This is a genomic window from Luteitalea sp., from assembly GCF_022842525.1.
In the GTDB taxonomy this organism is placed as follows: Bacteria; Acidobacteriota; Vicinamibacteria; order Vicinamibacterales; family Vicinamibacteraceae; genus Luteitalea.
Window position 1 is genome coordinate 1 of sequence record NZ_JALHPM010000026.1, and the last position, 51,204, is coordinate 51,204.

Annotated in this window: 39 protein-coding genes, 1 tRNA gene and 1 pseudogene; 17 read left to right on the top strand and 24 right to left on the bottom strand. The window is 69.9% G+C overall.

Annotation, left to right across the window (positions count from 1 at the left end; genetic code table 11):
* A pseudogene (locus tag Q0C41_RS07620) lies at positions 1-770 on the bottom strand (hypothetical protein); the annotation flags it as partial.
* A gap of 188 nt (positions 771-958) precedes the next feature.
* Between Q0C41_RS07620 and hemE the strand changes: the two are divergent.
* From hemE to Q0C41_RS07645, 5 genes are all read left to right on the top strand, one after another.
* Positions 959-1,990 (top strand): uroporphyrinogen decarboxylase, encoded by a 1,032-nt coding sequence (gene hemE / locus Q0C41_RS07625; RefSeq protein WP_291982468.1) that lies wholly within the window; start codon positions 959-961, stop codon positions 1,988-1,990.
* The gene (gene hemG, locus Q0C41_RS07630; RefSeq protein ID WP_291982470.1) at positions 1,987-3,372 is read left to right on the top strand and encodes a protoporphyrinogen oxidase; all 1,386 of its coding nucleotides are present in this window, start codon (positions 1,987-1,989) and stop codon (positions 3,370-3,372) included. Before hemE ends, hemG begins: the two co-directional genes overlap by 4 nt.
* 26 nt (positions 3,373-3,398) lie before the next feature.
* The gene (locus Q0C41_RS07635) at positions 3,399-4,115 is read left to right on the top strand and encodes an O-methyltransferase (RefSeq protein WP_291982472.1); all 717 of its coding nucleotides are present in this window, start codon (positions 3,399-3,401) and stop codon (positions 4,113-4,115) included.
* A 7-nt stretch (positions 4,116-4,122) separates the two neighbouring features.
* Entirely contained in the window at positions 4,123-5,031 is a 909-nt protein-coding gene (gene rocF, locus Q0C41_RS07640) for an arginase (RefSeq protein WP_291982474.1), read from the top strand.
* A gap of 127 nt (positions 5,032-5,158) precedes the next feature.
* Positions 5,159-5,698, top strand: a complete 540-nt coding sequence (locus Q0C41_RS07645) for a DUF2911 domain-containing protein (RefSeq protein ID WP_291982476.1) — start codon at positions 5,159-5,161, stop codon at positions 5,696-5,698.
* Between the two features lie 85 nt (positions 5,699-5,783).
* Here the strand turns inward: Q0C41_RS07645 and Q0C41_RS07650 are convergent, their stop codons facing one another.
* Positions 5,784-6,077: an EscU/YscU/HrcU family type III secretion system export apparatus switch protein gene (locus Q0C41_RS07650; protein WP_291982478.1), complete on the bottom strand. Its 294-nt coding sequence runs from the start codon at positions 6,075-6,077 to the stop codon at positions 5,784-5,786.
* A complete protein-coding gene (locus tag Q0C41_RS07655) occupies positions 6,074-7,255 on the bottom strand; it encodes a flagellar hook-length control protein FliK (protein WP_291982480.1) in 1,182 nt (393 codons plus the stop codon). Before Q0C41_RS07655 ends, Q0C41_RS07650 begins: the two co-directional genes overlap by 4 nt.
* Before the next feature lie 140 nt (positions 7,256-7,395).
* Between Q0C41_RS07655 and ppk1 the strand changes: the two genes are divergently transcribed.
* Together ppk1 and Q0C41_RS07665 are read left to right on the top strand one after the other, a co-directional pair.
* The gene (gene ppk1 / locus Q0C41_RS07660; protein ID WP_291982482.1) at positions 7,396-9,492 is read left to right on the top strand and encodes a polyphosphate kinase 1; all 2,097 of its coding nucleotides are present in this window, start codon (positions 7,396-7,398) and stop codon (positions 9,490-9,492) included.
* A gap of 20 nt (positions 9,493-9,512) precedes the next feature.
* A complete protein-coding gene (locus tag Q0C41_RS07665) occupies positions 9,513-10,199 on the top strand; it encodes a carbohydrate-binding family 9-like protein (protein ID WP_291982484.1) in 687 nt (228 codons plus the stop codon).
* 91 nt (positions 10,200-10,290) lie between these two features.
* Here Q0C41_RS07665 and Q0C41_RS07670 read toward each other — a convergent pair whose 3' ends face one another.
* Positions 10,291-11,025 carry a DUF4397 domain-containing protein gene (locus Q0C41_RS07670; RefSeq protein ID WP_291982486.1) on the bottom strand — a complete coding sequence of 245 codons (735 nt, stop codon included), beginning with the start codon at positions 11,023-11,025 and terminating at the stop codon, positions 10,291-10,293.
* 192 nt (positions 11,026-11,217) lie between these two features.
* On the opposite strand from Q0C41_RS07670, the gene Q0C41_RS07675 reads away from it, so the two are divergent.
* Positions 11,218-11,421: a hypothetical protein gene (locus Q0C41_RS07675; protein ID WP_291982488.1), complete on the top strand. Its 204-nt coding sequence runs from the start codon at positions 11,218-11,220 to the stop codon at positions 11,419-11,421.
* A gap of 68 nt (positions 11,422-11,489) precedes the next feature.
* Positions 11,490-11,807, top strand: a complete 318-nt coding sequence (locus Q0C41_RS07680) for a hypothetical protein (RefSeq protein WP_291982490.1) — start codon at positions 11,490-11,492, stop codon at positions 11,805-11,807.
* Positions 11,808-11,817: 10 nt separating this feature from the next.
* Here Q0C41_RS07680 and Q0C41_RS07685 read toward each other — a convergent pair whose 3' ends face one another.
* The 8 genes from Q0C41_RS07685 to Q0C41_RS07720 all read right to left on the bottom strand — a co-directional run bounded on the left by Q0C41_RS07685 (position 11,818) and on the right by Q0C41_RS07720 (position 24,949).
* Positions 11,818-12,999: a DUF3618 domain-containing protein gene (locus Q0C41_RS07685; RefSeq protein ID WP_291982492.1), complete on the bottom strand. Its 1,182-nt coding sequence runs from the start codon at positions 12,997-12,999 to the stop codon at positions 11,818-11,820.
* A complete protein-coding gene (locus Q0C41_RS07690; protein ID WP_291982494.1) occupies positions 12,972-13,367 on the bottom strand; it encodes a phage holin family protein in 396 nt (131 codons plus the stop codon). The genes Q0C41_RS07685 and Q0C41_RS07690 overlap by 28 nt, the downstream gene beginning before the upstream one ends.
* Positions 13,368-13,391: 24 nt before the next feature.
* The gene (locus tag Q0C41_RS07695) at positions 13,392-14,123 is read right to left on the bottom strand and encodes a hypothetical protein (protein WP_291982496.1); all 732 of its coding nucleotides are present in this window, start codon (positions 14,121-14,123) and stop codon (positions 13,392-13,394) included.
* 142 nt (positions 14,124-14,265) lie between these two features.
* Positions 14,266-16,281 (bottom strand): transglycosylase domain-containing protein, encoded by a 2,016-nt coding sequence (locus Q0C41_RS07700; RefSeq protein ID WP_291982498.1) that lies wholly within the window; start codon positions 16,279-16,281, stop codon positions 14,266-14,268.
* Between the two features lie 28 nt (positions 16,282-16,309).
* The gene (locus tag Q0C41_RS07705) at positions 16,310-20,125 is read right to left on the bottom strand and encodes a hypothetical protein (RefSeq protein ID WP_291982501.1); all 3,816 of its coding nucleotides are present in this window, start codon (positions 20,123-20,125) and stop codon (positions 16,310-16,312) included.
* A gap of 104 nt (positions 20,126-20,229) precedes the next feature.
* Positions 20,230-22,209 carry a fibronectin type III domain-containing protein gene (locus tag Q0C41_RS07710; protein ID WP_291982503.1) on the bottom strand — a complete coding sequence of 660 codons (1,980 nt, stop codon included), beginning with the start codon at positions 22,207-22,209 and terminating at the stop codon, positions 20,230-20,232.
* Between the two features lie 276 nt (positions 22,210-22,485).
* A complete protein-coding gene (locus tag Q0C41_RS07715) occupies positions 22,486-24,018 on the bottom strand; it encodes a fibronectin type III domain-containing protein (RefSeq protein ID WP_367079179.1) in 1,533 nt (510 codons plus the stop codon).
* Between the two features lie 175 nt (positions 24,019-24,193).
* Positions 24,194-24,949: an SDR family oxidoreductase gene (locus Q0C41_RS07720; RefSeq protein ID WP_291982505.1), complete on the bottom strand. Its 756-nt coding sequence runs from the start codon at positions 24,947-24,949 to the stop codon at positions 24,194-24,196.
* A gap of 55 nt (positions 24,950-25,004) precedes the next feature.
* Here Q0C41_RS07720 and denD point away from each other — a divergent pair, with 55 nt between their 5' ends.
* Entirely contained in the window at positions 25,005-25,952 is a 948-nt protein-coding gene (gene denD, locus Q0C41_RS07725; protein WP_291982507.1) for a D-erythronate dehydrogenase, read from the top strand.
* Here the strand turns inward: denD and Q0C41_RS07730 are convergent.
* The 3 genes from Q0C41_RS07730 to Q0C41_RS07740 all read right to left on the bottom strand — a co-directional run bounded on the left by Q0C41_RS07730 (position 25,949) and on the right by Q0C41_RS07740 (position 29,187).
* Positions 25,949-27,868, bottom strand: a complete 1,920-nt coding sequence (locus Q0C41_RS07730; protein WP_291982509.1) for a DNA/RNA non-specific endonuclease — start codon at positions 27,866-27,868, stop codon at positions 25,949-25,951. The two genes, denD and Q0C41_RS07730, sit on opposite strands and share 4 nt — an antisense overlap.
* A 93-nt stretch (positions 27,869-27,961) precedes the next feature.
* Positions 27,962-28,744 (bottom strand): carbon-nitrogen hydrolase family protein, encoded by a 783-nt coding sequence (locus Q0C41_RS07735; RefSeq protein WP_291982511.1) that lies wholly within the window; start codon positions 28,742-28,744, stop codon positions 27,962-27,964.
* Entirely contained in the window at positions 28,741-29,187 is a 447-nt protein-coding gene (locus Q0C41_RS07740; protein ID WP_291982513.1) for a nucleoside deaminase, read from the bottom strand. Before Q0C41_RS07740 ends, Q0C41_RS07735 begins: the two co-directional genes overlap by 4 nt.
* Positions 29,188-29,296: 109 nt before the next feature.
* On the opposite strand from Q0C41_RS07740, the gene Q0C41_RS07745 reads away from it, so the two are divergent.
* A tRNA-Glu gene (locus Q0C41_RS07745) sits at positions 29,297-29,372 on the top strand.
* A 719-nt stretch (positions 29,373-30,091) separates the two neighbouring features.
* Here Q0C41_RS07745 and Q0C41_RS07750 read toward each other — a convergent pair.
* Positions 30,092-30,766 (bottom strand): PEP-CTERM sorting domain-containing protein, encoded by a 675-nt coding sequence (locus tag Q0C41_RS07750; RefSeq protein ID WP_291982515.1) that lies wholly within the window; start codon positions 30,764-30,766, stop codon positions 30,092-30,094.
* Between the two features lie 193 nt (positions 30,767-30,959).
* Positions 30,960-31,499 (bottom strand): hypothetical protein, encoded by a 540-nt coding sequence (locus Q0C41_RS07755; protein WP_291982517.1) that lies wholly within the window; start codon positions 31,497-31,499, stop codon positions 30,960-30,962.
* 1,479 nt (positions 31,500-32,978) lie between these two features.
* Here Q0C41_RS07755 and Q0C41_RS07760 point away from each other — a divergent pair.
* From Q0C41_RS07760 to Q0C41_RS07770, 3 genes are all read left to right on the top strand, one after another.
* Positions 32,979-33,392 (top strand): hypothetical protein, encoded by a 414-nt coding sequence (locus tag Q0C41_RS07760; RefSeq protein ID WP_291982519.1) that lies wholly within the window; start codon positions 32,979-32,981, stop codon positions 33,390-33,392.
* A 78-nt stretch (positions 33,393-33,470) separates the two neighbouring features.
* Positions 33,471-34,625, top strand: a complete 1,155-nt coding sequence (locus Q0C41_RS07765; RefSeq protein WP_291982521.1) for an oxygenase MpaB family protein — start codon at positions 33,471-33,473, stop codon at positions 34,623-34,625.
* Positions 34,626-34,662: 37 nt separating this feature from the next.
* Entirely contained in the window at positions 34,663-35,370 is a 708-nt protein-coding gene (locus tag Q0C41_RS07770; RefSeq protein ID WP_291982522.1) for a hypothetical protein, read from the top strand.
* Here the strand turns inward: Q0C41_RS07770 and Q0C41_RS07775 are convergent.
* The 4 genes from Q0C41_RS07775 to Q0C41_RS07790 form a co-directional block, all read right to left on the bottom strand.
* Complete coding sequence (locus Q0C41_RS07775) at positions 35,348-39,355, bottom strand: serine/threonine-protein kinase PknK (protein WP_291982524.1); 4,008 nt, start codon at positions 39,353-39,355, stop codon at positions 35,348-35,350. The two genes, Q0C41_RS07770 and Q0C41_RS07775, sit on opposite strands and share 23 nt — an antisense overlap.
* Before the next feature lie 89 nt (positions 39,356-39,444).
* Positions 39,445-40,335: a diacylglycerol kinase family protein gene (locus Q0C41_RS07780; RefSeq protein WP_291982527.1), complete on the bottom strand. Its 891-nt coding sequence runs from the start codon at positions 40,333-40,335 to the stop codon at positions 39,445-39,447.
* A gap of 8 nt (positions 40,336-40,343) precedes the next feature.
* Positions 40,344-41,384 (bottom strand): hypothetical protein, encoded by a 1,041-nt coding sequence (locus Q0C41_RS07785; RefSeq protein ID WP_291982529.1) that lies wholly within the window; start codon positions 41,382-41,384, stop codon positions 40,344-40,346.
* Between the two features lie 50 nt (positions 41,385-41,434).
* A complete protein-coding gene (locus Q0C41_RS07790; protein WP_291982531.1) occupies positions 41,435-41,974 on the bottom strand; it encodes a hypothetical protein in 540 nt (179 codons plus the stop codon).
* Between the two features lie 64 nt (positions 41,975-42,038).
* On the opposite strand from Q0C41_RS07790, the gene Q0C41_RS07795 reads away from it, so the two are divergent.
* Positions 42,039-43,343: a hemolysin family protein gene (locus Q0C41_RS07795; RefSeq protein ID WP_291982533.1), complete on the top strand. Its 1,305-nt coding sequence runs from the start codon at positions 42,039-42,041 to the stop codon at positions 43,341-43,343.
* A 46-nt stretch (positions 43,344-43,389) separates the two neighbouring features.
* On the opposite strand, the gene Q0C41_RS07800 is transcribed toward Q0C41_RS07795, so the two are convergent.
* Positions 43,390-46,641 (bottom strand): carboxypeptidase regulatory-like domain-containing protein, encoded by a 3,252-nt coding sequence (locus Q0C41_RS07800; RefSeq protein ID WP_291982535.1) that lies wholly within the window; start codon positions 46,639-46,641, stop codon positions 43,390-43,392.
* A gap of 194 nt (positions 46,642-46,835) precedes the next feature.
* On the opposite strand from Q0C41_RS07800, the gene Q0C41_RS07805 reads away from it, so the two are divergent.
* On the top strand, positions 46,836-47,867 hold the full coding sequence (locus Q0C41_RS07805) for a glycerophosphodiester phosphodiesterase family protein (RefSeq protein ID WP_291982538.1): 1,032 nt from the start codon (positions 46,836-46,838) through the stop codon (positions 47,865-47,867).
* Positions 47,868-47,921: 54 nt separating this feature from the next.
* Here the strand turns inward: Q0C41_RS07805 and Q0C41_RS07810 are convergent, their stop codons facing one another.
* The gene (locus Q0C41_RS07810) at positions 47,922-49,640 is read right to left on the bottom strand and encodes a chloride channel protein (RefSeq protein ID WP_291982540.1); all 1,719 of its coding nucleotides are present in this window, start codon (positions 49,638-49,640) and stop codon (positions 47,922-47,924) included.
* Positions 49,637-50,755 (bottom strand): tetratricopeptide repeat protein, encoded by a 1,119-nt coding sequence (locus tag Q0C41_RS07815; RefSeq protein WP_291982541.1) that lies wholly within the window; start codon positions 50,753-50,755, stop codon positions 49,637-49,639. The genes Q0C41_RS07810 and Q0C41_RS07815 overlap by 4 nt, the downstream gene beginning before the upstream one ends.
* Positions 50,756-50,817: 62 nt before the next feature.
* Between Q0C41_RS07815 and Q0C41_RS07820 the strand changes: the two genes are divergently transcribed.
* Positions 50,818-51,204, top strand: a 387-nt coding sequence (locus tag Q0C41_RS07820; protein ID WP_291982543.1) for a MarR family winged helix-turn-helix transcriptional regulator, incomplete at its 3' end; no start/stop codon positions are given.

Genomic DNA, 51,204 nt, shown 5'->3' on the forward strand with positions numbered 1-51,204 from the left:
GCAGCTGCCGCCTTGACGGCCGCGACCGCTGCGGCGGTGGCGGTGGCGTTGGGCACGAACGGCACCGGGGTGGTCGGCCGGAGCGGCGCCACCCTGGCGGCGGTCTTGGTCGCCTTGGCCTTGCCCGCCTTCGGCTTCAGCGGCGGCAGGCGCAGCGGTTCGGCAGCGGCGGCCGCGGCGGCCTCGGCAATCGCCCGGCGGCTGTCGACCGGACTGTCGTCGCGACGCGGGTTCTGGATGGCCGACTCGACGGCCGCCTCGATGTCACTGGCCCGCCTCGTCCGAATCGACACGATGTCGACCAGCGGTTCGGCCGAGGGGGTACTGGTGTCGTTGGGGAGGGCGGGGTCCCGAAAGACTCGCTCCAGGCGAATCTGGTCGCCGCCGAGGGAGGCATACGACCAAATTTCGGCCGCGGCGATGGAGTGCTGGGTGCAAAGACGCCGAGCGGCGTCCACGCCCGCCACCGGCACGTAGAGTCGGAACTGCGCGCGGGCCTTGGCAAACAGGACCCACTGGTACATCGCTTCGAGATTGTTGACCGACTCACCGGTCTCGACCTCGACGATGGCCACCGGTTTGCGCGCCGGGTCCAGGGTCGAAAGGATGAGATCGGGATAGGCCTGGCCGGTGCCGGTCTTGATGGGCACCTTCCGTTCATCCCCGACGTTGACCTCGACGGCGAATCGCTCGCCTAGCGCGAGTTCCAACGCCCGGATGACCCGGTCGTGCTCGAATTGTTCGCGTACCGGACGGATGAGAATCGCCACACAGCCTCCGCGGCCCCTCGACGAGCGCCGGCCTGCCCCGCGCCTGCCACGCGACGGCAAACGCGCAATGCTAGCATGGATGCGTAACCACTTGCCAGCGCGTCTCGCGCGGCGGGCCTTATTCTGCCACAGGCCGTCCGGAAACCCTAACGCCCTGTTTTCAAGCCACTTAGGTGCCCTTCTCTACCGTGAACGACCGATTCCTTCGCGCCTGCCGGCGCCAGCCCGTCGACGCCACCCCCGTCTGGTTCATGCGCCAGGCGGGACGATACATGCCCGAATACCGGGCTTTGCGCCAGCAATACGGCATGTTGGAACTCTGCAAGACCCCTGATCTGGCGGCCCAGGTGACCCTCCAGCCGGTCGAGGCGATGGAGATCGATGCCGCCATTCTCTTCTCCGACCTGCTCCTCCCGCTCGAGCCCATGGGGCTCACCTTCGACTTCGTGAAGGGCGAGGGCCCCCAGTTCGACGACCCCATCCGCTCGGCCGCGGACATCGACCGCCTCCACCCCATCGACCCGGCCTTCGCCCTCGGCTATGTCCTGGACACGATTCGGCAGCTGAAGCCGCGGCTCGACGTCCCCCTGATCGGCTTCGTGGGCGCCCCCTTCACCCTCGCCTCCTACTGCATCGAAGGCGGCCCCTCCAAGGACTTCGCCCGCACCAAGGCCATGATGTACACCGAGCCCGAGGCCTGGCACACCCTCTGCGGACGCCTCGCCGACATGGCCGGCGCCTATCTGCGCGCGCAGGTGGCGGCTGGCGTGGACGCCGTGCAGGTCTTCGACTCCTGGGTCGGCCAGCTGGGCCCCGCCGACTACCGGGAATTCGCCCTGCCCCACACGCGGCGCGTCTTCGAGGCGATCGCCGACCTCGACGTGCCCTCGATCCACTTCGGCGTCGGCACCGCGATGCTCCTCGAGGACATGGCCACGGCCGGTAGCGCGGTCGTCGGGGCCGACTGGCGCACGCCCCTCGATCGCGCCTGGCAGCTCATCGGTCCCGAACGCGGGATCCAGGGCAATCTCGACCCCACGTTGCTCCTCGGACCGTGGTCGCGCATCCGCACCGCCGTCGAGGACATCGTGTCGCGCGCCGGCGGCCGGCCGGGGCACATCTTCAATCTGGGCCATGGCGTCCTGCCCATGACGTCACCCGACGTCGTCCAGCGCGTCGCTCGATTGGTACACGCCCTCACCGCCACGCGTCAGCGATGAGCACGACCGCCCCGCGCGTGCTCGTGCTGGGCGGCGGCATCGCCGGCCTGGCCGCCGCGTGGGAGTGCCACCGGCACGGCCTGCCGGTGACCGTCGTCGAGGCCCAGGACCGGGTGGGCGGCGTCATCCGCACCGACATCCTCGACCCGTACGTGCTGGATGCCGGCCCCGACTCCTTCCTGATCAGCAAACCCGGCGCGATCGGGTTGTGCCGTGAACTCGGCATCGACGGCGACCTGATCGGCATGAAGCCTCCACGCGGCGCATGGGTCCTGCGGCAGGACACCTTGCATGCCCTGCCGGAGGGCGGGGCCTTCGGCATCGCCACGAGGCCCGGACCGTTCCTCGCCTCGACCCTCCTGTCACCCGCCGGCAAGGTCCGCGTGGCGCTCGAGCCGCTCATCCCTCGCCGGCGGTCAGGCGGCGACGAGAGCGCCGGCGCCTTCTTCCGGCGGCGCTTCGGCGCCGAGGCCGCAGACCGCATCGCCCAGCCCCTGCTGGGCGGGATCCACGCGGGTGACCTGAACCGGCTGTCGGCGGCCGCGGTCCTGCCGCAGCTGGTGGCCGTCGAACGCCGGGGCGGCAGCGTGCTGCTCGCCCTGCGGCGACAGGCCGCGCGCGCCGTGGCCGGCGGCGCCTTCCGGAGCTTCCCGCGGGGGATGGCCACGCTGGTCGACGCGCTCGCGGCCGCCCTCCCGGCCGGCACCCTGCACCTCGGCGATGGCGCCGACGCGCTGGCCGCCGATGGCGCCGGCTGGCAGGTCCGCACCCGTGCCGGACACACGCTCGTGGCCGACCTGCTCCTGCTCGCCGCGCCGGCGCCGGTCGTGGCCGGGTGGCTGCGCCCCGTGCTGCCGGTGGCCGCCGACCTGGCGGCGGGGATCCGCTATGTCTCCAGCGCTGGCGTACTGGCGGCGTATCGCGACCAGCAGATTGCGCGGCCGATGCGGGGCAGCGGCTACGTCTCGACGCCCGAACCCGGGCGGGAGCCATTGCTCGCCACCAGCTGGCTGAGCAGCAAGTGGAACGGCCGCGCGCCGGGCGGGACCACGCTCCTGCGCGGGTTCTTCGGCGGCGCGTTCGACGAGGCCGTGCTTGCCCGGACCGACGAGGACCTGGTCGCCCTCGCGCACGCCAGCTGGACCCGCCGCTTCGGCATCAGTGGCGACCCGGTACTGACACGGGTGGTGCGCTGGACGGGCATGAGCCCCCAACACGAGGTGGGCCATGCCGACCGCGTGGCGCAGATCGAAACCGCAATGGCGGCGCTGCCGCCCGTGGCCGTCTGCGGCAGCGGCTTCCGGGCCGTCGGCATCCCCGACGTGATCAGCGACGCCCGCGGGGCGATGCAGGGCCTGCTGCGGCGCTGGCACACCGCGTGACGCACGAGGGGTAGAATTCACGGCGCATGAACGCCTTGCGCTTCCGCCTCCTCCCTGCTGCCCTCACCTGCAGTGCGCTCGTCTCTCTCGGCTGTGGCACGCCCTCGGGGCCCGCGGCCCCGGCCGCCGCACCCGCCGCCCCTGCCACGACGGCCATCCGGACCGCGGACGAACTCGCGGCGTTGCCGGCGCTGACGCCGGCGTTGCAGCAGTTGCTGACGAAGATTCGCGAGGCCGACACAGGGCAGCTGGCCATCTCGGAAGAGGACGGCCGCTTCCTGCGCCTGCTCGTCGTGATGAACCGGACGCAGAAGGCCATCGAAATCGGCGGTGCGAGTGGCTATTCCGCCATCTGGCTCGGCCTCGGGCTGCGTGAAACCGGTGGCAGGTTGACGACCATCGAGTACGACCCGGTCCGGGCCGAGGAACTGAAGGCCAACATCGCCGCCGCCGGGCTCGGCGATGTCGTCACGGTCGTGGCCGGCGATGCCTTCAAGGCCGTGCCCGCCGAACCCGGGGACTTCGACTTCGTCTTCATCGACGCCTGGAAGCCCGACTACCAGAAGTACTTCGACATGACCTTCCCCCGCGTCAGGCGCGGCGGGCTGATCCTCGCCCACAACGTCATCAACAAGGGGGCGGACATGCAGGACTTCCTGACCACGGTGAACACCCGCGCCGACCTCCTGACCGCCGTCGTGGCCCCGAGTGGCGAAGGCGTGTCCATCAGCGTCAAGCGATAGCCCGCCCATGGCCGACATCCACCTGATTGGCGTGCCGCTCGACCTCGGCGGGGGTCGACGCGGCGTCGACATGGGCCCGTCGGCCGTGCGGATCGCGGGCATCGGCGAGCGCCTGACGGCGCTGGGACACCGGGTCCACGACCGCGGCGACATCCCGACGCCGACGCCGGAAACGCGGTCCCCCGGGGACCCGACCCGGCGCTACATCCAGGAGATCCAGGAGGTCTGCGCGGCGCTCTATCTCGAGGCGCTCGACAGCCACACCGCCGGCGCCTTCCCCATCGTCATCGGCGGCGACCACAGTCTGGGGGCCGGATCGGTCGCGGCGTCGGCCACCTTCGCGGCCCGCCAGGGGCGGCCGCTCGGGTTGATCTGGGTCGACGCGCACGCCGACATGAACACGCCCGAGACGACCATCTCGGGCAACGTCCACGGCATGCCGTTGGCCGCCCTCCTCGGCCACGCGCCACACGAGCTGGCCGGCATCGGCGGCACCTCCCCGAAGGTGCGGCCCGAACACACCGTCCTGGTCGGGATCCGCAACCTGGACGACCGGGAGCGGGACGCGGTCCGCGCGTCCGGCGTACACGTGTTCACGATGAAGGACATCGATCGCCAGGGCGCGGCGGCAGTGATCGAGCAGGCCATCGCCATCGCCGGTCGCGATACCGCCGGCATCCACGTCTCGTTCGACCTCGACGTCTGCGATCCCTCCATCGCCCCGGGTGTCGGCACCCCTGTGCGCGGCGGTCTGAACTATCGGGAGGCGCACATGGCCATGGAGATCCTCGCGGACGCCCATCGGGTCATCGCGCTGGATCTGGTCGAGGTCAACCCCGTCCTGGATCTCCAGAACACGACCGCCGTCCTCGCCGCCGAGCTCGCCGCGTCTGCCCTCGGGCTCCGGATCCTCTAGACGCCGGGGCGTCACCCGCGCCGGCGGATCTGTGTGTATAGTGCAGTGTTGCCTGTCCATTGACGGGCCCGGCATGCGGCACCAGCGGTGCCGCGCGCTGCGGAGAATTCGTTCTGGAGGAATTCACATGCGTCGTGCGCTTCTGACCCTGACGGCGATGCTCGTCGTCGCCACTGCTTCCCTCGCCCTGCCGGCCGCCGCGCTCGCGCAGAAGGTCGTCTCGACCACGCCTGGCAAGGGCGGCAGCCCTCATGAGACCGTCGAGTACAAGGTGGGGGCCGCCACCGTCACCATCATCTACGGCCGCCCGTACATGAAGGGCCGCAGCATCGACACGCTGGCCCCGGCCGGCAAGGTCTACCGCACGGGGGCCGACGAGGCCACCACGCTCAAGACCGACAAGGCCCTGCAGATCGGCACGGTCGCGGTGCCGGCGGGCACCTACACGCTCTACACGCTGCCCGGCTCGCCGTGGCAGTTGATCGTCAACAAGCAGACCGGTCAGTGGGGCACGCAGTACAGCGAGGCGCAGGACCTCGGCCGCACGCCGATGACCGCCGGCACGCTCGCGTCCCCGGCCGAGCAGTTGACCATCGCCGTGGTCGGCTCGAACCTCGAGATTCACTGGGGCACGATGAAGCAGGCCGTCGCGATCAGCGCCAAGTAACGTCTCGCCCGGACACGGGCGGACGCCGAGACGAGGGCGACGCGGAAGCGATTCCGCGCCGCCCTTTTTCGTTGGAGTCCCGGGGCTACCCCCTCGGGCGCGGCGCGCCGGCCTCAGCCGTCCGCAAGAGAAAGGCGATCACCTCCGCCACCGCGCGATAGAGCTCGACGGGAATCGCCGTGTCAGGCGGCAGTTGCGTCAACAACCGGACGAGGTCCGGACTTTCGTGGATCGGGATGCCATGCTCGCGCGCCAGGGCGATGATGCGCTCCGCGATGGCCCCTTCTCCGGTCGCCGTCACCTCCGGCGCCGCCATCTCGCCGGGGGCGTAGCGCAGGGCGGCGGCCCGGCGACGCGGCTGGAGCGGATCGCTGGTCATGCGCGGATGTCCAGGATGGCGCGCTGCGGGGGGAGCTCGGGCAGGTCGTCTGGCGCGCAGGCCGTCACGGGGTCCACAACCACGCGGGACAGCACCTGGGCGAAGCCCACTCCCTCGAGCGCCCCGCCGAGATCGGCCAGACCGGCTTCGATCAGGTCAGCCGTCCCCGCGTGCTCGACGAAGAACTCCACGCGCACCTGCGACGCCACCACCCCGAGCCGGACCTGCACGTGCCCGAGCCCATCGAGCGCGAGATCCAGCCGGACCTGCCGCCACGGCGCCGGGTCGTCGCCGGACGCATCGGGCGCGTCCCGCGCGATGCGCATGCGCAGGCGCATCTCCGCGTCCTGGCCCTGCACCTGCAGGGGGATGCGCACGTCCACGACCCCGTCCCGTGCCAGATGCGCGGCCGCCCGCGCCTGCTCCGCCAGCAGCGCATCCTGCAGGCCGGTCACCGCCGTCCGGGCCTCGGCCATGCCGGTGGCGTGGTCCAGCAGATGGGCCACCACCGCCAGTTGCGCCCGCACATCGCGCGTGGCCACCGCCGTGGCATCGGGCCGGGCCTGCCGCAGCACGTCGGCGAGTCGTCGTTCGAGCAGCAGGCCGCCGTCGGCCACCCGCTCCGAGAGGGCGCGGGCCACCACCGCCCCCGCCGGCACGCCGTCAGCCGGGGTCGACGATGCGGCGCCGACCTGCACGGGCCCGAGCGCCTTCAGGAGCGTCTCGGCCTGGCGCGGCGTCAGGAGCCCGCCGGCCACGAGGGCGGGCAGCCATCGGGCGAGGGCCAGCGACGCCTGCCGCACGTCGGGGGCGGTCTGTGCGGCCATCACCGCCGCGGCCAGTCCATAGGTGACGGCGGAGACGGGCGGCCCGGACGGGACTGGCGGGGTCGGCGGGGCTGGCGGCGCGACTGCGGCCGCCTCGGCGGCCACCAGACGCAGCAGGGGCTGCGGCCCGCCCTCGACGACTTCCAGACGCAGGGTGGTTCCGGGCGGATACGGCAGCGCGCCGCCCGTCGGCACGTGGCGTCCGGCGAAGGACAGCATCGTGCCGCCTTCCAGCCCGGTGCCGAGGACGGTGGCCAGAATGCGGGTGCCGGGCGTGAAGGCCTGGTGTCCACTCTGGACCGACGTGACGCCCTCGGAGGGCAACAGCGGCGGGAGAAGGGTGATCTGCATGGGCGCGGCCGGAGAGCCGTGTCAGCGCTTTGCTATCATCGCCCTCTATCGGTCGCGACGCGAGGGCCATGAACGCCACATCTCCTACGAAGGGTCGCCCGGCACGTGGACGCGGGGCCAAACGTCGCATCCGCCTGCCCGTGGCTCGCACGGACTGGTCGCAGTGTGACCCGGCCAACCTCGAGCATCCGGCGCTCTACATCAATCGCGAGCTGAGCTGGCTTGAGTTCAACCAGCGCGTGCTCGATCAGGCGCTCGACCCGGCGCACCCGCTGCTCGAGCGCATCAAGTTCCTCGCCATCGTCGCCACCAATCTCGACGAGTTCTTCATGGTGCGTGTCGCCACGCTCCTGAAGAAGTACCGCGCCGGCATCGAGGACGTCAGCCCGGATGGGCTGAACACCGAACAGCAGCTGGCCGCGACGCGGGCCCGCTCCACCGAGATGATGGCCTCGCTGCAGCGCTGCTGGCGCGAGCAGTTGCGCCCGGCCCTGGTCGACCAGGGCGTGCACATCCTCGAGCCCGAGGAGTACACCGAGGAGATCGCGGCACATCTGGCCCGCTACTTCCGCAGCGACGTGCTGCCCGTGCTGACGCCGCTGGCCTTCGACCCGGGCCATCCGTTTCCGTACATCTCCAATCTCAGTCGGAACTTCGCCGTCGTGGTGCGCCACAGCGGGCGCACCAAGTTCGCGCGCGTCAAGATTCCCGCCACGCTGGACCGCTTCGTGCCGATCCCGGCCGAACTGGCGCCGCAGGCCGGTGTGACCTTCGCCTTCCTCGAAGACATCGTCCGCGCCAACCTGGACCAGCTGTTCCCGGGCACGGACCTGCAGTCGGCGCACCTGTTCCGGATCATCCGCGACACCGACATGGTGATCCAGGAGGACGAGGCCGACGACCTGCTCGAGACCGTCGACCGCAGCCTCAAGCAGTTGCGCTACGGCGCGCTGTGCCTGCTCGAGGTCGAGGAGGCGATGCCGCGCCGCGTCCTGAACATCCTCGTCGAGAACTTCGAGATCGACGACGACATCGTCCTGCGCACGCGCGAGCGGATGGACTGGGACGACTGGCACCAGCTGACGCGGCTGCACCTGCCGCACCTGAAGGACGCGCCGTTCTCTCCGCGCACGATCTGGTCGGGCTACACGGAGATCTTCGACGACCTCCGTGAAGAGGACGTGCTGGTCCACCACCCGTTCGATTCGTTCTCCTCCGTCGAGCAGTTCCTGCGCGCCGCCGTCGAGGATCCGCAGGTCATCGCCATCAAGATGACCCTGTACCGGATCGGCGCCAACTCGCCGCTGGTCGACATGCTGGTGACGGCCGCCGAACAGGGCAAGCAGGTCGCCGTGCTGGTGGAACTCAAGGCGCGGTTCGACGAGCGCAACAACATCGCGTGGGCGACGCGCATGGAGGCCGCCGGCATCCACGTCGTCTACGGGGTCGTCAGTCTGAAGACCCACTGCAAGCTGTGCCTGATCGTGCGCAAGGAGCAGGACGGCATTCGCCGCTATGCCCATGTCGGCACCGGCAACTACAACCGGGCGACCGCGCAGGTCTACACCGACCTCGGGCTCTTCACCTCGGACGCGGCGATCGTCGACGACATCTCCGAGGTCTTCAACTACCTCACGGGATACTCGAGCCGACGGTCGTACGACCAGCTGCTGGTGGCGCCGGTGTGTCTGCGCAGCCAGCTCAAGGCGCTCATCGATCGCGAGTGCGAGCATCATGCGGCCGGCCGACCGGCCCGGCTGATCTTCAAGCTGAATGCCGTCGCCGATCCCGGCATGATCCGCAATCTCTATCGCGCCAGCCAGCGCGGCGTGCGCGCCGACCTGATCGTGCGCGGCGTGTGCTGCCTGCGCCCGGGCATTCCCGGCATCTCCGAGACCATCACGGTGCGGTCGATCGTCGGCCGGTTCCTCGAGCATTCCCGGCTCTACTACTTCGAGAACGGCGGCGACCCCGAGGTGTACATCGGCAGCGCGGACCTGATGGAACGCAACCTGGACCGCCGGGTCGAGGTGCTCTGTCCGGTGCACCAGCCCGACCTCCGCGCCCACCTGCGCGATGTGGTGCTGGACACGTTGCTGGCCGATACCGACCGCGCCCGCGTGCTCCGCACCGACGGGTCGTACGTGCCGGTGGCGCACGCGGCCGGTGCCGACCCGGTCAACGCGCACAAGCGCCTGCTCGACGTCTACTCGGTGCTCTCCTCGACGGCGCTCTGAGCGCAAGGACACACGGCCTCATGGTGGACATGTATCGCGGTCCGGAAGCGGCCCTGCAGCCGGCGGTGTACCGCGTGCAGTGGACCGACGCCCCGCCCGACGCCCTGCTCGCGATGGAGGGGTGGGCGCCCGCGATGGCCGTCACCTGGGGGCCGGAGGCCTTTGCCACGACGTTTCGGGCTCTCTGGACCTCCGAGGGACTCTGCGTGCGCTGGGATGCGCGCGATCGCGCGCCGTGGGCGACGCGGACACAGCGCGACGACTGCCTGTGGGAGACCGAGGTCGTCGAGGTGTTCCTCGATCCGACCTGTTCGGGCGAACACTACGCCGAGCTCGAGATCAGTCCGACCAACGTGGTGTGCGACCTGCACATCGAACGGCTGGCCCCCGAGCGCCTGGTGCGTCTCGACTGGGACTTCGCGCACCTGCGCACGACCGTGCACCCGTCGCCCGATGGCGACGACTGGTGCGCCATCGCCTGGCTCCCCTTCGCCGACTTCGCCTCGCTCTCGCCGCGCGTCGCGGCGTGCCTGCCCGTGACGGGCGGCGCCGTGTGGCACTTCAATGCGTTCCGCATCAAGCGGCCGGGTGGACCTGGCCAGCCCGAGGCGGGCGCGATCTACGCGGCATGGTCGGTGCCCGAGGGACCGACGTTCCACGCGCCGCTGGCCTTCCGGCCGCTCGTCTTCGAAGCGCCGGTGCGCTGACGCCGCGCATCCGCCACGGTCTGCGCGACGCAGGGGCGAACGGCCGCGCCACAGGCGCAGGCCCCCCGTCTCGAAGGCCCGTCGGAGCGTGCTACTGCCCCGGTGTGATGTTGGTGTAGGCCTTCACGATGACGTCGAGCGTGTTGCTGCCCGGTGCGCCGACGACGAAGAACAGGTACGCCGCGTTCTGTCCGATGTTGACGTGGGCGGGACCGATGACGGGGGTCGCGCTGCCGGCCACGGTCACCGCGAGACGCCACTCACCCGCCGGCGCGGGGACGACGGCCTTCTCGTTGTTCACGAACTGCCGCAACAGGAACGCCGTCTGCCCGAGGACGTTGAACTCTGCGCCCAGGTAGACATCGACCGCGGGGGCCGCGGCGGTGTGGAACACGTGCACGCGGGACTTGTTGTTCACGGTCGGCGCCAGATCGACCGTGTACTTGCTGGCCGTCGGCATGCCACCCGCGGTCAGGTGCGCGATGATGGCGGCATCTTCGTTGGCGTTCAGCGTGATGGTGGCCGGGCCGATGATCGCCGGCAGACCGCAGGGGGCCGAGGGATTGGCCGGGTGGATGGCGACGCGGATGGTGCCGGCCGGCAGGGCCAGGGGGCCGACGACCTGCTTGTAGCGGAACCCGGGCAGCGCACACGCGCCATTCACGGAGACATCGACAGGCAGGTCCGCGGCCGCGCCGACGGCGCCTCCGGGAATACCATGCACCACGACCACGCGCGCCGGTTGGGTCTGCGCGGTCACCTGTCCGGCCGTCACGGCCAGCAGCACCCCGGTTGCGACGAACAGCCCCTGCATCTTCTGCATCATGAGTCTTCCCTCCTTGGGAGGTCGCCCGTGGCCCTCGCACGGCCATGTCGAAACGAGCGACTCTGGAAAAAAGGACTCAGCGTCCGCCGGTCAGGATCCGGCTCTCCCAAGGGCAGGTGGGTCTCGCAGAATGGATGGGCACCAAATCGCGCGACGGATCGTCCAAGAAGCAACGTGGCAACGCTGCACCCCATGCTGCCGAGACTCTCCCATCGCGACATCGTGTTGCGAGATACGACACACGGGTGGCGTGTCGAAGACGCCACCGGCCGGCCGATGTGCGAGTCTCTCGCGTCGATCGCCGAGGCCCGGCTCATCGGCCGCACCTTCGTGCCGGCCCGCGGCAAGGTCTGGATGTGCCGGCCGACTGGCTGGGTGTTGCTGGACGACGACTGACGGGCACCGCCCCCGAGTGCCGTACACTGACGCAGCGGCGCCTGCCCCCGCAGGACCGCGGCGTACCCGTGCGCAACGACACTCCGCAGGATGATCTGCTCGCCACGATGGACGGCCTGGGCCACATCGAGGCTCCCGGGCGCGCCAGCCCGGTCGAGGTGGGCTACACCCTCACCCTGCTGGCGCCGGGGCCGGGCCAGCCCCTGCCGCCTGGCGGCGGCCCGTTCCTGGCCCGAGTGCAGTTGCGCGCACGGCTCGCCGACCTGTTCCACTGGTACAGCGAACACCGCGAGGACCTCGTCCTCGTCATCGACGATGGTCGCCGGCTCCCCCTGATCATCACGTCACCGGATGGCGACGCGATAGGTCAGGGGATGCTTTCCTGAGCGACCGGCCTCAGACGCCCGGCGCCGGGGCCTCGGCCATCGCCCCCGAGATGTCCTTGGCCACCGCCTGCACCTTGTCGCGCACCTGGGCCTTCAGCTGGGACGCCGAGTCGCTGGCGCGGTCCATCAGCGCGTCGCGCGACGCCCCCAGGACCTGATTCTCCGTGTGGGTCGTCGGTACGCTCAGGCCGACGCACGCGCCGGCCGCCATGGCCGCCACGCCGACCGCGAGCGGATTGTCCTGCATCCAGCGCTCGAACTGGGACGAGGTCTGGGTCCCCGCCGACTGCAGGCGGCGTGACACCTGCCGCGACATCTCACCCGCACGCGCCTGCACCGACCGCACGGTATCGCCGACCTGTTCGCCGAGCTCACCGGCCTTCTCGCCGGCCTGGCGCCGCAGATCGCGGGCGGCGTCGCTGACGCGAGCCGTCGCCGATGGGCCGTCGTCCAGGTCGTCGTCGTAGAAGTCGCGGTCGACGTCTGCGCCGTGCCCCGACAGCGACGCGCGACGGCTCCAGATCAGATAGCCGATGCCCGCAGCCGCCAGCGAGGCCGGCAACGGGCTGTCCATCACCTGACGCAGCCAGCCGCCGTCGGCGCCGCGCTCCGTGCGCCCCTGCTCGTTGCCACGAAGGTCGAGGGACGCGTAGTCACGGGTCCCGGTCATGTCGTCATCCCACTGGTCCATGTCGTTCTCGCTCCAGCTGCGCCGGCTCGTCGAGCGGCGCGCCAACCACCATGCGAGCCCCGCGCCCGCGCCCGCCAGGGCGATGGGCAGTGGATGCTCGCGGACTTGATCGATCACCGGCGCCGCCGCCACCTGGGCGCGGCGCGCCACATCGGTCGCCGTCTCGCCGGCCGCGCCGACGAACTCGTGGACGCGTCCCACGGCCGCCTCTCGCATCGAGTCCCGCGCCTGCTGCGCCAGATGCTGCGGGCTCAGGCGCTGCTGCAACTCGTTGATCGTCTGGCTCATGTCCTCCCGGGTGCGCTCGATCCGTTCCCGAATCGCCTCCGGGTCATCGCTGCCTGGCGCGGTGACGGGCCCCGTGCCGAGCCCCGTCGTCTCCACCGTCGCCGGCACGTCCACATCGTCGATCTCCCGCGCGTGCAGCGGCGTGAGCACCGGCAGGTCCGGGGCGAGGGGCGACGTGCCTGGGATCACGACCTGGTTTCGTTCTTCAGCCACTGTGCGGTCTCCTTGATCGAATCGATGGTCTCCACCGGCGCCATCGGCCGGCGCAGCGTGCGCATGCCATTCCGCAGGAGCACACCGCCCACGCCGGCCAGCAGCACGCCGGTCAGTCCGGCGGCCGCCCATGCGTCGAGGCCCACGCGCACCAGCAGCAGCACGATCGCCGCCGTGAGGGCCAGCAGGGCCGCGTTGGCGATGACGCCACCGGCACCGATGAGGGCGCCAGCCCGGCCGGCTTCGACCGCCTTCTGCGACAGCTCCGTTCTGGCCAGCTGCACTTCATGGCGGATCAGCAGCGATGTCTGTCCGGACAGATCGGCGAACAGGTCGCCGAGCGAGCGCTCCGAGCGAGGTGCTTCCATGACGAGTCTCCTTGTCAGCGCGCGTCAGCTCGTGACGCCGGGTGCGGGCGTCGACGGCACCGTGCTCGGCTGCGACGAGGACTCGGCCCTCGCGCGGGCGCCGGCCACGATGGGCCCGACGCCGTCGGGACGTGCGCCGAAGCCCGAGTGGCGATGCGAACGCTCGCCATCCCGACCGTGCTCCGCCGAACCCGAGCTCTTGAGGAAGCGTGCGAGGCCCATGCCGAGCAGGAACGCGCCGCCCACGAAGGCCGCCGGGTTGCGACGGGCGAACTGCTCGACGTCGCGCATCATCTCGGCGGGATCGGTGTCCCGCATGCGATCGGCGAAGCCTTCGATCTGGTCCACCGCCCTGTCTGCGTACGCTGCAAGCGTCTGATTCTCCGAGCGCAGGTGGTCACTGGCCTGACGGATGGCGGAAGCCATCGAGCCCAGCCCGGCCGCGGCACGCACCTTCTGTTCGTTGACGCGGGTCGACGCCTGTTGCTTCACCTGGTCCAGCACACCGACGGCGCGAGGGTACTGGCGGCCGGCATCACCAGCGGCGAACGGCTCGCGATCGTCGGCCGCCGGGGGCGTGGCCAGGCTGTCGACGGCGCCAAAACCGCTCGTCTCGGCACCCAGACCGCTGCCGATCCCCGTGCTGCCCGGCAACTCGGTGCCGAGATCGCCGGTCGCATCCTTGCGGTCCTGGGGCGTCGCGCCTGCATCCGCGGTGGAGAGGTGCGCTCCCGGAATCGTTCTGTGTGTCGCCATGTGCTACGTCTCCTGTACGGCTGTCTGTATCGGCCACGCGCGGAATCGCACGCGAACCGCGTCTGCCTGTCAGGAGTAAAGGAAGAAGCATGCCAGCCGTGCGGCGAGCACTTCCGTAAGCGAGGGCTTGCTGTTCAGCTGCCTATCTGAACAGACCGCGGATCTTCCTGGCGAGCTCGTCGGTCCAGCCGTCGAGCGTGCGGGCCAGCCGCTGCCGCAGGGTGCCGCGATGCAGCGGGCAGAGCGCGTCTGGCGCGACGTCGCCACGCTTGAGGTACTCGGTGTACGTCGGGCAGCCCGACACGGGACGCTTGTAGGAGATGCGGCACAGGGTCTCGTCGCGCAGCCCGGCCGGGCGCTCGAACGCACCGGGTGGTCGGAGGCGCGCGGCACGGCGCATGAAGTCCGACCAGATCGGCAGCGCGTAGCGGGACCCGTAGGCCTCGCGCCCGATGGTCGCCGGCTGATCGAACCCGACCCAGACGCCGACGACGAGCGTGGGCGAGAACCCGACGAACCAGGCGTCCTTGAAGTCGTCGGTCGTCCCCGTCTTGCCGCCAACCGGGAAGCGCACCCCCATCCGCCGCGCCTGCGAGGCCGTGCCCCGGTCGACGACATCCTGGAGCATGCTGACCATCTGGAACGCGACCTCGGGAGCGATCACGTTCTCGCGGACGATGGGGTTGCTGAACGCCACGGCGCCATCGTCGTCGAGGATACGCAGAATGGCGCGCGGGCGCACCGATCTCCCGCCATTGGGGAACATCGCGAACGCCGTCGTGAGTTCCAGCGGCGTGACCAGACCGGTGCCGAGCGACAGGGACGGCACGTTGGGCAGGTCGTGCAGACCGGCGTCGCTGGCCACGCGCAGCACGCGGCGCGTACCGACGCGTTGCTGCAACAGCGTGGCCGCGCGATTGTTGGATTCCACCAACGCCGCCCGCAACGTCAGCGACGGCGGCCTCTTGCCGCTGGCGTTCTCGGGCGCCCACTCGTCGGCGCCCTGCGGGGCAATCGCGTCCAGGCCGTCGAGGACACTGACCGGCGAGAACCCCTGCTCCAGCGCCGCGGCAAAGAGCAGCGGCTTGAAGGCCGATCCCGGCTGGCGACGGCTGCGCGTGGCGCGGTTGAACGGAAACGCCGCCGGGTCGCGCCCACCCACCAGCGCGAGCACGTCGCCCGTGGCCGGATCCATCGCCACGAGCGCCGCCTGCAGGTCCGGCTTGCCGAATCGTCCGAGCCCCTCGCGGACGACGCGATCGGCGGCCTCCTGCAGGCCCGGCACGATCGTCGTGTCGACGCGCCACTCGGGCGGATGATCGCCCCCCAGCGTGTCGCGGAACGCCTGCCTCACGTAGGCGCGGGCGTACGCATCCGACGCCGTGCTCGTGGGACGGTAGGGCCGCACACGCAGACGCACCCGCCGTGCGGCCCGCTCGTCGTCGGCAGTGATGAAACCGGCCTCGCGCATCCGCGCCAGCACCACATGACTGCGCTGCACTGCGCCGTCGAAGTTGGACCAGGGCGACAGCGTCGCCGGTGCCCGCGCCAGCCCGGCGATGAAGGCACTCTCGGCCAGCGACAGCGAGGCGGCCGGCTTGCCGAAGACGCGATGCGCCATCGGCTCGACGCCATACACCCCGGCACTCAGGTAGATGCGGTTGAGGTACAGCTCGAGAATCTGCGCCTTGGTGAGTTGCAGTTCCATCTGCACCGAGATGACGGCTTCTCGCAGCTTGCGCGTGTAGCTCTTGCGGTTCGACAGAAAGAGCGTGCGGGCCAGCTGTTGCGTGATGGTGCTCGCACCCTCCCGGCGTCCGGTCGCGAGATTGCGATAGACGGCACGACTCAAGCCGATGGGATCGACGCCAGGGTGGATGTAGAACCGGTGGTCCTCGACAGCGACGAAGGCCTGCTGCAGGTGCGGCGTGATCCGCGCCAGGGGCACATCCTGTCGCTGCTCGTCGAGGCGGAACCAGCGCTTGCCGTCAGCCGTGTGGAACCACGTGTCGCCGACCCCACGCGTCAGCTTGTGGACGGCCCAGGTCTGCTTCCACACCCAGCCGGTGACCAGCACGCCCAGCACGGCGCCGGCCAGGACGGCCAGACGAATGCTGCGGTCCTGCCCGAGGAACCATGCCCGTGCGCGCCCGATCACCCTCGTAGTGTGGCACCAGGCGTGCGGCTCACCGCAACCGGGTCGCCAGCACGTTCGTGCCGACGGCCCAGACCTCGGCCCCGGCATCGCCATACATCGCACGCTCGACGACGATCGGCGCGGCCGCGACGCCGAGACTCTCGACCAGCGCGCCGAAGCGTTTGCCCAGGGCCTCCGGGAACTCGTCGCGCACGCTGACGCCAAAGCGGCTGTTGGGCAGGACGACGAACGTCCGCGACACCACCGGTGCCCCATCGTCGAACAGCAGCGTGACCTTGACGGCGGCGGACGTGTCGCCCGGGTTGGCCACGAGCAGGTACGTCGCGCGATTGAAGGGCGGGCCGCTCACCTCGCCGTCAGCCACCGCCCAGGCCGTCCCGGTCTCGGTGGCGCCCGGAGCGTTGTGCGACTCGGTCCACGTCGCACTGTCGCCAGGCCACCACATCGACCGTTCCACCACGACCGGCACGCCATTGCTGGACGTCACCACCATCGACACGGCAGTGCTGACCAACCGCGGATCTGCCTGATCCACCCAGATGGTGAACCGCTGCAGCGGCCCGACGGTATGCGCGTGTCGCACCTGCGAGCCATCCGGCAGCAGATAGCTGACGGTCACGTCGGCGGGCTGGTCGGCCGGGTTGGCGATGAGGAGGAAGAGATCGAAGAACGGTCCGGTCGCCCCCTCGGCGAGATACCAGTGCGTGGACGGGGTCGTGACCCCAGCGCTCTCGTGTCCGGCCTGGAAGGTCACCCCGCGCGGCGTGTAGTACATCGCCCGCTCGACGATGACCCCGCTCCCGTCGGTGGTCTCGATGACGGCCGACACGTCGGTGGACGCCAGCGCACGGTCGGCCGAGGCGCCGAAGACCTCGTGGTCCACCCAGATGTTCGTGCGGCTGAGCGGCGCGAGCGTGTAGGTCTTCTCGAGCGGCGGACCGACGGGGCGCAGGTAGCGCACGCGGACGGGCACGTCGATCGTCGAAGGATTCTGCAAGAGGTAGAACAGATCGAAGCCGCTGTGCGTGGCCCCTTCGGCCAGATACCACCGCGGCGCCGGCCCGGCCACGCTGGTTTCGGCGTGGGCGCCATAGGCGATGCCCCGCGCGTCGTGCCACACCACGGTCCGGTCGACGGCCAGCGGCACATCCGATCGGACGACGGCGCCGAAGGCATGGGTCGGCAGGCCGGCAACGCCGCCCGCCTCGATGGTGCGCGTCGCCAGCGGTGGCACCGTCAGCGCCAGCGGCACCACGACACCGTCCTCGCGCAGGAACTCCACCGTGGTGCTGGCGGCGAGGGCGCCGGGGTTGGCCAGCACGACGCGCGTGTCGAAGAAGTCACTGGCCACGCCCTCGGCCAGATACCGGGTGAAGCTGGTGGGCGCCGCCACATCCGTCGTGAACGTGGCGGTCACCGTCAACGGCGCGGAGACGGTCACCGTGCAGGTCCCGACGCCGCTGCAGCCACCGCCGGCCCAGCCCGTGAAGCGGCTGCCGCTGCCCGGCGTCGCGGCGAGCGTGACGGTGGTGCCGGGAGCGACCGACGTCACGCAGGTGCTGCCGCAGGACACCCCACCGGGCGAGCTGACGACGGTGCCGCTGCCGCGGCCCGTGCGCGCGACCGTCAGCGCCACCGGGGAGGCCGCGCCTCCGCCCTCGACGTGCTGCACCCAGTACGTGAGCAACTGCCGCAGCGCCTGCGGCGCGTTGGCGGGCTCGGGGCGGCCAGCCTGGTCCGTGGTGTTGGCGCCGTGGCAGGCGGCGCAGACACGCACTTCGCCGGGCCGCATCGTGACCCACAGCCGCTCGCGGACGACGGGCACACCGGCCGGATCGGTGAGCTGCCACGACAAGGCGCGCCGCGCCGGCACGAAGGCTGCCACCGATCCATCCGGCGCGATCGCGACACTGCCGGCGGGGGCTCCAGGCAGCAGCGGGTTGCGGGCCCGTGGGTCGTGCAGGACCTGCGGCAGGACTCGACGACCAGGCCTCGGACTCGTGGTGCCGCCGATGCCGCGAATCTGGTCTGCCTGGAAGATCTGCAGGAAGGCCACGTCATACACCTTGCCCGGCGCCCCGACGGTCTGCACGCCGCCGCCCGCGACGCGCAGGTTGAACGGCTGCTGACGGTCGCTGTGGTCGCGCGCGGTGACGTCGTGACTCACGATCAGCGCAAGATCGTTGGCCTCGAGCCACGCCTCCAGCCGGCCCTCGCTGATGCCCTGCTCGGCGAGGATCTGTGCCTCCTGCGGCGGCAGGGCGCTGACGCGCCGCGACGGACGCGCACGCGGCCGCACCTCCACCGGATCGAGTTCCCACAGCGGGCCCGAGTACGCCACCAGCACGTCGGGATTCCAGTAGGTGACGCTCTTGCTGATGCCGGGCGTCAGTGTCAGCCCGGGGACGTGAACGCCATTGGCCGGCTCGAGCAGCCTCAGCCGGAAGTCGTACCGCGACCCCGGACTCGCGGTGGTGCCGGTGTTGGTGTCACGACGCGTTTCGCGGGTGTGCACCGCCGCCAGGCGGCCGTCCGACAACGGCAAGGGATTGCGGTAGAGGCCCGAGTGATTCGGCGACGGCGTCTCGGTGTAGGTGCTCGTGTCGCGATGGGTGACGTACGTGATCGTCATCTGATCCGGGTTGAAGCCCGGAGGGCCGTACGTGCTGATGATCTGCCCGCTGGCGTGCGTCGAGAACTCCGGCGCGTCGACCCCGAAGTAGGTGCCCGGCGAGAACGCCGATTCCCTGACCTGGATGAAGCCGTTGATCGTGTTCGGGTTGACGCGCGGCGACTGCGAGTGGTGATAGGTCAGGTTCGGATCGTCGTCCAGGCTGACGTCGAAGTAGCCGAGGAACTCGTGCCGACCGACATGGTTCAGCGTCTCCTCGCCGCTGCCATCCTCATCCACCATCCACGGGAAGAAGTCGTTGAAGGTGTGGCCGACGAGGTTGGTGCCGGCCAGCAGGTCGGTCCGCGTGCTTCGCGGCTCGGGAAAGACCTCGGCGCGCGACGTCAGGCGGGCGGCCCCAGCCGATTCATCGGCGTAGTTGAAGGTGCCGTAGGTGCCGTGGAACGTGCTGGCCCGCGAGTCGGCGTCTGCCTGCTGGTCGCGCTGCAGGTGATCCCAGCGGATGTAGATGACGCGTCCGAAGCTGTCCACCTGTGGCGAGAACGATCCCGACGGCGAGTGCTGCACGAGGAACAGATCACCGCTCGCCGGCTCGAGGCTCCAGATGCCGCTCACCACCGGCGCCTCTTCGTACTCGTCGAGCTGCGGGTAGAGATGCGATTCGCCCCCACGCGGCCGGTCCGACGTGAACAGGATGCGGTCGTCGGTGCCGTACGTCGGACTGACGTTGTTGTATCCGGTGGGCTGGTTGGGCACCTTGGTGATCACCGGCATCTCGGACGGACCGAGCCCGGTGATCTCGTACAGCTGCCAGCGCCAGGCCTGCGTCTGGTAACGCTGGTCGGTGCCGCCGACGACCATGCTGAAGACGGCGCGGGCGCCGCTCCAGTGGACGCTCGGTTCGCGTACGGCGATGGCGGTCGCCCCCTGGAATCCCGTCGTGCCGTACCCGGCCGCGGCCGTCAGATTGCGCAGGCCCCCGTCGGGATCGCGAATCCACAGATCGCCGCCCCGCGCCACCGAGTCGAGCTGGGCCCGGTGATTGCCGAACACCGCGCCGATGGTCGTGAAGTCGGCCGGCACCGGCACCTGGGTGACGAACAGGATGGGATACGGCGTCGTCGGGGGCGGGCCCTGGGCGACGGCCGACAGCCCGAGCGCCACTGCCACGCCCACCACCATCGGCGCCCATCGTCCTCGGACTGTCCGCATCTCGGCTCCCGACAACTCCCGTGGATGAATGACACAAGTGTCATCCGCTCCGAGCCTCTGCACAGGGTCGCTGGGACTGAAGCACGAACCGTACCGCCGACCCGCTACGGCAGACGGGTGGCGAGCAGGTTCGTGCCGCTCGCCCACGGCTGGCCGGGCGCGTCGGCGTACATGGCACGCTCCACGACGATCGAGGCCGGGTTCTCGCCCACGCTCTCGATCAAGGCGCCGAACTGCTGGCCCACCGCTTCCGGGAAGTCGTCGCCCACGCTGATGCCGAAACGGCTGCCCCCGGTGACCAGAAACTCGCGGACCATCGCCGGCACGCCGGCGCGAAAGAGCAGGGTGACGCGGACGCGCGCGACACGACTCGACACGTTGGCCACGAGCAGATACGTGGACCGACCGAGACGCCCCTGCTGGACGTCACCGTCCGCGACGGCCCATCGGGTGCCGACGGCCGTCGCGCCCGGCGAATTGTGGGCTTCGCGCCAGGTCGTCGAGTCCCCTGGCCACCACATCGAACGCTCGGCCACGACGGGGACACCGTTGGTGGTTTCGACGATGGCAGAAACGGCGGTATCGGCCAGGAGGTCGCCTTCCTGGTCGACCCAGATCGTGTAGCGCTGCGCCGGTCCCACCTGATGCGACCGCACGACGCGCCGTCCGTTGGGCAGCAGGTACGTCACGCGAACGTCGGCCCGGGTCGTGCCCGGATTGGCAATCAACAGGAAGAGATCGAAGTAGGGCCCCGTGGCCCCTTCCGCGAAGTACCAGCGCTCGGCGGGACTCGTGATCCCCGCACTCTCGTGTCCCGCTTCGAACGTCACCCCGCGACGCGTGTCGTACATCGCGCGTTCGACCACGATGCCGGCACCATCGAGGGCATCGACGACCGCCGACACCTCCGTGTTGGCCAACAGCCGCGCGGCGGGCGTGCCGATCAGCTCCTTGTCGACCCACACGCTGGTGCGGCTCCGGGCCGGCAGGGTGTAGACCTTCTCGAGGGGCGCGCCGACGGGGCGCAGGTAGCGGATGCGCGCACGCACCACGAAGTCGTTGGGATTCTGCAGCAGGTAGAACAGGTCGAAGCCCGCGTGCGTCGCGCCCTCGGCCAGGTACCAGCGGGGGGCGGGCCCCGCGACGCTGGTCTCGGCATGCGCACCGTACGCGAATCCGTTGGCCCCGCGCCACGACATGGTGCGATCGACGACGAGGGGCGTGTTGCTGGCGACCACCGTGGCGAAGGCCTGTCCCGAGAGCCCGGGGACGCTGGCGGCGTCGACATGGGTGCTCGAGAGTGGCGGCAGCGTCGCCTCGTGGACCACGACGCCACCGTCTCCGCGCAGGAACTGCAACGAGGCCGTGGCCGGCACGGCCCCCGGGTTGGCCAGTGCGATCCGGGTATCGAAGAAGCCGCTCACCGCGCCTTCGGCCAGGTAGCGCTCCGTCGACGGCGATGGCGACGCGTCACGCTCGAACCTCGCCACGACCATCGTCGGCTCGCCGAGCCGGAACATGCACGTGGCGTCGCTCTCGCAGCCCGCCCCCTGCCATCCCGCGAAGCGACTGCCGGCCGTCGCGGTGGCCACGAGCGTCACGCGCGTCCCGCCCGGGAGCGACACCGCGCAGGAGGGGCCGCACGGCTCGGTCGGCGATGGCGACGTCGCCACGGTCCCCTCGCCGGTGCCCTCGGATCGCACCTCGAGGAGCACGTCGGGCCACGATGTCGCCGCGGGCGCGCCAGCGCCGATCCCGCGGGCATCGGCGGGCGCCGCCACGACCACGACCTCGTTGGAGAAACCACTGTAGTGGCCCTCGGCATCGATGGCGCGCACCGCGAAGTAGTAGCGCAGGCCGGGGCGGAGGCCGCGAGCCTCGAACGACGTGTCGCCGGCCGGGACGATCGCCGACCCGAGGTACTCACCAGGGGCGGGCCCCCACTGCACGACATAGGAGGCGGCGATGCCGCCGGCGGGGGGATCCCACGACAGGCGCGTGGCTGCCTGGCCGAACGCAGGCGCCACGGCGCCGAAGAGACCGACGATGGCGAGGAGGAAGACCGTGACACGTGCGACGCACATGTCGGGGACGCAGGCGGGCGATGTCTCGCGACTCGGGATGTGTCCGTACACGCTGGGGACCGGGAGCGCCCCCCATGGGCGCCGCCCTCTGCAGGAGCAAGACGCGGGCCGAATCTCATCCGTACGTCATATCCGCGCAGCGCGTGGTTTTGCCCGGAAATCCGAGCGATTCGGCGAGCGCCTCACTGCAGCACCGCCGGCGCTGCAGTGTTTTCAATCAGACGCGTGCCCCCGAACTTACACAGGCAGGCACGCGCCGCGGCGGCCGGCGCTCGCCTACCTGACGACCTCGTCGGCGCCGACATCGGGCGCTGCCCCTTGGGGGCGGAGATCGCCCTCGGCATCTGTCGGGACGATGGCGTTGATGAAGAGACCTGTGTCGATGACCGTGCGAGCGAAGTCCGGCCGCAGGCGCAAATCCCCGCGCGACGGCGCTACGAACATCGAGGCGTTGGCGTTGAGGATGTTGCGGTTGATGATCGCTCCCGCCGAATCACGCCCACTGATGGCGGCATCAGCGAGGTTGTTCAGAATCACGACCATCTGCGAATCAGGATGCGCGTACTCGACGGCGACGGCTGAAGTCCCAGCCAGCAGCATCGTGTTGTGCAACACGAGCGTTTCCGGCGAATCGAGTACCGAAATTGCGGGGCCCCGGCTGCCAGTCATCGCTTTGCGCACAATCATGTTGTTGCGGACCACGCCGCGGGAGTGCTGGTCGGGCGAACGGTCGCCAAGCCCCAGTACGATCTCCCGCGTTGAGTTGATGAACACGTTGCGCTCGACCAGCGTGCCACGACTCCCCTCCCAAGCAACGATCGCTGGGCCGAATTGCACGCGCGTAAGGGGCTTCGTGTCCTTGAATCGGTTTCCTCGGAGCACCCACCCGCTCCCGCCGCGAATGTCAATGCCCGGTGGCAAATCGACCGCAGCGCCTACGAAATCGAAACTACAGCCTTCGATCAGACCGCCAGAGGCGCCCCGGCCGTTCTTGTGCAGCAACGACTGGACGAACTGGCCATTGTCGATGAAGCGGACGCCCTGCAGTTTTGGCTGGTGAACGCCGTCGCCCAGAGTCACGGCATAGCCCGCCGCTGTGCGCAATGTCACCTCGGCAAGGGTCAGGCGCGTGATCTCCCGGGCCACGACGGCTGAGGGCTGCGGATCGGCAACTGTCGCTGGCGGTCCGAGCAGTGTCACGTCAGCGGCCCGGCCGGTACGACTGCGGATAGTCACATCCTGTACCCCCCCCGTGAGGACAATCGGTCGGGTCAGCCGATACGTCCCGGTCGCGAGTTGGTAGACCACGTTGGAACGAGGCGAGGCCAACGCCTTTCGGAGGGCGGCTTCACTGCTGATGGTCAGGACGAGCGGTGGGGGCGGCGGCGGCGGTTCCGGCTCGGTCTCGGAGTCGTCGGTCCCGTCATCCCCACCGGAGTCCGTATCCTCCCCTCCGCCACCCGAGCCATCGTCGGCCGCCTTGACGACCGCCGAGATCTCGTTGGACGGCGCGCTCCGGACCCCCTTGGCGTCGACGGTGCGCACGATGAAGAAGTACTTCTTGCCCGCGGTCAGGTCGGTGAGGGTGAGGCTCGTGGCGCCGGCCTCGACCGGGTACGTGATGGTGTAGGTGCCGGCGGACGTCCCCCGCTCCACCACGTACGACACCGCCACGTCGCCCGGGGGGGGATCCCAGGCCAGTCGGAGGGATTGCGCCTGCGCGGACACCACCGCTGCGCACAGCAGGACAGCGGAGGTCGTTGCGCAACGAATCGCGCGGAGGGCTACGGCGGAGAATGTAAGTGGCACTCGACTTCTGTGTTGTGAAACTGGCCCAGGAAGCAGGACACCCGGTACCCTAGCAAGACTCGGGCCGAGCCATCACACACAGAAGTGTCAGAAATGGCGCCTCTGACGCACGTCGAGTAGCGAAACGTGTCTCTACCGGAAGGTAGCGTTTACACGCTCGACCGCGACGCCTTGGTCACCCTCGGCCGAGGTACGGCATGCCAGTGGCCATGACGGTCATGAACGGAACATTGGCGTTCAGGGGCAGGGCCGCCATATAGAGGACCGCCTGGACGACGTGTGCCACGTCGAACAGCGGCTCCTCGGCGAGGCTGCCGTCGGGCTGCCGGACGCCGCTGGCATAGCCGCGCGACATGTCGGTCGCCGCGTTGCCAATGTCGATTTGACCGCAGGCGATGTCGAAGGCCCGGCCGTCGAGCGCAGTGGCACGCGTCAGTCCGGTGACGCCGTGCTTGGTGGCGGCGTAGGGCGCCGAGTGGGGACGCGGGACGTGGGCGGCGATGGAGCCGTTGTTGATGATGCGTCCCCCCCGGGGCTGCTGGTGCTTCATCAGCCGCACCGCTTCCTGGGTACACAGGAACACGCCGGTCAGGTTGACGTCGACTACGGCCCGCCATTGCTCGTAGGTCAGGTCCTCGAGCGGGAGCGCCGGCGCGTTGACCCCGGCATTGTTGAACAGGAGGTCGAGCCGGCCGAACGACGACCCCACGGTGGCAAAGATGCCACGTACCGCCTCGGGTTGCGTGACATCGCCGGGCAGGACCAGGCAGGCGCCAGCGGGCGCTCCCGCCAGCGCGGCCGTCTCCTCGAGCGCCGCGGCGCGTCGCCCGACCAGCGCCACCGTGTAGCCGGCCTCGAGGAGGCCGACCGCCACCGCTCGTCCAATCCCGCTCCCGGCCCCCGTCACGAGGGCAATGCGCGCTGGTGCCATCTCGGCGCGAACGGTAGCATGGTCCGGCGCGACGCGCACAGGAGACTGCCCAGCGATGACCATGCTCGTGACGGGCGGCGCCGGCTTCCTCGGCACCCGCCTCATTCAACGTCTGCTTGCGGGTACGGCCCAGGTGCAGGCCGCCACCCGCGTGATCTGCGTGGATCAGGTGGCCAGCCCGCTCGCCGACGCCCGCGTCGTGTCGCACGTCGGCAGCATTGCCGACCCCGGCTTCGTCGCCACCGCGGTGGAACCCGACGTCACGGCGATCTGGCATCTGGCGGCGGTCCTCAGCGGCCAGTCGGACGCCGAACCCGACCTCGCCCTGACGGTGAACGTCGGCGGCACGCAGGCGCTGCTCGAGGCCTGCCGCCGGCTCGCCAGCCCCCCGCGCTTCGTGTTCGCCAGCACCATCGCGGTCTTCGGGCGCCCGCTGCCGGACGTGGTGCCGGAGGATCTCGCCCTGCGCCCGGCCTCGACCTACGGCACCACCAAGGCCATCGCCGAGCTGCTCGTGCTGGAGGCCACGCGGCGGGGCGTGGTGGATGGCCTGGCCTGCCGCGTGCCGACCGTCTCGGTGCGCCCCGGCCAACCCAACTCCGCGATGTCGAGCTTCGTGAGCGGGATCGTGCGCGAACCGCTGGCCGGCGTCGACAGCGTCTGCCCGGTGCCGCTCGACACACGGTTGTGGGTGGCCTCCCCCGCCACCACGACCGCGAACCTCGCCCACGCGGGAGTCGTCGGGCCCGAGGCCCTCGGACCGGTGCGCACCCTGAACCTGCCCGGTGTCACCCTGACACCGGCGGACCTGCTGGATAGCCTCGAGCGGGCGGCCGGGCCGACCACCCGCGCCCTGGTGCGCCTCGCCCCCGATGCCCGCATCAGCACCGTCGTCGGCAGCTGGCCCGGGGCCTTCGACGTCTCGCGGGCCCTGGCGCTGGGCTTCACGATCGACCGGGATGCGGATGCCCTGGTCGCGCAGTACCTGGCCGAGCGGGTCTAGCGCCAGCGAATCTCGTCGGGCGACAGCAGTGGCCGCGCGGCGGTCTCCGGCGCACTGGCGAACACGTCGAGCGGCGTGAGCGAGCCGAACCGCAGCCCGGCCCGCTGCTCGATGGTGGTGATGGGCACCTGATAGGTCTCGTAGGCCCCGAACACCGCCTCGCGATGCGGCAGGAAGCCGCGCTGCGACAGGACGTACCCGGAGACGCTGAGCGCGCCGGTCTCGTCGTGCACGAAGACGATGACCTTCCAGAACTCGATCGGGATCGGCACCTGCTCGAAGACCGGATCGTCGTCGCGCAGCACGGGGCCGGTCATCACCGAGATTTTCTGGTCGTCCTCGCGCGCACTCTGCAAGGCGTAGTCCTCGAGCCTGAGCCAGATGCCGGCGTTGAACGGTTGCATCTGCGGCACGGCATTGACCAGGTGCATCGAGTCCGTGTTGCCCTCGTCGGCGTCGGCGCGTGTCTGCCCCCAGGCGGGGTCCTCGCGACGCGTCATGTGCCCGCGACTGAAGCGCGGCGCGTTGCCGTAGACGGGGCCGGCCAGTTGCTGCGCCTGCGGGACCCGCGGGTCGAACCGCCAGTCGCGCCGACGCAGGTGCGGCACGCTCAGGCGCCCGTCGATGTTGACGGCACTCACGTAGCAGACGCGGCGCCGGGCACTCATCACCACGGAGAAGTGGCGGTACGGGATGGCCCGCAGGACCTCCCCCTGCCACGGCACCTCCAGGACATCGTCGGCACACACCACGGTGGGCAGCGGCGCGTCAGGCTGATCGGGTCCGAGGAAGTCGGCCCGATAGCCATCGCGCTCGCCGTAGCCCGCGGCTGCCGGGGCGAGCGGGGTCGGTTCGACGCCGCTGTCGGGGCGGGTCGGCATCGTCGGCACCGTGACCATCGGCGTGGCGGCCGCGAGCGCATCGAGGACGTATCGACCGCGCACCGCATAGTTGGTGCGCTCGAGGGCACCGGCGAAGTGCACGCCCAGGGCGCCGCCGGTCTCGAGGTCGATGACCACCGAGCCGGAGCTGCCCCCCAGGGTCGTGGCGTCGTGGGCGAAGGCCCAGGCCCCGGCGGGCATCGTGCCGATCTTGCCGGGGGAGAAGCGCTTGACGCCGTAGATGCCGCCGAACAGGCGTCGGGCCACCGCGACACTGCCCGACCCGATGGGATCCTCGGCCGGAAAGCCCACCACGGCGATGTCGCGCCCGACATCGAGCGGCACCTCGACGAACGGGATCGGGGGCGGCAACGACACGCCCTGGCCGGGCGCCAGTCGCAGCAGCGCCAGGTCGGGCGCCTGCGCATCGGCGAGATCGGCGAGGTACAGCACCTGATCCACGCCGATCTCGAACTCCTCCGGCGTGCCCGCGTCGACGTACTCCTCGCGCAGGTCGACGCACGCCGACATGGGGTCGTTGCCGAACGCCCGCCGGAACACCAGATGCGTCTGATCGCGGGCGACGAACTCGGCCGCGACGTGCGCGTTGGTGACGACGAGATTCTCGGCGACGATCCAGGCGGTGCCCGCTTGCTGGAGGCGGGGATGGCCCGAGAGTTCGACCCGGCCGACACTCGCGAGGCGGGATTCGTAGCGCAGGCGCGTCGCCTCGATGCGGCGACGCAACTCGGGCGACTCCGGCAACTGGATGCGGTTGCGCTGCACCAGCATCGACGGACGGCCGTGCGCCAGGATGACCGCCTCGACGTGGAACCGGCCGTCGGCCTCGGCGCTGCTGCGCGGGCCGGCACTCCAGCCCGGCTGCCCTTCCACGAAGGCGCGAATCGACGCCGTGCTGACGCCCGCGCGCACGGCCGGAGCGGGCGTGACATGGCGATCGGCCATGGCGAGCAGTTCGCGGGCGATGGCGGTGTCGGACGACAGCACCGCTTCGGCGCGTTCACGGAGGGTCATGTCAGGGTCAACGACGGCGAGGGGGACCGGCGTACAGAAACAGGCTCAGGGCTCAGGGCTCAAGGCTCACACAGACGGCTGCGGGCTCAGGGCTCACGGCGGGAGTGACAGATCGAGGTCGACGAGGATCGTGGCCTCGGCGTCGACGCCGTACGGGCCCTGCGCGACGACCTCGCCGTCGGGACCGACGATGAGGGAGCAGCCGATGCAGGCGTGTCCGGTCCAGGGACCCGAGGTGATGGGGCCGACACTGCTGGCGCCGGCGATCCGGAGGCGATGGTCGCGGGCGACCACGCCATAGCACTGGCGCCAGAGGTCGCCGTAGGGCGTGCGCGCCTGATCGTGGTCGGGCGGCACGGCCCAGGCGCACGGCGACAGGATGAGTGCCGCGCCCATGAGACCGAGGGTCCGGCTGACGACCTCGCCCGGCGCGAAGGCATCGGCGCAGATCATCAGGCCGATGCGGCCGTGCCGCGTGTCGACCACCCCGAGGCGATCGCCCCGCGCGTAGAGGTCGCACGCGAGACCGAGTTCGTTCAGCTTGCGGTGGTGCAGCAGCACGTCGCCACTCGGGCCGATCAGGACGGCGGCGTTGTAGACGACATCGCCGGCCCGTTCCGCGAGGCCGGTGCAGACGTGCGTGCCCGTGCGCACCGCGGCGTCCCGGACGGCGCGGCACCAGGGTCCATCGGGAATCGGCTCGGCCGCCGCACGGGTGTCGGCGGCCATCCATCCGAGCGGCAGCGCTTCCGGCAGCAGCACGATCTCGGCGCCCTCACTGGCCGCCCGATCGATGGCGGCGAGGGCGCGCTCGAGGGTGTCGTGTGCGGCCCCGGGCTGGACGAGGAGCTGGACGACCGCGAGTCGCAGGGTCATGCCGTGGCGCGCGCGGCGAGGAACAGCGCGTTGCACTCGGCCTCGAGTACGCCGCCGAGGATCGTGCAGCGCCAGCCTGGACTGCGTCGGGCGACTTCCTCGGCCAGGATGTCGATCTGCTTCCAGTCGTGTGCCTGCAGGAAGCGAATCGAGGTCCCGAAGACGACGGTCTCGATGCCCGCCCACAGGATGGCGCCCTGACACATCGGACAGGGTTCGGCGGTGGTGTACAGCGCCAGGCGGCGCCCCTCGAACTGCGGCTGGGCGCTGGCGAGCCGGTTGATGGCGTCGATCTCGCCGTGCCAGGTGGGATTCAGCGACGAGCGGTTCCACCCCTCGGCGACCACCGCCTGGGTCTCCTGATCGACGATGACGGCGCCGAATGGCAGGTCGGGAACGTGGCGAGCGGCCTCGATGGCGCGGCGCATGTGCACCTCGTGCATGCCCCAGCGTACACCGCGACGAGACGGCGGCCGTGCCTGTGGTATCCTTCTGGGTCGGTCGAGCCGCCGCGCCCGCGGCTACGGTTCGTCCGACACGCGCTCGTCGCACGTCCCCATCGTCCAGAGGCCCAGGACGCGGCCCTTTCAAGGCTGAAACACGGGTTCGAATCCCGTTGGGGACGCCACACTTTCCGCTCCATTGGCTCGCTACCGGTCAGCGACAGCTTCAGGGCAATTCGCCGCGTCGCACCGTTGGATTTGCCCTCCATCTGTGGTCGTACTGCGGGTATGAACGCCGCGGAGAAAATCGCGGTCAGCCTGCCCGACGGCCTGGCCGAGCGCGCCCGGAGAGCGGTCCGTCAGGGCCGCGCCGCCAGCGTCAGCGCGGACGTTGCATCTGCGCTTGCCGAGACGCTCAAGCTCGACGACCTGTCAGCGCTGCTCGAGGAGATGCTGGAGGAGACCGGAGGACCGTTGACTGCCCAGGAACGTGGTGCCGCCGATCAAGCGCTTGGTGTGAAAGCGTGCCCGAGCCGTCCGCGCCGGCGGGCAGCGTCCAACCGGAGTAGGCCGGCGCCGGATCGTCGCGCTCCTCCTGCGCAACATTCAGCACGGGCACCGTTTGGCCGTGCCTGCGGGTGCGGTCGGCCAGGTGTGGCGCGACGGGCGCAGACAGGCCCGGCTCGCACGATTGCTCGGCGCAGCGCACACCGAGGCCATTGCGCTCGACGACCAACGAGCACGCGAAGCCGGGCAGCTCTCTGGCGTCCGCGTCCGAGGAACGGCCGATGTCATCGATGCGTCCGTGGCGCTGTGTGCACGCACACGGGCGACCGCATCGTGACCTCGAAGCCTCACGATGCGAACGGGGAATCTTTCGTGCGTGCGATGACCACGGCTCCTGCTATGGCTTCTTGCTCGGCACCTGCCGCGATCGGACGATTCGCCGCCTCGCCATCGTCGCCAGGCCAAGAGCCATCAGGGCGAGACTTGACGGTTCGGGTACGTACGTCTTGAACCCGTAATCGGAGACGGCAAACCATCCATCCCCACGCCCGTGGTTGACGAACCCCGTGCCTCTGTCGTACTCCCCCGACGTCTCGAGCGCCCAGGTGTACGGGTTGAAAAGGCCCAGCCCGGGCGCCGTCGAGCTCAGCACGATAGCGAGGACGTCGCCAGGGACTACCTCGACTCGCTGGGACGAGAGTGGGATTCGTTCGAACGCGAAGGACCCCACGGAGAGGTTCTTGGCCTTCGCGGTGGTCGTTGCAAGCACGTGATCCGACGGCGTGCCGTTCGGAAGCGTCGTCCGGATCTCTATGACCAGATCGGCCGGAAACGTGACGATGCCATTCCGGTCCAGGCAGCAGGCCAGGTCGAGCTCGATGGCCGACAAGCGGCCGCGTAGCCCCACCGTAAAGGTCTGTGCGAGGGTTTGAGTATCCTCGGCCAGATAGCCATTGAGAGGTGGCGAAGGAGGAATGGCAAACTGGTCCAGCAAGACCGAGCTTGCCCCGCAGGGTGTCGTCGAGAGCAAGGAAATCGCGAACAACAGGCAGCGACTGCGACTCGACGCCACGGTGCCTCCTCGTACGCTTGACGATGGTGACCGAACCTGCCCACGGCCGCGTGAAGGATGCGAAACTATGGCACCTGCGGGTCCCGGGCGCAATTGAGAAGGCGCTGATCGACCATGGGCGCCACGCGATGGCCGTCAGTGCCCCTGGCGCATCCCCGGAATCTCCACAGGATCAAGCGGATGGCTCCTGCAGCTAGAATCGAACCTGGGCGAGAACACCCCGTCGCGTTGGCTCCAGCCAAGGCATCAGGGTGACCGGCGGGAGTCCACGCCGCCGCTGGTAGACGGGCTGGTTGATCGACGCATCGATCTTCTGCCCTATGCCGATTGCCAGCACGGCGCTGAGCCCCCCGAAGACCACTGTTGCCATGCCCTTCATGCTATTGCTGTCTGAGACGCCGGCCTCTTCCCATCGGTGGATACCAAACACGAGCACAGGCGCGACGGCAGCCCCGATGAGAGCACCATTCCAGGTCGAGTCAACGATATCGATCCGCGCTACGGCGTCCGCTGGAAACTGACGGTCGGTCGGCGTGTTGAACAGGCGAAGAAGGGGCGACGCTGCTCGTTGGTGGACCACCACTTGCTCTGCCGAGATGGATGACACGCGCCCCCGCGTCTTCCGCCCCGCTGCGTCCCACACCACGACCTCGTGCCCACGTTCGAGCATCGGCTCTAGCTTCTCAAAGGACGCGAGCACTGGCTGCCCCTTGAGCAAGTCGTCGGCGCTCACGCGAGGACGACTGGCCGGCGGAACAGCACTGCCGCTGCTACTGATCTGGTCACCCACGTCCTGGGCGAAGGCGACATGCCTGGTGGCCCCAATCACGAGCAGGAGCGCCCATACGAATCGGACCGTCACGAGGCCTCCGTCATTTCTTGCAGCTTCGGTTTCGGGCGGCTGGCCATGCCTGACCTCGATAGCTCCGTCCGCCCAACGTGCTCCGCTTCAGCCGCGGCGCCTCATGATGGTGCCGGGCGCCGTCGGCTGCAAGCGGCGTTTAGCCGGAGCATCGCGGCGCCAATCGATGCATGCCAAGAACCTTTGGACGGCTCGCCCAAGTGCGGCCAAGAACTGCGTCTCGGACGACGCGGGCAACACGATCGACTCGAGATCGTGACGAAACGCCTCGAACGGATCTCCTCCATCGCGCCCCGCCGCCCCAAGCGCGTACATCAGAGCGACGTGCCCGGCGTACCCTCGCCCCGCGGAGTAGGTGGGACAGCCGAGTTCATGGCCGGACCGAAGAATCAGGCCAATCTAGAGCGCGCTCCGCGAATCCGCTGCAGCCGGAGGTTGGCGGCCCTATGGATGAGTGAGGGCCGTGACCCGGGCAGGAGTGGCTTCAAAGATCGTCGGTGTCAGGGGATATGGCTGGTCGCGCGAGTCTCGAACCACTTGCTCTCGGGCCGGGGCCACGAACGAGGACGATGCGTTCGAGGACCACATGATCAGGAAGTCTCGGTTCGGAATGGCCGCATGGAAGGGCGAACCCAGCTCCTTCGCGACGGACGCGCGAAACGTTGGCGACAGGAGACGGACGGCGTCGTAGCCGTCAGTGACGGCGACGACCACGAACCGGTCCGCTCCTGAGGAGACCTGGAGGGGCCCCCTTGACGGCGAGCAGGCCGAACAAAGGAGGAGACAGGTCAGGACGACAGCGCCGACGACCTGACCAGACAATCTGGCATCTGCCCCAAGCAGAACGACAGCTGGGCACGGCACCATCGGTGGGGCCGCGGTGGCCTCTTCAGACCCTGTCGCCAACGCGCCAAGCGATGCGGCAGAACGCCACAGCCATCGAACCCCTCGGGGGGCCTGGCGACGGGCCGCTCGGGAGTCGTCACACGGGGGCTCCCGAACCGCCGCCGCCATGAGGTCGACCCTGGCCTCCCACAAACGGCCGAACGCGAAGCATTCTGCCCCACCACGCCACCGATCGAGGGCAGATCGCGCACGTGAACGAACAGAAGACGAAGAACGTGTCAGAAGATCCGCATGTTGGGGTCTCCAGCGTCCATTAGTGGCATTTTGAGTGAATACATTCAGTGAATTCACTTCGAGCATGTGCAGAGTCTGACCCCTTACGGCCACTTCAGCCCACACCAGGCAACTACACTCAGTGAGCATATTCATCAACGCGCGTTCTGCAGCGCGCACAGCTGGAATTACGCGCGAGTTCCCCCTCCCCCTGGCTCTACAATGCAGCGCATGCCGCGCGTCGGAGGCAGTTCGTGGTCGCTGGTCGTCCCTGACGACTGGACCGTGCAGTATGACGAGGAGTGCCTGACGCTCGTGGCGCCGTCCGAAGCCGAAGCCCTGCAGGTCAGCGCCTACCGCAAGGACGGCCCCGTCGTCGATGACGACCTGCGCGGGTTGTCGGCCGACCACCTGGCGGCGGGCGTGGTGCCGGTCGGCGCCTCCCATGGCGATTTCGAGGGACTCGCGTTCACGTTCCCGTCCGAGGACGGCCTCGCCCGCCAGGAGTGGTACCTCCGCCACGGGGCGCATGTGCTCTTCGTCTCGTTCACCCGCGAGGACGAGGGCGACGCCCATGACGGACGGCTGCTGCAGCGGATCCTCGGCACGCTCTCGGCCACCGGCGTGCCAACGCCGACTCGGTAGCCCGGCGTCGGTGTCTCGCCGACTCGACGGTCACCCACCGTACAATCACGGCCAACCGATGAAAGCGATGTCCCGCCCGTGAGCCAGTGGTCCGATGACGTGTTCCTCGATGGCTTGCGGCGGTCCGGCGATCCCCGGGCCGACGAGGCGGTGCGGCGCCTGCGTGACGAAGGCGGGTCAGCGGCGGTCGGCCGGGCCTTTCGCGTGCTGCAGGGCAACGACACCCCCTTGCCGCCGGACGCGCCCGAGGCGCTCCACGCCTTCATGCGCGACGCCGGGGGCCTGCCCGCCGGCACCGATCGGGCGCGCCTGCACCGCGGCGGCGAGGCATTCCTCCGCAACGCGCTCCCGTCGGTGGTGGTGCTGCTCGCCTCGAGCCTGCCCCGTGGCTACGCCGCCCCGTGCCTGACCGAGATCCTGTCGATTTCCGGCGATCTCGAGCGCCATCCATACGAGCGGCTGATGGGCGTGGTGCAGCTGCTGGTCAACGTCTCGGACGGCCACGCCTTCGACGACCACGGCCGGGCCATCGTCACCGCGAAGAAGCTGCGGTTGCTGCACGCCGGCATTCGCGTGCTCACCGACACCTACCGCCCCGACTTCCGGGCCCGCTTCCAGGTGCCGGTCAACCACGAGGACATGCTCGCGACGATCATGGCCTTCTCCTACCTGCTGGTGGACGGCATCCGCCGGCTGGGACTGCCGCTGGCCGACGACGAGGCGGAAGACCTCTACTACTTGTGGCGCATCTTTGCCCAGTTGATGGGCATCCATCCCGAGGGACGGCCCGACGACGCCAGCTTGGTGCCGGCGACTCTGGCCGAAGCGGCGGAGTTCTATGCGGCGTACGTGCGGCGCAACAACACGATGCCCGACCGCAATCCCGCTGGCGTGGCGCTGACCACCAGCAATCTCCGGATGATGACGCGGCTCCTGCCCCCGGTCGCGCGGATGGTCGGCCTCGGGTGGGCGCCGCGGCTCTGCATGACCGAGCTGATGTCGCGCGAGGAACTGGCGCGCGTCGGCTTCACCCCGCTGACCGGCCATGGCCTGCTCAAGGCCGTCCTGACAGGCGTCCTGCGGGTCGGACAGTGGGCGGGCGAACGCAACGCGTTCATCGACAAGGTGGCCCATCTGGTGCTGCAGGGCATGGTCGCCGTCGACCGCCGCGGCGAGGTGGTATTCTCCGTGCCCTTCAGCCGGCTGGACCTGCGCGGGCCGGCCTTCGAATGATCATCCCCACCCACGTCGATTCCCGAGGACACGACCGATGGTGAGCATCGTCTGGATCAACTGGCAGGACTACACGGGCCTGGAGTTCTTCTTCTATGGCCTGGGTTGCCTGCTGTGGGTGCTCGCCTACGGCATCTACATCCGCAACATCTTCACACTCAAGTACGTCGAGATGCCGGTCTTTGCCGGCTGCTGCGACGTGGCGTGGGAGTTCGTGTGGAGTTTCCTCGCGCAGAACGACATGGGGATGATCTTCCAGGGCGCCAACTACGTCTGGTTCTTCCTCGATGCCGGGCTGATCTTCAGCTACGGCGTGCTGTTTCTCGGCGCCAAGCAGCTGACGGTGCCGCAACTCGCGCCCCGGCACATCTTCATCCCGGCCTGCCTGTTCATCGCCGTGCTCGCCGGCGCGGCCACCTACTACATGCACGTCCAGGGCCTCGACAACAGCGTCGGGGGCCGCTCGGCCTACCTGATCCAGCTGTCGATCTCGTTCCTCTACATCCCGCTGATGCTGCGGCAGCCGACGCTCGAGTACTTCTCCTTCAACGCCAACTGGATGCGGGCGGCGGGCTCGGCGCTGGTCGTGGTGTTCTTCTTCCTGCACTACCCCGACGACAGGTTCCTGCAGACGATCGGCTGCTCGGCCGCGATCGTCGACGCCGTGTTCCTCTACCTGTTCGTGCAGAAGCGTCGTCAGCTCGCCGTCGGCGGGCCTGCCGTCAGGCAGGTGGCTCTGGCGTGATCTCGAGCAGCGGAGCCACCAGCGTCCTGGCCTCGTCGGCCCGGCCCTGGTCACGGAGGAGCCGCCCGAGCGCCACCGACGCCCGCACCTCGAACGCGTGCGCGCCCTGCTGCTGCGCGATGGCGATGGCCTCGCGCAGCACCCGCTCGATCTCGCTGGCCTCGGCGCCTTCGGCCTCCAGAACCAGCGCGGCGAGGCGCCGCAGCTCGGCTTCCCAGTAGCGCTCGCCGCTCTCGCCGGTCATCTGGATCGCCTCGGTCAGCAGGGCCCGCGCCCGCGGCGTCCGCCCCTGTGCCAGGCAGCGCTCGACCACCCACGCCAGGTAACGGGTGCACTGCAGGTTGCTGCCGTACGCCGTCCGCATGATGGTGATGGACGTGGCCGCCTCCTCGATGAGGGCATCCACCTCCGCGGGATCGGGGGTGCGCGACAGGCGGATGATCGCGAGGCCGAGGGTCCAGAACACGGTCCAGTACTGGTAGCCGTGCTCGGTGCTGAGGGCGATCAGCGCCTCGGTCCGGGCCTGCGCCACGTCGATGTCGCCCATCGAGATCGCGAGCGCCATCCGATCGACCAGTGCCACCGACTCCGTGAACGGCGAGCAGGCGCGGCCGCGGGCGATCGCGTCGTCCGAGACCCGCGCGCCGGTCTCGGCGTCGCCGAGCACCCAGAGGACATCCCCGAGCAGCGACTGCCCGACCGCGCCGATGTCGTAGGCAATGGCCGGCGTGCCCAGCCCCTCGGCGGGATAGATCGCGAGCAGCGCCTCGAACCCGTCGCGCGCCTCGGCGAACCGGCCGAGGAACGCATCGGAGGCCGCCGCGGTGTAGAGGCCGAGCAGTCGCGCGTCCATGTCGCCGCGCCCGACGCCCCAGGCGAGGCGCTGTCCGGCCAGTTCGCGCGCCCGCAGCAGCTTGCCGCGGCTGGCGTAGAAGTTCCACAAGCCGAAGTAGAGCTCGTGCGGCACGTCGCCGACCTGGCCGATGAGCGCCAGCAGGCGATCCTGCGTCGCCTCGACGTCCGGCGACGACAAGCCGCGCACGATTCCCAGCGACATCGCCAGCGCGCTGCGCACCGCGATCTCCTGGCGATCGCGCATCGGGGACGGTGGGAGCGCCTCGAGTGCCTCGGCCGCATTCTGGAGGTGGCCGATCGCGTCGGCGTGGGCGGATCGGGCCATCGCGAGCTGACCGGCGCCGAGCCAGCACTCGCACGCCCGCTCGTACTGCTCGGCTGCGAGGCAATGGTGCGCGATCACTTCCCCGAGGACATCGTCGCTACCCGCGCGCTTCTGCTCCTCGAGGGCATCGGCGATGCGCAGGTGGATCTGCTGGCGCTCGCGGCGCAACAGCGAATCGTAGGCGGCATCGCGCACCAGCGCGTGCTTGAAGGCATAGCGGGCCTGGGCGCCGAAGCCGCGGCGGTGGACGAGGCCCGACTGCACCAGCTGTCGCAGTTCGCGCTCGAGCTGCTCCGGCGGATGCGACGACACGGCCGCCAGCAGGGGCATGGTGAAGGCCCGTCCGATCACCGAGGCGAGCTGCGCGACTTCCTTGGCGGCCCCCAGGCGACCGAGACGCGCCGTCAGCGAATCACGCAGCGTCGTCGGCAGCTCGTGCCATTCGCCCGAGGCCCCGCTCTCGAGCACCGAGCGCGTCAATTCCTCGACGAACAGCGGCACGCCGTCCGTCTTGCTGATGATGTGCGAGCGGACCTGCGGCTGCAGCGCCTGATCGCCCGAGAGCAAGCGGATCAGCCGTTCCGTGTCGTCCGTGGTCAGCGCCCCGAGGGAGATCTGCGACACCTGGGCCCGGGCGGCCCAGGGGACGTCCAGCGTGTTGGGGCGCAGTGTCATGACCAGGAACAGCGGTGCCGCCTGCGCCTGATCGATCAGGCGATCGAGCCATGCCAGTGTCGTTGCGTCGAGCCAATGCAGGTCCTCGACCAGCAGGACGATCGGCTCGCGCGCCGCCATCTCCAGCAGCAGGGCGACCAGGGCATCGAGCGTCTCCTCACGCTGGCGCTCGGGCGACATCGACGGTGCCGGCCGCCCCGCGGGCAGGGGCAGGTCGAGCAGCGCCGAGAACAGGGGCTGCGCTTCGGCCAGTTCGCACGCCGCGAGCAGCGTCGCCAGTTGCTCGGACGGCGTCGCGCCCGCTTCGACCACCATCAGGCGCTGCAGCAACTGCACGACGGCATGCAGCGGCGTGTGCTGGGTATAGGGCGTGCCGTGCGTCTGCAGCCAGCGCACCGTCCGCGCCCCGGCGGTGTCGTTGACGCGCTCGCGCAGCGCACGCAGCAGTCGCGACTTGCCGATGCCGGGCTCGCCGGTGATCAGCACCGCCTGGCCGGTACCGGCGCGGGCCTCGCTCCAGCGGGCCAGCAGGAGATCGAGTTCCTTGTCGCGACCGACGAGCGGCGCGAGGTCGAACGTGACCTCTTCGCCAGTGTCCTGACCCTCGCGGACGCGATACGGCACCATCGCCACGCCCGACCCGGGCGTGGTCGGGAAGGGCGCCAACGCCTCGGCCTCGACGCCCCGGTGCACCAGCGATCGCGTGGCGGCACTGATGACGACGGAGCCGGGCTCGGCGGACGCGAGCAGGCGGAGCGCGACGTCGAGTGTGCTGCCGAGCACCACGGGCTCTGGGGCGTTGGCATGGGTCGAGACCACCGCCGTGCCCGTGTGGATGCCCACCCGCAGCGACGGCCGCACGCGGTGGCGCCCGGAGGCGTCCTCGAGGTGCGCCTCGACCTCGCCCACCAGATCGAGCGCGGCCCTCACCGCACGCCAGGCATCGTCCTCGTGCGCGGCGGGATAGCCGAAGTACACGAGGAGACGATGCCCCATCGCGTTGCCGAGCGATCCGTCGTAGCGCTGCGCCGCCATCTGCACGAGCGGCCGCACCTGCAGCATCAGTTCGTACAAGGTCTCGGGATCGAAGACCTGCAAGGCCTCCACGTCCGGGCGGGCACCGTCGGCGAGTTCGCAGCAGAGCACGGTCATCTGGCGGCGCTCGATGCTCGTGAGCGGCGGCGGCGTGGCCGAGCGCACCGGACCTGGCCTCGGCCCGTCGACGTGCGTGTGCACCTCGGTGGCGGCCGTCACCAGGCGCCGCGAGGGATGGTCGAGCCCTCCCGCGCGTTCGATGCGCTCGAGCGCCGCGGCTACTTCCCAACTGCTCTGGGGACGCTGCGCCGCCGACTTGCGGATCAGGCGGTGCGTGAGATCGACGAGATCCCTGGGCGTCGCCGGCACGAGTTGCCCGAGCGACTCGGGTTCATAGGCGCAGATGCGCGCCAGCGTCTCGGTCGGCGTGGCCGCGTGAAACGGCGACAGCCCCGTGAGCATCTCGTAGATGAGCGAGCCGAGCGAGAACAGGTCGGACCGATGATCGACGGTCAGCCCCTGCGCCTGCTCCGGTGACATGGCGTGGCAGGTGCCGACCACCGTGCCGGGACTGGAGATCTCCTGGTCGAAGTCGCCGTCGTAGGCCTTCGCCAATCCGAAGTCGAGAATCTTGACCCGACCGGGCCCCGTCACCATCACGTTGGCGGCCTTGAGGTCGCGATGCACGATGCCCTGGGCATGTGCTTCCGACAGGCCTTCGGCGATCTGGCGGGCGTAGTGGACCACGCTGGCGAGGTCGAGGCGGCCCTCGCGCAGGAGACGGTCGAGCGTCTTGCCCTCGACCAGTTCCATCACGATCCAGTCGCCTTCCGACGACTCGACGATCTCGTAGATGTGGACGATCGAAGGATGGTTCAGGCGCGCAGCCATCCGCGCCTCGCGCCGGAATCGCAGGCTGCGCGACTGGTCGACGAGGGTGGGGATCAGTCGCTTGATGGCAACGGGACGCTGCAGCGCCTCGTCGAACGCTCGATAGACGGCACCCATGCCCCCGGCGCCGAGTCTTTGACCGAGTCGATACTGGCCGACCCGCGCTGGCGGGCCTGCCTGTCCACCTTCCGGGGTGGAGGTCACACGAGGATTTTAGTCCATCATCGGCGGCCGTGTGTCGTCGTGCCGCCTCGGCCGCCGTCCACCCGGCCGTCCGCCTGCCCGGACCGCCCTCATGGGGCCGGCGCGATCAGGCGCACGGCCCCGGGCCGCATCACGTACTCGCACCGCGCGGCCTCGAGCACTTCCCCATCGGTGTTGATCTTGATGGTCCGCGAGAAGGACAGCGTGACCGCACGCGTCCGGAAATAGGCCACGTCGTCGTCGTCCACGTGATGGCCCGAGGACAGGCGCGGCAGGAGCGCGAGGAAGTCCAGTGTCGACGTGGCGCGCACCAGACACACTTCCATCAGGCCATCGTCGGGACGCGCCGTCGGGGCCAGCTGATGCCCGCCGCCGATGTAGGCGCCATTGCAGATGGCGAACAGCTGCAGGTCCGCCTCGAGCGACCGTCCCTCCCACTCGACGCGGACGCCGACCGGTTCGTACTCGAGGACCGCCCGCGCGCCCCCGATGAGGTAGGCCAGCGTGCCGACGGCCTGCTTCATCCCGCTGGACACGTTGGCGGACGTCTCCGCCGTGAAGCCTCCTGCCGAGGCATTGAGGAACACCCGATCGCCGAGCGACACGAGGTCGACGCGGCGCTCGTGTCCCGCGGCCAGCGCCGCCAGCGCGACGTCGGACTCAGCCATGCCAAGGGTTCGTGCGAAGTCGTTGCCCGTCCCGGCGGGAATCAGCCCGATGGCACAGCGCTCCAGGCCGTCTGGTGCCGATGCCACGCCGTTGACCACCTCGTTCAGCGTGCCGTCGCCTCCCACCGCCACGACGATGTCGACTCCCAAGGCGGCGCTGTCGTGGGCAAACCGTTCGGCATCGCCCCTGGCGGCCGTTTCCCGCACGTGGACGTCGTGTCCGGCCGACCGCAGATGCTGCTGGACCTCCCCAAGGGCGTCGCTCCCCTGCGCGGTGCCAGAGGCAGGGTTGGCAATCAGCACGATGCGCATGGGGCCGCTCACGCCTTCGGAGTCGGAGGACGGGAAGTCCTCGAGGGCAGCCAGCCTCGGAGCCGTTGCCAGCTGCGCGCCGGAGACGGGACGCCCGACGTGACCTGTCCGATCAGCTGCTGGGCCAACTGGCGCCCCTGGTCGAGCCCCTCCGCGGTGTATCGCGACAGGCTCTCGGCCGTCACCTCCGCACCGCCGAGTGCCCAGGCGGTCAGACCGCGCCCCATCGCGTAGGTCCCGGCATACGCAATCGCTACCTTCGGCACGAGTCCGGCGACGGGAATCAGACCGACGAGTTGCCGCGCGACCTGCCGGAACAGGAAGCCGCCGCCGATCACGCCGAGAATCTCGGTCATCATCGAGCGCGGGCTGTCGTTGCGGCCAGCGGCGAGCGCGATCTTGTAGCCCATGATCAGCTGGTTCTTGGTGAGCACGATCATGTCGCCGAGGTTGAGCGGTGCGGTCAGCACGGGGATGGTCTCGGCCAGGCCCGTGGTGACCGCGAACGACGCATTGGCCTTGGCCGTCTCGTCGACGATGGCCTCGGCCACGACCTGCCGGAACACGGGCAGGGCGGCCGCGATCGCGAGTCGGGCATCCCCTTCCACCTGCGCGATGACGGCGAGCAGCAGCGCCCGCGGCGCGTTCATCACGTCCAGCGCAGCCACGCGAGCCTGCTCGGCCACCCGCCGTGCGGCCGCGTCGGGCGTCTCCGAGCCGACCACGAGCGTGAGGCGCGGCCAGTGCGAGCGGATGCAGTGCTCGTCGACGGCCTTCATCCGCACGGACAGCTCTGCGGTGCCAGTGGCCAGCACCACCACCAGCGGCGTGGTCGGTCGCTGCCGCACCGTGTCGGGATCGACCACGACCACATACGGGTGGACGCTGCCGCCGGGCACGGCACCGAGACCGGCCCGAACGCGTTCGCCGATGGAGGCGTCCTCGGCCACGACCAGGAGTTCGAAGGGCGTGCGTGCGGAGGCACGAATCCGTTCGAGGTCGACGTCGCTGATGACACGCCAGAGATTTGCCAGCTTGAGGGACGACATGGGCCGTCCTGCAGTGTACCCGCGGCGGGCGCCCCTCGGACGCCGCCCGTCTACGTGGTGCGCGTGGGTGCCGCCGAGCTGGATCGGCGTCGCGTGCGACGAACGCCCTGCAGGACGATGATGTTGCGGCGCAGCAGGGCGACGTCCTGGGCCTGTCTGGCGTCGCGCAGGATGGCCCGCACGGCGGCGAAGACGGCCCGATCGTCGGCGCTCAGCGCCTCATCGTCCAGCGCATCGCTGATGCGCAGTTCGAGGTCGGCGACCGACTCCAGCGCCTCGAGCGACAGCAGCGCCCGCCCATCGGGGAGTGGCACGAGTTGCACCCCGGCCCGCTGCTCCAGCGCGGGCGTCGCGCGCACGCTGATCACCGCATGGTTGCCGAACACGACGAGTTCTGCGGCTGGCCGAGACGTCGTGGGGGTCTTGCGTTCGATGAGACTCACGACGGCGCGACCGAGATCGCCGTGGGTCTGCGCCAGGCGCGCGATGGCCGACTCGGGCAGGGTCAGGCTGACGACACGGGTCGGCCCGTCGAACTTCTTGGGACGGCCGCGGGGGCGGCGCAGGGCGCCAATCAGACTCGTCGGCATGGCGTAATTCTGCCACTGCTCGCTTTGCCACGGAAATATTCGTGCGGCAGGAATAATGGTGGCCATGACCGACCTCGTCCTCCTCCTGGCGCTGATCCTCATCAACGGCGTGTTCGCGATGTCGGAGATTGCCCTCGTGAGTTCGCGCCATGCCAGGCTGCAGCAGCTGGTCGACGCGGCCCACCCGGGTGCCGCGCAGGCCCTGCGGCTCTCGGCGGACCCGACGCACTTCCTCTCGACGGTCCAGGTCGGCATCACCAGCATCGGCATCCTGAGTGGTGCCGTCGGTGAATCGGCCATTGCCGTCCGCGTCCAGGGGTGGTTGCTGCGCGTCCCCGTGCTCGCGCCCTATGCCGAACCGTTGTCGCTGGTCGCGATGGTGGTGAGCCTGACCTACGTGTCGCTGATTCTCGGCGAACTCGTCCCCAAGCGCCTCGGGTTGACGTCCCCTGAACGCATCGCGTCGCTGGTCGCCCGTCCGATGTCGGTGCTGGCCACCGTCGGCCGTCCCCTGGTGCTGCTCCTGTCGGCGTCGACGAACCTGGTGTTGACCATCCTGCGCGTCTCCCGGACGCCGCAGCCCGTCGTCAGCGTCGAGGAAATCAAGCTGCTGATGGCGCAGGGGACACAGGCAGGGATCTTCGAGCTGGCCGAACAGGATCTGGTCGAGAACGTCCTGCATCTGGACGACCGACATGTCGGCGCCATTCTGACGCCGCGCGCCGACGTCGTCTGCCTCGACGTGCGCCGGTCCTGGGCCGAGAACGCCACCACGCTGCAAGCCAACCCGCACGCCGTGCTGCCGGTCTGCCGCGGCGGCCTCGACGACGTCATCGGCGTCGCGCATTCCTCGGTCATCCTGGGGCACCTGCTCCGGGGCGAGCGCGTGGATCTCGAGGCGTTGGCCACGGAGGCCCTGTTCGTGCCTCGGACCATCACGCTGATGGATCTGCTGCAGGAGTTCCGGCAACGACACGTCCCGGTCGCCCTGGTCATCGACGAGTTCGGAGGCGTCAACGGGCTCGTCAGCCTGACCGACGTCATGGCGGCGATCGTCGGTGAGCTCCCGGAAACGCGGGATGCCGATCCCGCCATCGTCACGCGCGACGATGGCACTCATCTGGTCGATGGCGCGATCGAACTGGCCACCCTCGAGCGGCACCTGGACCTGCCCCTGTCCTCCGACGAGGATCGGCACCACTACCACACGCTGGGCGGGCTGGCGATGTTCGTCCTGGGCCGCGTCCCCCGCGTCGGCGACGTCTTCGCCATTGGCCGCTGTCGCCTGGAGATCGTCGACATGGACGGCCATCGCGTCGACCGCGTGCTGGTCGGCGTCGATCCACCGCCGACCGCCGGCCCGGAGTGACACGGCGCGATGCCCATGCCACCCCGGACCGCCGCAGCAGGCGCGGCTAGAAGGTCACGCGCAACCCGAGCTGGACCTGCCGTGCGTCGAAGGTCCCGGTGATCGTGCCGAAGGCGTTCGCGCTCAGGTTGCCGTTCGGCGCGCCGAAGTTGGTCCGGTTGAAGAGGTTGAAGGCCTCGCCGCGGACTTCGATGTTGGTGCGCGGACCGACCGGCAGCCGGAAACGCTTCTGCAGGGCGAAGTCCACCGACCAGAAGAGCGGGCCACGGACGGTGTTGCGCTCGGCATTGCCGAAGGGCGACGAGGTCGGCGGAATCGAGAAGGCGGCCCGGTTGAAGTAGTTGCCGATGGAGCCGTCGCCCATCGGATCGCCGCTGACGTTGGGGCGATAGTTGTTGGCGCCGCGGAAGTCCGCCGTGATGCCCGAGACCTGCCCCTGCGCCGTCGGCGTGTAGGTGAAGGTGACGGGGTCACCGGCGTTGAGCAGGCTGATGAACGCCACCTGCCAGCCACCGAGGACGGCATCGGCCCACGCCGGCAGGCCGCCGAGATAGGCGCGGTCGCGCCCGACCGGCACGTCCCACACGAGGCTGCTCGTCCAGTTGTACGGCTGGTTGTAGCCCGAGAGGCCGTACTCGGCGTCGACGTCGTTGATGTCCTGCACCGCCGGCGAGTTCCCGTTGGGATTCTCGAGCGACCCGGCACCGCTGTCCCTGGCGCGCGACAGCGTCAGGGCGTTGACGAAGACGAGACCGCGGCCACGGGTCTCCGTCTTCAGCTGGAACCCGTGATAGTCGGATCGCCCGCCGTTCCATGCGTACGTGATGTCGCCGAACGAGGCGATGGGTCGGCGTGCCTGCAGCGGCACGTTCTCACCGGCGTTGTTCGGACGCGCCTGGTTGAAGTTGGCGAACTGCAACAGGCCGTTGGCCCGGTTGCCGACGTAGGCGACGTCGACGATGGTGCCGCGCAGCAGCTCGCGCTGCGTCGAGATGTACCAGCTGTCGACGCGGCTCGATCGAAAGTCGTTCGGCATGTAGGTGATGTTGGCCGCCACCGGATTGAAGTTGGCCGCGTCGTTCCAGCCCGCCGGAAAGCCCTGCTGCTGCGTCCGGAAGGTCGCGGCGGTCGGGTCGTTCTGCACGGCAACCGCGTTGATCACCTGCGGCCCGTTGATGGCCAGGATGTTGCCGCCGCCGGCGCGCTGGAAGTGGACATACGACACGCCGTAGCCGCCGCGCACGACCGTGGACGGCGACAGCGACCAGGCGAAACCGAGCCGCGGTGCCAGGTTGTTGCGGTCGGGCCGGATCGTCGAGCGGTCCTCCACCGAGCCGTCGCGGGCCGGGATCATCGCGAGCGCCACGGGATCGAAGTTCGACAGCACGTTGTTGGCTTCCCACTGCGGCGTCGAGTACTCGTAGCGCAGCCCCAGGTTCACCGTCAGCGCATCGGTGACGCGGAAGTCGTCCTGAACGTAGGCAAAGTGCATGCGCTGGCGCATGTCGGCCACCAGGATGTTGCTGAGGCCGTACTGCGACTGGTACCCGAACAGGAAGTCGGAGAGGTTGTAGACGGTGCTGGCGGCCGCGCCCGTCGGCCGGGTGAACTGTCCGGCGTAGACGTTGATGCCGTACAGCGGGTTGACGTCCTGGACCTGCGTATCGACGCGCTGGTACTCGTAGCCGACCTTGAGGGACTGCCGGCCACGCACGATCGAGTAGTTGACCTTCGGGTTCCACAACGACGGGTACTGCCACTGCGGGTTGGTCGCCTGACGTCCGAGCTGCGTCAGCCCGGTGATGTTCAGCGACGGCAGCCCGCCAGCGACGCGCGGATCACTCGGCAGGCCGGTGATGCCGTACTCGTCGAAGGCGCTGGTCGTGCCGAGCGACAGCGGATCCTTGCCGGCCTCGGTTTCCGACCAGCCGAAGCGCACCTCGAGCAGCTGCGTCGCGCCGGGCATGTAGGTGGACCCGAGGGCGAGCTGCTTGTTGCGCACGTAGGTCGTGCCGTTGCTGTTGCCACCAGATGGCAGCGGCAGCGTCGGCTCGTCGATGATGGTCGTGTCGCGGTCGCCGTAGCGCCCGAAGAACGACAGGCGCGGAGAGACGCGCTCTTCGAGCTTGATGTTGAACTTGTCGGTGTCGTTGGTCGACAGCACCGTGCGGCGATAGTTGTTGACCGTGCCGGCCGACGTCGGCGCCGGCAGGCCGTCCAGCACCTTGCGCGCCAGGTCGGTCATCGGCACGGCCGTCCCGGCCGGATACACCACCCCCGTCCGCGGGTCGCGCACCGCCACCCCGAACACGCCGCCGCGCTGCGCCATGTCGGGAATCGACGCGAAGCCGATCGTCTGGCGATCCTGGCGCAGTCCTTCGTAGTCGGCGAAGAAGAAGGCCCGATTGCGCAGAATGGGTCCGCCGACGACGAAGCCGAACTGGTCGCGTGTGAGCTTGGGCTCCGTACCGGCCGCCGGCTTGAAGAAGCCGGTCGCGTTCAGCGACGGGTCGCGACGATACTCCCAGGCCGATCCACTCAGCCTGTTGGTGCCGCTCTTGTAGGCGACGTTGATGGTGCCGCCGCCGCTGCGGCCGTACTCGGCGCTCATGTTGTTGGTCACCACCCGCATCTCGGCCAGCGCGTCGGGCGGGGGCTGAATCACCTGGTTGGACAGCCCCTGGTTGCTGGTGCCGTAGGCGTTGTTGTCGACGCCGTCGAGCAGGTAGTTGTTGAAGGTGCTGCGCAGGCCGTTCACCGTGAACGAGCCCTCGCGGCCGGTCCCCTGCGTGTTGTTGATGGCCGACCGGCGCACGCCGGGCGCCAGCAGCGCGAGCGCCGAGTACTCGCGCCCGGGCAGTGGCAGCGCGACGGCCTGCTCGGAGGTCACCACCGAACTCCGCTGGCTGGAGTCGCGCTCGAGGCGCACACCCTGCGCCTGCACCTCGATGGCCTCGCTGAGGTCGCCCACCTGCAGGCTGACGTCGACGCGCTGGCGATTGCCGATGGCCAGGGCGACTTCGGGGACGGTCGCGGTCGAGAAACTCGACAGCTCGATGGTCACCGCGCAGCGACCGACGCGCAAGGTGAAGAATTCGTAGGCGCCACTCTCGTTGGTCACCGTCACCTGTGTGACGTTGGTGTCGAGATTGCGCAGGGTGACGGTGGCCCCGGGCAGGGCACCGCCGCTGGTGTCGGTCACCGTGCCGGTGATCGAGCCGGTTTCGAACTGCGCCCAGCACGGCGAGGCGCACAGCAGCATGAAGACCCACACGACGATGAGTCGGAGACTGGCCAAGGAACGTTCCTCCAGATGAGTGCCGGATGGCGTCGGGCGGGCCATACCCGCGTCGACGGGCCCATGGTAGGTAGCCCACCTGACGTCAACGCGACGCTGTCGTGACGGGCGTGTGATCGTCGACACGCGCGAACGTGCCGCGAACGTGCCGCCGTTGTCACGCGCTCGTCGTCACCAGCCCCTACGCTGCGCGGATGGCATCTGCCGCATCCCTGACCTCCTTCGCTCTGCTCCTCGGCGCGGCGGCGTCCGCGCTGGCGCCATGGCCCGACACGCAGGCTCGACCGGCCCCCAGCACGACCTCGGTCGGCACGTTCGTCGTCGCGCACCGCGGCGCCTCGGCCTACGCCCCCGAACACACCGCGGAGGCGTACCAGCTCGCCATCGCGCAGGGGGCCGAGTACGTCGAGCAGGACCTCGGCGTGACCAGCGACGGCGTCCTCGTCTGCACCCACGACACCATGCTCGAGCGCACGAGCGACGTCCGCGCGCGCTTTCCCGATCGATTCACCGAAGTGACGAGGAACGGTCGGGTCGAACGGCACTGGTACGTCGACAGCCTGACGCTGGCCGAGGTCAAGCAACTCGATGCCGGGTCGTGGTTCGACCCGAAGTTCGCGGGGGCGAAGATGCTCACCTTCCAGGAGGCGATCGACCTCGTCAAGGGCAAGGCCGGGCTGTTCCCGGAGCTGAAGACGCCGGCGCGCTTTCGCGCGCGCGGCTTCGACCCCGAGGCCCTCGTGGCCGACGCGCTGCGTCGCAACGGGCTGGTGGGCGCCACGTTCAAGGGACGCCCCGCCGTGCACCTGCAGGTGTTCGAGGAGGACAGCGTGCGACGCCTGGCCCGAGTCCTTCCGGAGGTGCCACGCAGCTTCCTCATCGGGTCGGCCGACGGGGGCAAGCGGTGGCTGACACCCGCAGGCCTGGCCGAGGTGAAGACCTTTGCCACGGGCATCGCGCCGGCCTACCAGATCGTGGATCGGATGCCCGAGCTCGTCGCGCAGGCGCACGCGGCCGGGCTCACCGTGGTGCCGTACACCTTCGCGCTGCGCCCGGCGAAGGATCCGTATCCTGATGCGCCCGCCGAGTGGCGCAAGGCGATCGACGACTCGCTGCGCACCCTGCCGACGACCCGGGAGGCGCTGACGATGGCGATGCGGCGCTTCGTCGAGCAGCACAAGGTGGACGGTCTGTTCACCGACAATCCGGATCTCTTCCCGCGCTGAGGCGCGCAGCGCTGGCCACGGGAACGCTTTCCCCGCCAGGCCCCTGCAGGCGCCTCAGGCGCCGGGGTCTGGCGCGGCCGCCTGCGGGTCGTTGAACCGATACGCCTGACGGACGTCAGCCACGGTGACCACCCCGAGCAGTTCGTGCTCGTCGACGCGCGAGACGACGGGCACGACGGGAGCGCGCGCCAGCAACCGGATGGCCACGTCCAGCAGTTCGTCCGGGTAGATCACGCCGACGCTGACGAAGCCCGCCTCCGGCGACAGGCCGCGGACGTCGGTCCCCGCCGCCACCAGCGCCATCACCGCCGGTGCCGGTGCCACGGCCCATGTGCCGCGAGGCCATTCCACGAGGACGTGCGTCGCGGCGTCGCGCATCGCCGACAGGACCACCGCCGGCGACTCTGCGGCCCTGATGATCGCGACGGTCGCCGGATCGGTCCGCAACGCATCCTCGACGTGCAGCGGCTCCTCCGCGCGTCCGACGCGCGCCGAGGGCAGCACCGCCCCTTCGTGCTCGGCCACCAGGTCGAGAATCGACTGGCGGTGGAACTGGCGCGCGATGAGAAACCCGAGGGTCGAGGTGATCATCGCCGGCAGGATGCTGGCGGAGGTGCCACTCAGCTCGAAGGTCATGAACACGGCGGTCATCGGCGCCCGGAAGACGCCGGCGAAGACGCCGGCCATGCCCGCCAGTGCCAGCGTGCTCTGGGAGGGCGCCATCACCAGGGGCGCCGCCGCGGGCGCGAGGCCGCCGAAGGCACCGCCGAGCATCACGCCGAGAAACAGCGTCGGCGCGAACAGGCCGCCCGGGGTGCCGGCGGCGAACGCGAGCCCGGCGACCAGCAGCTTGGCGGCCGCCAGCGTCGCCATGGTGCTCCACGAATACTGGGCGTTCAGCGCCGCATCCATGGCGCGATACCCGGTGCCGAGAATCTCGGGATACGCCAGCCCGACGCCACCGATGGCCAGTCCCGCGATCAGCGGCGCCAGGCCGACCGGCAGACGGAACGCGCCGAGTCGGTATCGCAGCAACGCCACGCCTCGCACGTAGACGGTGGCGAAGAGGCCCGACGCCGCGCCGAGGGCCACGTACAACAGCACCTCGCGGGGACTGGCGATGGCCGCGACCTCGGGCACCCGAAACAGGGGGCTCTCGCCGAGGAAGAGCCGCGTGGTCACGACCGAGGACACGGCCGCGAGCACGATCGACCCCATCACCGCCGCGTCCCAGCCCGCGACTACTTCTTCCATCACGAACAGCACACCGGTGATGGGCGTGTTGAACGCCGCCGCGATGCCGGCCGCGGCGCCGACCGGCGCGATGTGGCGCATCGATCGCCGACTCAGGCCGAACGTCGACCCGAGCTTCGAGGCCACGCCCGCGCCCATCAGCAAGGCCGGGTCCTCCGGGCCGAGAGGCGTGCCCGTGCCGATCGAGAGCACGCACGCCATGAACTTGCCGGGCACGGCCGAGAACGGGATGCGACCGTTCGAGACGTACAGGGCCGACTTGGTCTGGACGATGCCGCTGCCGGCCGCGGCCGGCACCTGAAACACCACCAGCGCGGCCAGGGCCGCTCCGATGGCCGGCAACAGCACGCGCGCCAGCACACTCGTCGCGGCGTCGTGGACGCCCCACTCGACCAGTTCGATCGCCGCATGGAAGCACACGACGATGACGCCGGTGAAGACGCCGATGAGCACCGCGAGGATGAGGAAGCGCTGGGCGTCGGTCAGCACGAAGGACAGGCGCGCGGTCAGGCGGCTCACGACGGGCCCTCCGCCGCCAGCCCCGCCAGGACCAGCCCTTCCGCATCGTCGCGCGCCGGCGCGGGACAGGCGCTCCGCACGCGCTGCGCCGCCGCGTCGAGCAGGGAGAACCCGAAGTCGGCGTCGGCCGCCCGTCCCTGGGCCAGCCAGCGATCGATGGCGAGGCCGAGCGAATCGGCGGGAGGCGTCGGCGCCGCGGCCGGCACCGTGCAGGCGTCCAGCTTGACGCGCGCCGCCGTCAGGAGCCGTCGGATGCGCGTGGTGCGTTCGCGCGCCGACAGGCGCGGCAGCGCGGGGTCGAGGGAGAGGATGCGCGTGGTCACGTCCCGCAAAGCCTTCGCCGCGGCATCGGCCGGCGCTCTCGCCACGGCGCGCCGCGACGCGTTGAACGCGGCCAGATAGTTGCCCCTGGCCATCTCGGCTTCCGCGAGCAGGACGAGGGAGTCGCCCGGGTCGGCGAAGCGATCGACCGTGGCGCGCAGGACGTGCACGGCGTCGGCGTGGAAGCCAGCGGCCATCAACCGCCGACCCGCCTGCAGCTGCAGGGTCCGATCGCCGGGAAACGCGCTGGACAACTCGAGCAGCGCCGCGCGGAGACGCCCGGAATCGCCCGCACGTTCGAGCACGTCGATCAACTCGAGTCGCGCCTCGCGGCGCGGCACCTGCTGCTCCGTGCTCCACCGGCCATAGACGGCCCGGTAGTAGGCGCTCTGCGCTTCCGTCTCGTCGCCGGCGTCGCGGCGAATGCGCGCGAGCACGAGATTGGCTTCGCCACGGACGGGGTCGCGACGCAGGACGTCGAGCAGATAGGGCTCGGCTTCGCGGTCGCGGTCCTGAGCCACCAGGGCCCTGGCGAGGGCGAGGCGGTAGTCGGCGTGGTCGGGTTCGAGGACGACGGCCTCCCGCAGCGAGGCCACGGCCTGCGCGACGCGTCCGCTCTCGAGGTCGGCGATGCCGGTGGCGGCCGCGCGGGCGCCACGCTGGAGGCGCTGATGGTGCGCCGTGCGAGCCAGCCAGGAGGCCGCCCCCCACAGGCACAGCAGCACGAGGCCCACCACCGCCACCCGCAGCGTCGAGGTCAGACCTGCGGCCCGCGTGTCGGCAAGCGTCGTCACGTCTTTGATCTCATCGCTGTCCCGTGCGAGACTGCGCCGCACTCCGCCGCACCGCCACACCCATGCCCGATCCCACCCCGTCGTTGCCGCCCGTCCTCACGTTCATGCGTCTGTTGTGGCTCGTCGATCACGGCCTGCAACGGGCCTCGAAGCGGATGCGTGCCGACCTCGGCATCACGGGACCGCAGCGACTGGCCATCCGCGTCATCGGACGCGCCCCGGACATCTCGGCCGGGGCACTCGCGGCGACGCTCCACGTCGATCCCAGTACGGTGACGGGGATCCTCGCCAGGCTGGAAACCGCCGGGCTCGTCACGCGACACATCGACCAGACCGACCGCCGCCGGGCCGCGATTCGTCTCACGCCGGCCGGGCGCCGCGTCGACACGCGCCTGACGGGCACCGTCGAGGCCGCGGTCCAGGGCGTCCTCGACGCAAGCGCCCCCCGC

Coding starts and splice junctions, on each gene's coding strand:
- hemG (WP_291982470.1), top strand. CDS start 1,987: ATGAGCACGACCGCCCCGCGCGTGCTCGTGCTGGGCGGCGGCATCGCC.
- Q0C41_RS07635 (WP_291982472.1), top strand. CDS start 3,399: ATGAACGCCTTGCGCTTCCGCCTCCTCCCTGCTGCCCTCACCTGCAGT.
- rocF (WP_291982474.1), top strand. CDS start 4,123: ATGGCCGACATCCACCTGATTGGCGTGCCGCTCGACCTCGGCGGGGGT.
- Q0C41_RS07645 (WP_291982476.1), top strand. CDS start 5,159: ATGCGTCGTGCGCTTCTGACCCTGACGGCGATGCTCGTCGTCGCCACT.
- Q0C41_RS07650 (WP_291982478.1), bottom strand. CDS start 6,077: ATGACCAGCGATCCGCTCCAGCCGCGTCGCCGGGCCGCCGCCCTGCGC.
- Q0C41_RS07655 (WP_291982480.1), bottom strand. CDS start 7,255: ATGCAGATCACCCTTCTCCCGCCGCTGTTGCCCTCCGAGGGCGTCACG.
- Q0C41_RS07665 (WP_291982484.1), top strand. CDS start 9,513: ATGGTGGACATGTATCGCGGTCCGGAAGCGGCCCTGCAGCCGGCGGTG.
- Q0C41_RS07670 (WP_291982486.1), bottom strand. CDS start 11,025: ATGATGCAGAAGATGCAGGGGCTGTTCGTCGCAACCGGGGTGCTGCTG.
- Q0C41_RS07675 (WP_291982488.1), top strand. CDS start 11,218: ATGCTGCCGAGACTCTCCCATCGCGACATCGTGTTGCGAGATACGACA.
- Q0C41_RS07690 (WP_291982494.1), bottom strand. CDS start 13,367: ATGGAAGCACCTCGCTCGGAGCGCTCGCTCGGCGACCTGTTCGCCGAT.
- Q0C41_RS07695 (WP_291982496.1), bottom strand. CDS start 14,123: ATGGCGACACACAGAACGATTCCGGGAGCGCACCTCTCCACCGCGGAT.
- Q0C41_RS07705 (WP_291982501.1), bottom strand. CDS start 20,125: ATGCGGACAGTCCGAGGACGATGGGCGCCGATGGTGGTGGGCGTGGCA.
- Q0C41_RS07710 (WP_291982503.1), bottom strand. CDS start 22,209: ATGTGCGTCGCACGTGTCACGGTCTTCCTCCTCGCCATCGTCGGTCTC.
- Q0C41_RS07720 (WP_291982505.1), bottom strand. CDS start 24,949: ATGGCACCAGCGCGCATTGCCCTCGTGACGGGGGCCGGGAGCGGGATT.
- denD (WP_291982507.1), top strand. CDS start 25,005: ATGACCATGCTCGTGACGGGCGGCGCCGGCTTCCTCGGCACCCGCCTC.
- Q0C41_RS07730 (WP_291982509.1), bottom strand. CDS start 27,868: ATGACCCTCCGTGAACGCGCCGAAGCGGTGCTGTCGTCCGACACCGCC.
- Q0C41_RS07735 (WP_291982511.1), bottom strand. CDS start 28,744: ATGACCCTGCGACTCGCGGTCGTCCAGCTCCTCGTCCAGCCCGGGGCC.
- Q0C41_RS07740 (WP_291982513.1), bottom strand. CDS start 29,187: ATGCACGAGGTGCACATGCGCCGCGCCATCGAGGCCGCTCGCCACGTT.
- Q0C41_RS07760 (WP_291982519.1), top strand. CDS start 32,979: ATGCCGCGCGTCGGAGGCAGTTCGTGGTCGCTGGTCGTCCCTGACGAC.
- Q0C41_RS07770 (WP_291982522.1), top strand. CDS start 34,663: ATGGTGAGCATCGTCTGGATCAACTGGCAGGACTACACGGGCCTGGAG.
- Q0C41_RS07780 (WP_291982527.1), bottom strand. CDS start 40,335: ATGCGCATCGTGCTGATTGCCAACCCTGCCTCTGGCACCGCGCAGGGG.
- Q0C41_RS07785 (WP_291982529.1), bottom strand. CDS start 41,384: ATGTCGTCCCTCAAGCTGGCAAATCTCTGGCGTGTCATCAGCGACGTC.
- Q0C41_RS07790 (WP_291982531.1), bottom strand. CDS start 41,974: ATGCCGACGAGTCTGATTGGCGCCCTGCGCCGCCCCCGCGGCCGTCCC.
- Q0C41_RS07795 (WP_291982533.1), top strand. CDS start 42,039: ATGACCGACCTCGTCCTCCTCCTGGCGCTGATCCTCATCAACGGCGTG.
- Q0C41_RS07805 (WP_291982538.1), top strand. CDS start 46,836: ATGGCATCTGCCGCATCCCTGACCTCCTTCGCTCTGCTCCTCGGCGCG.